At 73.4% G+C, this 53,743-nt stretch carries 58 protein-coding genes (2 of these 58 cut by a window edge); 28 read left to right on the top strand and 30 right to left on the bottom strand.

Translation table 11 applies throughout. From position 1 onward, the window contains the following. Positions 1-186 carry the 5' end (the start) of a sensor histidine kinase gene (locus tag ACZ3YO_RS02705; RefSeq protein WP_465563854.1) on the bottom strand. It extends 1,164 nt beyond the left edge of the window, so only the first 186 of its 1,350 coding nucleotides appear in the window; its start codon is at positions 184-186; its stop codon lies beyond the left edge, outside the window. Positions 187-317: 131 nt separating this feature from the next. Between ACZ3YO_RS02705 and ACZ3YO_RS02710 the strand changes: the two genes are divergently transcribed. The 4 genes from ACZ3YO_RS02710 (at position 318) to ACZ3YO_RS02725 (ending at position 5,139) form a co-directional block, all read left to right on the top strand. After that, the gene (locus ACZ3YO_RS02710) at positions 318-1,238 is read left to right on the top strand and encodes an ATP-binding cassette domain-containing protein (RefSeq protein ID WP_465563856.1); all 921 of its coding nucleotides are present in this window, start codon (positions 318-320) and stop codon (positions 1,236-1,238) included. After that, positions 1,235-2,098 carry an ABC transporter permease gene (locus ACZ3YO_RS02715; protein ID WP_465563858.1) on the top strand — a complete coding sequence of 288 codons (864 nt, stop codon included), beginning with the start codon at positions 1,235-1,237 and terminating at the stop codon, positions 2,096-2,098. The genes ACZ3YO_RS02710 and ACZ3YO_RS02715 overlap by 4 nt, the downstream gene beginning before the upstream one ends. Positions 2,099-2,178: 80 nt before the next feature. Next, positions 2,179-2,895 (top strand): formylglycine-generating enzyme family protein, encoded by a 717-nt coding sequence (locus tag ACZ3YO_RS02720; RefSeq protein ID WP_465563861.1) that lies wholly within the window; start codon positions 2,179-2,181, stop codon positions 2,893-2,895. Between the two features lie 795 nt (positions 2,896-3,690). Next, positions 3,691-5,139, top strand: coding sequence for a serine/threonine-protein kinase (locus tag ACZ3YO_RS02725; RefSeq protein WP_465564178.1), 1,449 nt, complete (start codon positions 3,691-3,693; stop codon positions 5,137-5,139). A gap of 19 nt (positions 5,140-5,158) precedes the next feature. Here ACZ3YO_RS02725 and ACZ3YO_RS02730 read toward each other — a convergent pair whose 3' ends face one another. The 3 genes from ACZ3YO_RS02730 to ACZ3YO_RS02740 are packed head-to-tail and all read right to left on the bottom strand — an operon-like array spanning position 5,159 to position 7,112. Beyond that, positions 5,159-5,881: a TniQ family protein gene (locus ACZ3YO_RS02730; protein ID WP_465563863.1), complete on the bottom strand. Its 723-nt coding sequence runs from the start codon at positions 5,879-5,881 to the stop codon at positions 5,159-5,161. Next, positions 5,878-6,933 carry a TniB family NTP-binding protein gene (locus ACZ3YO_RS02735; protein ID WP_465563866.1) on the bottom strand — a complete coding sequence of 352 codons (1,056 nt, stop codon included), beginning with the start codon at positions 6,931-6,933 and terminating at the stop codon, positions 5,878-5,880. Before ACZ3YO_RS02735 ends, ACZ3YO_RS02730 begins: the two co-directional genes overlap by 4 nt. Continuing rightward, positions 6,918-7,112 carry a hypothetical protein gene (locus tag ACZ3YO_RS02740; RefSeq protein ID WP_465563868.1) on the bottom strand — a complete coding sequence of 65 codons (195 nt, stop codon included), beginning with the start codon at positions 7,110-7,112 and terminating at the stop codon, positions 6,918-6,920. The genes ACZ3YO_RS02735 and ACZ3YO_RS02740 overlap by 16 nt, the downstream gene beginning before the upstream one ends. Before the next feature lie 101 nt (positions 7,113-7,213). On the opposite strand from ACZ3YO_RS02740, the gene ACZ3YO_RS02745 reads away from it, so the two are divergent. From ACZ3YO_RS02745 to ACZ3YO_RS02760, 4 genes are all read left to right on the top strand, one after another. Next, a complete protein-coding gene (locus ACZ3YO_RS02745; RefSeq protein WP_465563871.1) occupies positions 7,214-7,978 on the top strand; it encodes a hypothetical protein in 765 nt (254 codons plus the stop codon). Position 7,979: 1 nt separating this feature from the next. Next, positions 7,980-10,106 carry a DNA polymerase Y family protein gene (locus tag ACZ3YO_RS02750; RefSeq protein ID WP_465563874.1) on the top strand — a complete coding sequence of 709 codons (2,127 nt, stop codon included), beginning with the start codon at positions 7,980-7,982 and terminating at the stop codon, positions 10,104-10,106. Positions 10,107-10,270: 164 nt separating this feature from the next. Beyond that, complete coding sequence (locus tag ACZ3YO_RS02755) at positions 10,271-13,525, top strand: error-prone DNA polymerase (RefSeq protein WP_465563877.1); 3,255 nt, start codon at positions 10,271-10,273, stop codon at positions 13,523-13,525. 99 nt (positions 13,526-13,624) lie between these two features. Beyond that, complete coding sequence (locus ACZ3YO_RS02760; RefSeq protein ID WP_465563880.1) at positions 13,625-14,041, top strand: NUDIX hydrolase; 417 nt, start codon at positions 13,625-13,627, stop codon at positions 14,039-14,041. Between the two features lie 138 nt (positions 14,042-14,179). Here the strand turns inward: ACZ3YO_RS02760 and ACZ3YO_RS02765 are convergent, their stop codons facing one another. From ACZ3YO_RS02765 to ACZ3YO_RS02780, 4 genes are all read right to left on the bottom strand, one after another. Continuing rightward, complete coding sequence (locus ACZ3YO_RS02765) at positions 14,180-15,013, bottom strand: TIGR03084 family metal-binding protein (protein ID WP_465563883.1); 834 nt, start codon at positions 15,011-15,013, stop codon at positions 14,180-14,182. 346 nt (positions 15,014-15,359) lie between these two features. Next, positions 15,360-16,892, bottom strand: coding sequence for an AMP-binding protein (locus ACZ3YO_RS02770; protein ID WP_465563885.1), 1,533 nt, complete (start codon positions 16,890-16,892; stop codon positions 15,360-15,362). Positions 16,893-16,965: 73 nt separating this feature from the next. After that, the gene (locus tag ACZ3YO_RS02775; protein WP_465563888.1) at positions 16,966-17,382 is read right to left on the bottom strand and encodes a MerR family transcriptional regulator; all 417 of its coding nucleotides are present in this window, start codon (positions 17,380-17,382) and stop codon (positions 16,966-16,968) included. Between the two features lie 59 nt (positions 17,383-17,441). Further along, the gene (locus ACZ3YO_RS02780; RefSeq protein ID WP_465563891.1) at positions 17,442-18,233 is read right to left on the bottom strand and encodes an SDR family NAD(P)-dependent oxidoreductase; all 792 of its coding nucleotides are present in this window, start codon (positions 18,231-18,233) and stop codon (positions 17,442-17,444) included. A gap of 179 nt (positions 18,234-18,412) precedes the next feature. Between ACZ3YO_RS02780 and ACZ3YO_RS02785 the strand changes: the two genes are divergently transcribed. From ACZ3YO_RS02785 to ACZ3YO_RS02795, 3 genes are read left to right on the top strand one after another with little or no spacing between them, the layout of a single operon-like run. Continuing rightward, positions 18,413-18,874, top strand: a complete 462-nt coding sequence (locus tag ACZ3YO_RS02785; protein ID WP_465548240.1) for a group II truncated hemoglobin — start codon at positions 18,413-18,415, stop codon at positions 18,872-18,874. Next, positions 18,871-19,419: a GNAT family N-acetyltransferase gene (locus ACZ3YO_RS02790; protein ID WP_465563894.1), complete on the top strand. Its 549-nt coding sequence runs from the start codon at positions 18,871-18,873 to the stop codon at positions 19,417-19,419. The genes ACZ3YO_RS02785 and ACZ3YO_RS02790 overlap by 4 nt, the downstream gene beginning before the upstream one ends. Before the next feature lie 60 nt (positions 19,420-19,479). Beyond that, complete coding sequence (locus ACZ3YO_RS02795; protein WP_465563897.1) at positions 19,480-19,860, top strand: VOC family protein; 381 nt, start codon at positions 19,480-19,482, stop codon at positions 19,858-19,860. 156 nt (positions 19,861-20,016) lie between these two features. Here the strand turns inward: ACZ3YO_RS02795 and ACZ3YO_RS02800 are convergent, their stop codons facing one another. From ACZ3YO_RS02800 to ACZ3YO_RS02825, 6 genes are all read right to left on the bottom strand, one after another. Next, positions 20,017-20,382, bottom strand: coding sequence for a PRC-barrel domain-containing protein (locus ACZ3YO_RS02800; protein WP_465563899.1), 366 nt, complete (start codon positions 20,380-20,382; stop codon positions 20,017-20,019). Between the two features lie 249 nt (positions 20,383-20,631). Then, entirely contained in the window at positions 20,632-21,111 is a 480-nt protein-coding gene (locus ACZ3YO_RS02805; RefSeq protein ID WP_396319111.1) for an ATP-binding protein, read from the bottom strand. A 116-nt stretch (positions 21,112-21,227) separates the two neighbouring features. Continuing rightward, positions 21,228-21,620, bottom strand: coding sequence for an STAS domain-containing protein (locus ACZ3YO_RS02810; protein WP_465563902.1), 393 nt, complete (start codon positions 21,618-21,620; stop codon positions 21,228-21,230). A gap of 143 nt (positions 21,621-21,763) precedes the next feature. After that, positions 21,764-22,708 (bottom strand): SigB/SigF/SigG family RNA polymerase sigma factor, encoded by a 945-nt coding sequence (locus ACZ3YO_RS02815; protein WP_465563905.1) that lies wholly within the window; start codon positions 22,706-22,708, stop codon positions 21,764-21,766. Between the two features lie 39 nt (positions 22,709-22,747). Then, the gene (locus ACZ3YO_RS02820) at positions 22,748-23,866 is read right to left on the bottom strand and encodes a mechanosensitive ion channel family protein (RefSeq protein ID WP_465563908.1); all 1,119 of its coding nucleotides are present in this window, start codon (positions 23,864-23,866) and stop codon (positions 22,748-22,750) included. Between the two features lie 135 nt (positions 23,867-24,001). After that, positions 24,002-24,316 (bottom strand): WhiB family transcriptional regulator, encoded by a 315-nt coding sequence (locus tag ACZ3YO_RS02825; protein ID WP_465563911.1) that lies wholly within the window; start codon positions 24,314-24,316, stop codon positions 24,002-24,004. Positions 24,317-24,496: 180 nt separating this feature from the next. Between ACZ3YO_RS02825 and ACZ3YO_RS02830 the strand changes: the two genes are divergently transcribed. Beyond that, positions 24,497-24,925: a hypothetical protein gene (locus ACZ3YO_RS02830; protein WP_465548232.1), complete on the top strand. Its 429-nt coding sequence runs from the start codon at positions 24,497-24,499 to the stop codon at positions 24,923-24,925. A 107-nt stretch (positions 24,926-25,032) separates the two neighbouring features. Beyond that, positions 25,033-25,485, top strand: a complete 453-nt coding sequence (locus tag ACZ3YO_RS02835) for an SRPBCC family protein (protein ID WP_465563914.1) — start codon at positions 25,033-25,035, stop codon at positions 25,483-25,485. Positions 25,486-25,613: 128 nt separating this feature from the next. Here ACZ3YO_RS02835 and ACZ3YO_RS02840 read toward each other — a convergent pair whose 3' ends face one another. Beyond that, a complete protein-coding gene (locus ACZ3YO_RS02840) occupies positions 25,614-27,122 on the bottom strand; it encodes a CYTH and CHAD domain-containing protein (RefSeq protein ID WP_465563916.1) in 1,509 nt (502 codons plus the stop codon). A gap of 415 nt (positions 27,123-27,537) precedes the next feature. Between ACZ3YO_RS02840 and ACZ3YO_RS02845 the strand changes: the two genes are divergently transcribed. Next, a complete protein-coding gene (locus ACZ3YO_RS02845) occupies positions 27,538-27,948 on the top strand; it encodes a hypothetical protein (RefSeq protein ID WP_465563919.1) in 411 nt (136 codons plus the stop codon). Positions 27,949-28,073: 125 nt separating this feature from the next. Beyond that, positions 28,074-28,457 (top strand): cupin domain-containing protein, encoded by a 384-nt coding sequence (locus ACZ3YO_RS02850; protein ID WP_465563922.1) that lies wholly within the window; start codon positions 28,074-28,076, stop codon positions 28,455-28,457. A gap of 143 nt (positions 28,458-28,600) precedes the next feature. Here the strand turns inward: ACZ3YO_RS02850 and katG are convergent, their stop codons facing one another. Continuing rightward, a complete protein-coding gene (gene katG, locus ACZ3YO_RS02855) occupies positions 28,601-30,835 on the bottom strand; it encodes a catalase/peroxidase HPI (RefSeq protein ID WP_465563925.1) in 2,235 nt (744 codons plus the stop codon). 322 nt (positions 30,836-31,157) lie between these two features. On the opposite strand from katG, the gene ACZ3YO_RS02860 reads away from it, so the two are divergent. Together ACZ3YO_RS02860 and ACZ3YO_RS02865 are read left to right on the top strand one after the other, a co-directional pair. Continuing rightward, the gene (locus ACZ3YO_RS02860; RefSeq protein ID WP_465563927.1) at positions 31,158-31,604 is read left to right on the top strand and encodes a Fur family transcriptional regulator; all 447 of its coding nucleotides are present in this window, start codon (positions 31,158-31,160) and stop codon (positions 31,602-31,604) included. 194 nt (positions 31,605-31,798) lie between these two features. Next, a complete protein-coding gene (locus tag ACZ3YO_RS02865; protein WP_465563930.1) occupies positions 31,799-32,446 on the top strand; it encodes an NAD(P)-dependent oxidoreductase in 648 nt (215 codons plus the stop codon). Between the two features lie 70 nt (positions 32,447-32,516). On the opposite strand, the gene ACZ3YO_RS02870 is transcribed toward ACZ3YO_RS02865, so the two are convergent. Beyond that, positions 32,517-33,299, bottom strand: coding sequence for a dioxygenase family protein (locus ACZ3YO_RS02870; protein ID WP_465563933.1), 783 nt, complete (start codon positions 33,297-33,299; stop codon positions 32,517-32,519). Between the two features lie 92 nt (positions 33,300-33,391). On the opposite strand from ACZ3YO_RS02870, the gene ACZ3YO_RS02875 reads away from it, so the two are divergent. Beyond that, complete coding sequence (locus ACZ3YO_RS02875) at positions 33,392-33,868, top strand: MarR family winged helix-turn-helix transcriptional regulator (protein ID WP_465563936.1); 477 nt, start codon at positions 33,392-33,394, stop codon at positions 33,866-33,868. On the opposite strand, the gene ACZ3YO_RS02880 is transcribed toward ACZ3YO_RS02875, so the two are convergent. The 3 genes from ACZ3YO_RS02880 to ACZ3YO_RS02890 form a co-directional block, all read right to left on the bottom strand. Then, positions 33,834-35,186, bottom strand: a complete 1,353-nt coding sequence (locus ACZ3YO_RS02880; protein WP_465563939.1) for an RNA polymerase sigma factor — start codon at positions 35,184-35,186, stop codon at positions 33,834-33,836. The genes ACZ3YO_RS02875 and ACZ3YO_RS02880 overlap by 35 nt on opposite strands. Before the next feature lie 142 nt (positions 35,187-35,328). Next, entirely contained in the window at positions 35,329-35,706 is a 378-nt protein-coding gene (locus ACZ3YO_RS02885; RefSeq protein WP_396319095.1) for a YciI family protein, read from the bottom strand. 261 nt (positions 35,707-35,967) lie between these two features. Next, on the bottom strand, positions 35,968-37,452 hold the full coding sequence (locus tag ACZ3YO_RS02890; protein ID WP_465563942.1) for a helix-turn-helix domain-containing protein: 1,485 nt from the start codon (positions 37,450-37,452) through the stop codon (positions 35,968-35,970). Between the two features lie 350 nt (positions 37,453-37,802). Here ACZ3YO_RS02890 and ACZ3YO_RS02895 point away from each other — a divergent pair, with 350 nt between their 5' ends. Next, the gene (locus ACZ3YO_RS02895) at positions 37,803-38,252 is read left to right on the top strand and encodes a molybdopterin-dependent oxidoreductase (RefSeq protein ID WP_465563945.1); all 450 of its coding nucleotides are present in this window, start codon (positions 37,803-37,805) and stop codon (positions 38,250-38,252) included. Positions 38,253-38,273: 21 nt separating this feature from the next. Here the strand turns inward: ACZ3YO_RS02895 and ACZ3YO_RS02900 are convergent, their stop codons facing one another. After that, positions 38,274-38,693 (bottom strand): TOBE domain-containing protein, encoded by a 420-nt coding sequence (locus ACZ3YO_RS02900; protein WP_465563948.1) that lies wholly within the window; start codon positions 38,691-38,693, stop codon positions 38,274-38,276. Between the two features lie 264 nt (positions 38,694-38,957). Between ACZ3YO_RS02900 and ACZ3YO_RS02905 the strand changes: the two genes are divergently transcribed. From ACZ3YO_RS02905 to ACZ3YO_RS02915, 3 genes are read left to right on the top strand one after another with little or no spacing between them, the layout of a single operon-like run. After that, complete coding sequence (locus ACZ3YO_RS02905; protein WP_465564181.1) at positions 38,958-39,248, top strand: ArsR/SmtB family transcription factor; 291 nt, start codon at positions 38,958-38,960, stop codon at positions 39,246-39,248. A gap of 1 nt (position 39,249) precedes the next feature. Next, positions 39,250-40,131 (top strand): cation diffusion facilitator family transporter, encoded by an 882-nt coding sequence (locus ACZ3YO_RS02910; protein WP_465563951.1) that lies wholly within the window; start codon positions 39,250-39,252, stop codon positions 40,129-40,131. Between the two features lie 25 nt (positions 40,132-40,156). After that, positions 40,157-40,522, top strand: coding sequence for a nuclear transport factor 2 family protein (locus tag ACZ3YO_RS02915; protein ID WP_465563954.1), 366 nt, complete (start codon positions 40,157-40,159; stop codon positions 40,520-40,522). Positions 40,523-40,546: 24 nt separating this feature from the next. Here ACZ3YO_RS02915 and ACZ3YO_RS02920 read toward each other — a convergent pair whose 3' ends face one another. Then, positions 40,547-41,188 carry a TetR/AcrR family transcriptional regulator gene (locus ACZ3YO_RS02920; protein ID WP_465563957.1) on the bottom strand — a complete coding sequence of 214 codons (642 nt, stop codon included), beginning with the start codon at positions 41,186-41,188 and terminating at the stop codon, positions 40,547-40,549. 38 nt (positions 41,189-41,226) lie between these two features. On the opposite strand from ACZ3YO_RS02920, the gene ACZ3YO_RS02925 reads away from it, so the two are divergent. After that, positions 41,227-41,553, top strand: a complete 327-nt coding sequence (locus ACZ3YO_RS02925) for a rhodanese-like domain-containing protein (RefSeq protein WP_465563960.1) — start codon at positions 41,227-41,229, stop codon at positions 41,551-41,553. Between the two features lie 196 nt (positions 41,554-41,749). Further along, a complete protein-coding gene (locus ACZ3YO_RS02930; protein WP_465563962.1) occupies positions 41,750-42,679 on the top strand; it encodes a lysozyme in 930 nt (309 codons plus the stop codon). A gap of 260 nt (positions 42,680-42,939) precedes the next feature. Here the strand turns inward: ACZ3YO_RS02930 and ACZ3YO_RS02935 are convergent, their stop codons facing one another. From ACZ3YO_RS02935 to ACZ3YO_RS02945, 3 genes are all read right to left on the bottom strand, one after another. Beyond that, positions 42,940-43,428, bottom strand: a complete 489-nt coding sequence (locus ACZ3YO_RS02935; RefSeq protein WP_465563965.1) for a hypothetical protein — start codon at positions 43,426-43,428, stop codon at positions 42,940-42,942. Positions 43,429-43,660: 232 nt separating this feature from the next. Beyond that, the gene (locus ACZ3YO_RS02940) at positions 43,661-44,587 is read right to left on the bottom strand and encodes a hypothetical protein (protein ID WP_465563968.1); all 927 of its coding nucleotides are present in this window, start codon (positions 44,585-44,587) and stop codon (positions 43,661-43,663) included. 153 nt (positions 44,588-44,740) lie between these two features. Then, positions 44,741-44,974: a hypothetical protein gene (locus ACZ3YO_RS02945; protein ID WP_465563971.1), complete on the bottom strand. Its 234-nt coding sequence runs from the start codon at positions 44,972-44,974 to the stop codon at positions 44,741-44,743. A gap of 103 nt (positions 44,975-45,077) precedes the next feature. On the opposite strand from ACZ3YO_RS02945, the gene ACZ3YO_RS02950 reads away from it, so the two are divergent. After that, a complete protein-coding gene (locus tag ACZ3YO_RS02950; RefSeq protein WP_465553786.1) occupies positions 45,078-45,590 on the top strand; it encodes a GNAT family N-acetyltransferase in 513 nt (170 codons plus the stop codon). A 576-nt stretch (positions 45,591-46,166) separates the two neighbouring features. On the opposite strand, the gene ACZ3YO_RS02955 is transcribed toward ACZ3YO_RS02950, so the two are convergent. From ACZ3YO_RS02955 to ACZ3YO_RS02965, 3 genes are all read right to left on the bottom strand, one after another. Continuing rightward, positions 46,167-47,642 carry a PLL family lectin gene (locus ACZ3YO_RS02955; protein WP_465563974.1) on the bottom strand — a complete coding sequence of 492 codons (1,476 nt, stop codon included), beginning with the start codon at positions 47,640-47,642 and terminating at the stop codon, positions 46,167-46,169. A gap of 261 nt (positions 47,643-47,903) precedes the next feature. After that, positions 47,904-48,332 (bottom strand): nucleoside deaminase, encoded by a 429-nt coding sequence (locus tag ACZ3YO_RS02960; RefSeq protein WP_465563977.1) that lies wholly within the window; start codon positions 48,330-48,332, stop codon positions 47,904-47,906. Then, complete coding sequence (locus tag ACZ3YO_RS02965; protein ID WP_465553792.1) at positions 48,329-49,192, bottom strand: LLM class flavin-dependent oxidoreductase; 864 nt, start codon at positions 49,190-49,192, stop codon at positions 48,329-48,331. The genes ACZ3YO_RS02960 and ACZ3YO_RS02965 overlap by 4 nt, the downstream gene beginning before the upstream one ends. 94 nt (positions 49,193-49,286) lie before the next feature. Here ACZ3YO_RS02965 and ACZ3YO_RS02970 point away from each other — a divergent pair, with 94 nt between their 5' ends. After that, complete coding sequence (locus ACZ3YO_RS02970; RefSeq protein ID WP_465553794.1) at positions 49,287-49,760, top strand: Lrp/AsnC family transcriptional regulator; 474 nt, start codon at positions 49,287-49,289, stop codon at positions 49,758-49,760. A gap of 188 nt (positions 49,761-49,948) precedes the next feature. Next, positions 49,949-51,244, top strand: coding sequence for an alpha/beta hydrolase (locus tag ACZ3YO_RS02975; protein WP_465563980.1), 1,296 nt, complete (start codon positions 49,949-49,951; stop codon positions 51,242-51,244). Between the two features lie 128 nt (positions 51,245-51,372). Here the strand turns inward: ACZ3YO_RS02975 and ACZ3YO_RS02980 are convergent, their stop codons facing one another. Next, positions 51,373-52,782 carry an MFS transporter gene (locus ACZ3YO_RS02980; RefSeq protein WP_465563983.1) on the bottom strand — a complete coding sequence of 470 codons (1,410 nt, stop codon included), beginning with the start codon at positions 52,780-52,782 and terminating at the stop codon, positions 51,373-51,375. 126 nt (positions 52,783-52,908) lie between these two features. Between ACZ3YO_RS02980 and ACZ3YO_RS02985 the strand changes: the two genes are divergently transcribed. Next, positions 52,909-53,619, top strand: a complete 711-nt coding sequence (locus ACZ3YO_RS02985) for a helix-turn-helix domain-containing protein (protein ID WP_465563986.1) — start codon at positions 52,909-52,911, stop codon at positions 53,617-53,619. Here the strand turns inward: ACZ3YO_RS02985 and ACZ3YO_RS02990 are convergent. Then, positions 53,573-53,743: the 3' end of an MFS transporter gene (locus ACZ3YO_RS02990; RefSeq protein WP_465563989.1), read on the bottom strand. It continues 1,278 nt past the right edge of the window; the window shows 171 of its 1,449 coding nt (coding positions 1,279-1,449); its start codon lies beyond the right edge, outside the window; the stop codon is at positions 53,573-53,575. The two genes, ACZ3YO_RS02985 and ACZ3YO_RS02990, sit on opposite strands and share 47 nt — an antisense overlap.

The following is a 53,743-nucleotide window of genomic DNA, read 5'->3' on the forward strand; positions in this document are numbered from 1 at the left end:
CACCGCCCCGACCCAGGCCGCAAGCCGTCCCTGCACCGCCCCGGCCGCCGCGACCGCCCAGCTCTCCCCACTCGCCCCGTGCGCCTCGCCCAGCCCGCCCGGCCTGTGCGCCTTGCCCGCCTCGCCCGTCCCGCCCGTCCTGCCCGTCCTGCCTGTCCTGCCTGTCCCGCCCGTCCCGCTCCTCATGCCGCGAGACTAGCCGTCGGCCGTCCGGTGGACATTGGCCCACGGGCGTACGCCCCCGGGCGGACCGGCGCGGGCGATTGCCACCCCCGGCCCGATGCCGGGTGCGGGGCCCGCCCGGAAGAGTCTGTGCCGTGATCGAAGTCAACGAACTCACCAAGACCTACGGCGGCAGGACCGCCGTCGACCAGCTGTCGTTCACCGTCCGGCCCGGGCAGGTCACCGGGTTCCTCGGGCCCAACGGCGCGGGCAAGACCACCACACTGCGGCTGATCCTCGGCCTGGACGCGCCCACCTCCGGCACCGCCACCGTCGGCGGCGTCCCGTTCCGCAGCCACAACCGGGGCCTGCGGCACGCCGGCGCCCTGCTCGACGCGGGCCACGTCCACGGCGGTCGGACCGCCACCGCCCACCTGGCGGCGCTGGCCCGCAGCAACGGCCTCCCGGCGCGCAGGGTGGCCGAGGTACTGGAGGAGGTGGGCCTCGCCGAGGCCGCGCGCCGCCGGATCGGCGGATTCTCGCTCGGTATGAAGCAGCGGCTCGGTATCGCCGCCGCGCTGCTCGGCGATCCGCCCGTGCTGATGTTCGACGAGCCGATCAACGGCATGGATCCGGAGGGTGTGCTCTGGGTGCGCCACCTGTTCCGCCGGCTGGCGGCGGAGGGCCGCACGGTCTTCCTCTCCAGCCACCTGATGTCGGAGATGGAGCAGACCGCCGACCAACTCGTCGTCATCGGCCAGGGCCGGCTGATCGCCGCCGAGTCGGTGCGCGACTTCGCGGCCCGCAGCACCCGGCGGACCGTCGTGGTCGGCACGCCGCAGGCCGCCGAGCTGACCGAGCTGCTGACGGCGGCCGGCGCGACGGTCGGGCCGGAGGGTTCGGCCGGGGTCGAGCGGCTCGTCGTGACCGGGCTGCCCGCCGAACGGATCGGTGCGCTCGCCTTCGAGCGCAGGATCGAGCTGAGCGAACTGACCACCCACAGCGCCTCCTTGGAGGAGGCGTTCATGGAACTGACCGCCGACCACGTCGAGTACCAGGCAGGACGGACCCGATGACCGCACGTACCTCCGTCATTCCCGTCACCCCCGCCGTTCCCGGCGGGCGGACGGCCGCACCACCCGCCCGCTTCGGTGACCTGGTCGCCGCGGAGTGGATCAAGCTGCGCTCGCTGCGCTCCACCCCTTGGCTGCTCGCCTTCGCCACGCTCTTCGTGGTCGGTTCCTCCGCGGCGGCGTCGATCGCGGAGTCCGCCAACCTCGGCGGGACGGACATGGCGGCACGCCCCAACGAGGGGTTCCTGGTGTTCGACGCCTATCCGGTGCCGGGCTACCTGACTCTGATGCTGCTGGCCGGTACCGCCGGTGCGCTCACCGTCGTCGCCGAGTACGGCAGCGGACTGATCCGGGCCACCACGGTGGCGGTGCCGGCCCGAGGCTCGGTGGTGCTGGCCAAGGGAGCGGTGCTCATCGCGGTCTGGGGCGTGGTCGGCACGGTGATCTCGGTCGGCTCGTTCGTCTTCTCCCAGGAGATTCTGAGTGGTCGTCACGCCGATGTCGCGTTCGGTCACCCCGGGGTGATGCGGGCCGTGGTGGTGTCCGCGCTGGTGGCCCCGGTCTGTGCGCTGATCGGGCTGGGTATCGGCGTCCTGGTCCGCCACGGCGCGGCGGCGACGGCCGCCACCGGCTTCGTGCTGCTGATGCTGCCGGTGTTCTTCTCGACCTCCATCCGCTGGTCCGCCGACGTCAACCACCTGATGGTGTCCTCCGCTTGGAAGCGGCTTGTGCAGCACTGGTCACCGCCGCCCGGCAGCGGCTTCGACTACGCCACTGTCTCCGGCTCGTGGACGGTGCTCGCGCTGTGGCCGCTGGTGGCGCTCGCCCTGGCCCTGCTGGTGGTCCGTCGCCGCGACGTCTGACGAGGCGTCGGGGAACTGTCGGGGAGCCGGCGGGTCCGGCGGGCCCGGGGTGGGGGCGGGTGTCCTAGGATCGCCTGCCTATGGACACCAACGCGGAAGACCCGATGATCACCGTCCCGGCGGGGCGGGTGACGCTGTCCGACCGTCGGACGCAGCGCAGTTGGCCGGTGGAGGTCGCCTCCTACCGGCTCGCTGCGGTTCCGGTCACCCAGGCGCTGTACGCGGCGGTGACCGGTGACCGGCCGAGCGCGTCCCGGGGCGACCGGCTGCCCGTGGAGGGCGTCTCCTGGTGGGACGCGGTCCGCTTCTGCAACGCCCTGTCCCGGCGCGACGGACTCACCCCCGCCTACCGTCTCGTCCCCGCCGACAGCGAGGGCGGCGGGGACGGCGGGAACAGCGGCGAGGGCGGCGAGGGCATCGATTGGGACCGGGCCGCCGACGGGTACCGGCTGCCGACCGAGGCCGAGTGGGAGCACGCCTGCCGCGCCGGCACCACCGGACCCCACTACGGCCCGCTGGACGAGATCGCCTGGTACCGCGGCAACTCGGACGAGCGGATCCACGAGGTGGGCGGCAAGCAGCCCAACCCGTGGGGCTTCCACGACATGCTCGGCAACGCCTGGAACTGGTGCTGGGACGTCTACGACGCCGAGGTCTACGGCAGCTACCGGGTCCTGCGCGGCGGCGGCTGGTTCGACGAGCACTGGAGCTGCCGGGCCTCCGCCCGCCGCCGCAGCCACCCGACCTTCCGGGTCGACGACGTCGGCTTCCGGGTGGCCCGCTCCCTGACGGGCTGAGCCGCCCCAACCGCTGGGCGGGCCCAGGCGGGTTCACGCGGGCTCACACCCCGACGAAGGCGTGCTGGAGGTCCACCCCATCGCGATCTTCCAGTGACCGCCGCGCCGGCACAGCGGCTCGGTCGGTCCGGGGCCGGGGTCTGCCGCCCGGCCGCCGACTGATGCGAGCGCAGGGCGCTCTCGGCGGTGGCGTGCCCGCGCGGCATCGCCATGCCCCGGCACAGCACGGAGTGACCCGTCTCACCGAACTTTGACCGATCTCACCGAAGTTTGACCACACGACGTTCGGCCCGTCCACCGGCGGTTCAGCGGTACGGCTGCTGGCCGTGGCAATGAACCGCCGGCGCGGCTCCATCAGACCGTGAGCTGATGGACCTGTCCGGGGTCGAGGTGCAACTCGTACGGAGTCGAGCAATCGCTGATCTCCGTGCCCACCGGGGCACCGCACGGGCACCGGCGGTTCATCCCGCCCCGGCCCGACAGGCCGCAGCAGCCGACATCGTCGAAGCTCGGGGCACGGACCGGCTCCAGGCTCGGCGCGTCGCCAGGATGAAGAACCACCGTCCCTCGCGGCCCTGCAGACACCAGGAAGGAGGGGATCAAGCCGTCGGAAGTGGCACGGCGTCTGCGGGTGAGCCCGAAGTCGCCGTGCCAGTGGTAGCAACTGTGGCGGGATGGCGGTGTGCAGGCTGCGGCGCAGGTAGGCGCCGTCATCCGCGATGCGCCCACACCGCTTCCAGTGCTGATGGTTAGTCAGTAGTCTTCCGACTGCGTATCGCCGATCCGGGGGTGTTCATGGAAGGGCTCGGTCCGTTCGATCCTCGCAGGGTCGGCGTATACGACATCGTCGGCAAGCTCGGCGAAGGAGGCATGGGGCGCGTCTACAAGGGCCGGTCACCAGGTGGGCGGTCGGTCGCTGTGAAGGTGGCCCGACCCGAACTCGCCTCAGATCCTGGCTTCCGTGAACGATTTCGCGCAGAGGTCGCCGCGGCCCGCAGGGTCGGGGGGTTTCACACTGCCCAGGTCGTCGACGCCGATCCTGAGGCCACACAGCCCTGGATGGTGACGGCCTTTATAGCGGGTCGCTCACTCGACCGCGTACTTCTTGAAGAAGGTCCGTTCGATGAACCGGCCCTGCGCTCGTTCGGTGCGGCCCTCGCCGAGGCGCTCCAGGCCATCCACGCCTGCGGGCTGGTCCACCGCGACCTCAAGCCGGCCAACATTCTCATGTCCGACGACGGTCCCAGGGTCGTCGACTTCGGCATCGCCCGGGCCTTGCAGGACACCCGGCTGACTGACACGGGCACCGTCATCGGCACCCCAGGCTTTCTCGCCCCTGAACAGATCACCGGCGGGGACATCGACCCGGCGACCGATGTCTTCGCCCTCGGCGCTGTCCTGGCTCATGCCGCTGGTGCTATCCCCTTCGGCCAAGCCGAACCTGTGGCCCTGATGTACCGAGCCGTCCACAGTGAGCCGGATCTCACCGCGGTGCCCGCCGGGCTGCGCCCGCTCGTCGCCTCCTGTATGGCGAAGAACGCTATGTTCCGCCCGTCGCCCGCGCAACTGCTTGCCTTCTTCGCCGAGCCCCGGCCCGCGGCGGTAGCACCCGAAGACGTTCCGCCAAGCAAGGGTGCCGGCAGCCGCACGCCCACCGAGCCCGATCGGCCTCAGCCAGGTGCCGAACAGCCTGTCGACGCCAGTTCCTTTTCACCGAAGCAGGCCGACACCAACACTGACATCGTGGTATTCGATACCAGCATACGCGCAGGATGCCTTCCCCCCCTCGGATACGGGATGGGCGCCGCTTTCTGGGGGTTCAGTCTGTACATGGGAGTCCACCAGAAATACCCGCCCGATGATATCTTGCTCTGGATTATGGGAGCCTTCGCCGCAATTTCCGTCATCGTAGCCTTCGGCAGTGTAAATCTGCCGAGACTGAGACTCGATTCCGCCGCACTCACTATCATCGGCACCATCCAGGTAGGCCCAGCTATTCCCTGGTCAGACATAGTCTCTGTCAAGTCCTACAAACAGGAGAGTCTCGGCCGTCAAACCGTCCTGGTCAAATTACGGTCATCGACCTCGCTTCCGGTCGGGTGCAAGGGTGTAGAGGTCAAGTCCCCGGTAGAGTTTATCCTGCCCGTGCCATCAGGCGCCCCGATTTCCCACACGGGCAGACGTCAGGAACTCGCTGCCGCGATCGCACGCTTTGCCCCCCACGTCGACACCAGAAGATTGTAGTTTGACCTCAGCTTGATCTTTACAGTAAATGGCCCTGAGCAGGCGGCGCGGCCGGGTGGGGGTACCGGCTGCACCGCCCGCTCGGGTTCGAGTCACTCCGGTCCAGGTCGGGTCTTTCCTCGTTCGAGGTCCCACAGCCCGAAGCGGTGGCGGATGGCCTCCGCTGAGATGAGTGGGGGTCGTGGTTATCGAGCAGCTCGATCCAGGCGTGCCAAGGCGACATCCCTTGTTCGTAGCAGGCCAGGAGCTTGGTGTGAGTCTCCTCGGCGATTGAGGGCCGGCTCGGCGCGGTCCGGTCGGGGAACTGGGGGCTGAGGATCCGCGCGACGAGCCAGCGTGGCAGGTCCCACTGGTCGGAGAGCTGACGCAGGGTTCCGTTGTTCCTTCGGGCGTTCTGTCTGATCTGCCCGATGATCTTGAAGCTGCGGTGGCGGCCTTTGCGAGCGGCGACGCGTTCCAGCCGGACGGTGGCAGGGGTTCCGACGCGGAGGCCGGGCGGGGCGGCGTCCGCAAGGGTGATCTTGAGGGTATCGGTGGAGCGTCCGCTGAGGACAGCCAGTCTCTCCAGCTTCACTTCGAGGCGCCTTGAGGGCTTGGGGCTGGTGAGGATGGCGAGGAGTTCGCTGGGCTTGAGGTGGTTGGCGCGGGCGAGGCGCTGGACGTAGTGGATCGTGCTCTCGCCGAGACGGGGGCGGACGTTGATCGGCAGCGGGGCAAGCGGCCTGGCCAGACTGTTGGTCACTCGCGGGCCTTCACGTTGACGCGCGGGAGGGAGTCGGCGGAGTAGTCCAGCGGGACGGCGGCGAGGGACTTCTTGGTGATGACCTCGCTGCCGGTGAGGATGGCGTCGATCGCGGCCCCGCGGATCGCGTGGGACAGGGCTCCGATCATGCCGCCGGTCCGGTCGTGAAGGTAGCGGTCCAGGCGGGTGAGGCTGCCGGGTTGGTGGTGGTGCAGGAGCAGGGTGCTCTCCAGCGTGGCGACCAGGCCCTTCCATTCCGCGTTGTAGGGGAACGGGGAGGTGGGGACGAGCGTGAAACGGCCGGCGATCTGCTGGCCGCGGGTTCCGGAGAGCAGGTCGGAGTGCTCGATGCCGATGCCGGCGTAGATGAGCGTGGCCGGGATGCGTTCGGAGAAGTACTTGAGGGTGTCTGCGACTTCGGCGCCCGCGCGGCTGGTGAGGGAGATGTTGTGGACTTCGTCGACCAGGACCAGTCCGGTGCGGGTGTCGGTGCAGACGCCGACGATGGCCTCGGTGATGTCGGTGATGTTGGAGGTGCGGCGGACCGGCAGGCCCAGGTAGCGGGCGAACTCGGCTGCGATCATGTGGGCGGTCGCGGCGGGCGGGGCGGTGATGTAGACGACCGGGATCCGGTCGGTGGCGTGCGGGTGGCGAGCCTGATCGAGGAGTTCGTGGGCTCGTCCGAGCTGAGTGAGGGCGAGGGTCTTTCCGGTGCCAGCGGGGCCGGAGACGATCAGCCCCCGGCGGGCGCTGATCGCGTGCTTGTTGAGCAGGACGAGGCGGCGTCCGCAGGTGACGGTGTGTCGGACCGTGGAGGTGACGACGACCTGAAGCCGGGCGTGGTGGTCGAGGCGGTCCTCGTCGTAGAGCTGCTGCTGAAGCGGTTCCAGCCGGTTGTACTCGTCCGCGCTCAGCAGCGCGGGCGGCGTGGGAGAGGAAGTGGTGAAGCGCCGCCATCCCTGCCGGGTGGTCAGCTGGTATCCGGCCTGGTCGTCCGCCGCGTCCAGGGCGGTATCGGGTATGCAGCCGGGCGTGATCACGTGCGTCTCCATGGATCTTCGAGCGGGTTGAACAGTCCCAGCGGGATCACCTCGGCCAGCGGCTCGGTGCCGTGGTCCGGTGCCTGCGGGACGGCGGGCTCGGGTGTGGCCGAGGCCGCGGGGGCGGGGGCGGTGGGCTTGACGGCGCGGGTGCGTGCGGCGACCCGCTTGTCGCGGGGCTTCGCTGGCAAAGATCAAACTTCGCTGGCGCGGGACACGGGTCACGGAGGGTGACCATGGGGGTGGGGGAATCGGACTTGAATCTTTGCGAACGAATGTTCGATCCTGAGGTGTGCCCGTTTTCGAACCTGCTTTCGAATCCACCGCCGAGCGGCAGCCGCTCCGCCCGGTGGTGTCGGCGGCTGCGCTCGTGGACGGTGGCGGTGCCGGGGCGGAGGCCGGGCGGCGAGGGCTGCTGCCGGTGCTGCCGGCGTTGGGGGCGGTGCTGCCGGAGAACGGGCTGCGGCGGGGGACGGTGGTGTCGGTCGGCGGCGGGGATCTCGGGCTGCTGCTGGCGCTGGCCGCCGGGGTGCGGGAGTCGGACGGCGGGTGGGCGGCGGCGGTCGGGCTGCCGGACCTGGGGCTGGCCGCGGCCGCCGGGTACGGGCTGGACCTGAGGCGGCTGCTGGTGGCGGACGACCCCGGCCTGCACTGGGCCGAGGTGGTGTCGGTGCTGGCCGGGGCGGTCGAGCTGATCATGCTGCGCCCGGACGGGCCGGTGGCGCCGAAGCCGGCCGCCCGGCTGGCGGCCGTGCTGCGGCGCAGCGGGTGCGTGCTGCTGGTGGCCGGACCGTGGCCGGGGGCAGGGCTTCGGCTGGGGGTGCGGTCCGGACGGTGGTTCGGGCTGGGCGACGGGCACGGGCAGCTCACCGGGCGGCAGGTGGAGGTCGTGGCCGAGGGGCGCGGTTCGGCGGTGCGTGGGCGTACCGCCCGGCTCTGGCTGCCGGACGAGCACGGCGAGGTGCGGGCGGTGGCGGAGGCCGCCGAGGTGGTCGGGGCGGGGGAGGACGTGACGTCGGGGGCCGGGGCGGGCCTCGAACGTATGGCGGTGGTGTGAGATGACCGACACCGGAGTGACCGGAGCGACCGGAGCGACCGGGCTGGCCGGGGCGACCGGAGGCGCCGGGACGGCCGGGACACCGCGGGTGCTGGTGGTCTGGTGCCCGGACTGGCCGGTGGCGGCCGTCATGGGGCCCGCGGACGGCGGTGAGGACGGCGGCGACGCCCCGGTGGCGGTGGTCGCCGGCGGGCGGATCCTGGCGTGCTCGGAGACGGCCCGGGCGGCCGGGGTGCGGCAGGGGCAGCGGCTCAAGCTGGCCCAGCGGCTCTGCCCGGCGCTGGAGCTGCGCGACCGCGACCCGGAGGCGGAGACCCGGCGGTTCGAGCCGGTGGTCGCGGCGGTGGAGGCGTTCACGCCCCGGGTGGAGGTGCTGCGCCCGGGCCTGTGCGCGATCCCGGTGAAGGGGCCGAGCCGCTACTTCGGCGGTGAGGAGGCGTTGGCGGCCAAGGTGCAGGGCGCGGTGACGGCTGCCCTGGCCCGGCCCGTGGACGAGGACGAGGACGGGGACGCAAGCAGGGACGCAAACAGGGACGAGAACCGGGACAGGAACGAGAACAGGAACAGGGCCGGATCCGGGGTCGGGGGCAGCGGGTCGGAGGTGCAGGACCACCCCGCCGACGCCGACCCCGCCGTGTGCGCCCACCCGGCCCCCGGCCCCGGCCGTACCGAGGCGCACCCGGCGGACGCCGACCGGGCCGGTGCCCGGCGCCGGGCGGCGGCCGTGGACGAGCTGTTCGCCGCCGCCCCGGCGGCCCGGGACGGCGCGCGGGGCGGGTTCGCCCACCCGGCCGCGTACCCGCCGCCGGCCCGCCCCGCCGAAGCCGCGGCCGGAACCGCCCCCGCAGCTCCCGCCGTCCCCGACGCCCGGCCCGTCCCCGATGCCCGGCCCGTCCCCGATGCCCGGCCCGTCCTCCACGGCCAGGTCGGTGTCGCCGACGGCCTGTTCGCCGCCGTGCTGGCGGCCCGGGCCGGGGTACTGGTGCCGGCCGGGCGGACGGCGGAGTTCCTCGCGCCCTACCCGGTGGCCGCGCTCGGCGACGAGGCGTTGGCGGAGCTGCTGGACCGGCTCGGCCTGCCCACCGTCGGTGCGTTCGCCGCGCTGCCCGCCGAGTCGGTCGCGGACCGGTTCGGCCCGGCCGGCACGACCGCGCACCGGCTGGCCCGGGGCCTGCAGCCGCGCCCGCTGGTGCCGCGTACGGAGGGGCCGGACCTCTCCGTCGAGCAGCGCTTCGACCCGCCGGAGCCGCTCGCCGAGCCGCTGGTGTTCGTCGCCCGCACGCTCGCCGAGCGGTTGCACCAGCGGCTCGCCGGGGCGGGGCTGACCTGCCAGCGGGTCGCGGTCGAGGTGTCCTGCGCCGACGGGCGGACCGTCTCGCGGCTCTGGCGGCACGAGGGCCGGCTGTCGGCGACGGCGCTGGCCGAGCGCGTCCGCTGGCAGCTCCAGGCCTGGCAGGGCACGGGCACCTTCGCGGTGCCTGGCAGGCCGGAGGCACACCACGACGCGGACCACAACGCACACCACGACCCGCATCACGGCACGGACTTCGACACGGACCACGACGCGGGCTTCACCGCCCTGCGCCTCGTCCCCGACGATCTCTCCCCCGACCAGGGCCGCCAGCTGGCGCTCTGGGGGCAGGCGGTCGCGGACGACCGGGTGGAGCGCGCGGTGGCCCGGGTGCAGGCGGTGCTCGGGCATGCCGGGCTGCGCCGGATCGAGCCGGCCGGCGGGCGGGGGCCGGGCGAGCAGGCGGTCCGGGTGCCCTGGGGCGAGCCGTACGACCCGGCGGCGCCGGCCGACGCGCCGTGGCCGGGCCGGCTGAGGGACGTCTGGCCGGCCGTGGTGCACCGCACTCCGGTGCCGGTCGTGGTGCTGGACGCGGAGGGGCGGTCGGTGGCGGTGGACGGCCGGGCGGGGGTGTCGGCCCGGCCGGCCCGGGTGGCGGTGCGGGGGCGGGAGCTGGTGGTGGACGGCTGGACCGGCCCCTGGCCGGCGGTCGAGTACTGGTGGGACCAGTCGCTGGCCCGCCGCCGGGCGCGCTTCCAGGTCACGCTGGCGGACGGCCGGGCGCTGCTGCTCACGGTGGAGGGCGGTGAGTGGTTCATGGAGGCCGGCTACGACTGACCCGGCCGGCCACCGGGGGACCGGCCGGCCACCGGGGGGAACGGAACGGGCCGGCTCACCGGGGGGCCTACCGGGGGAGAGAGAACCGGCCGGCCACCGGGGAGGAACCGACCGGCCAGTGGGGGGAGAAACCGAACAGGCACGACCGAAGGCAACGACCCCCGATGGGATTCACCAGCCATCCCACGCTCCCCTGGAGCGAACTGCACCGACGCCTGGCCGGCGGCAGCCCGGGCCCGGAGGGTGGCGCGGTCGTCCCGCTGCGCCGCCGCACCGGGGCCCGCCTCCCCGCACAACCCGCCGAGCCGTTCGGCCCGACGGCCCGGACCGGCCCGACCGCCCCGGCCTGGGCCGAGCTGCACGTGCACTCCGCCTTCAGCTTCCTCGACGGCGCCAGCGACCCCGAGGAGCTGGTCGCCGAGGCCGCCCGGCTGGGTGTCGAGGTGCTCGCGCTCACCGACCACGACGGCCTCTACGGCGCGGTGCGGTTCGCCGAGGCGGCCCGGGAGGCGGGCGTCGGCACGGTGTTCGGCGCCGAGCTGACCCTGCGCCGGGACGGCCAGGCCGAGCACCTGCTCGTCCTGGCCCGCGACCCGGCCGGCTACCGCCGCCTCTCCGCGGCGATCAGTGCCGCCCAGCTGGCGGGCGGGGCCAAGGGCCGCCCGGCGTACGACGCCGCGGCGCTGGCCGACGCGCACGGCGGCCACTGGGCGGTACTCACCGGCTGCCGCCTGGGCAGGGTCCCCGCCGCACTCGCCGCCGGCCGGGACGCCGAGCACCGGCTGCACACCCTCACCGAGGCGTTCGGCCGCGACAACGTGTACGTCGAGCTGATCGACCAGTGGCTGCCCGGCGACGACCTGCGCAACGACGCCCTGGCCGCGCTCGCCGCCAAGCTGGGCCTGCCCACCGTCGCCTCCACCAACGCCCACCACGCCGGCCCGGCCCAGGGCCGGCTGGCACAGAGCCTCGCCGCCCTGCACGAGCGCCGCACCCTGCAGGACGCGGCGGGCTGGACGCAGGCGGCCGGCACCGCGCACCTGCGCTCGGGCCGGGAGATGGCGGCCCGGCTGGCCCGCTTCCCGGGGGTCCGGGAGGCCACCGTCGACCTGGCCCGCGCCTGCGCCTTCGACTTCACCGGACTCGACCCGGAGCTGCCCGGCTTCCCCGTCCCGCCCGGGCACACCGAGATCAGCCATCTGCGCGAGCTGGTCGCCCGGGGCGGACCGGTCCGGTTCGGCCCCGGCAACGGGCCCGCCCGCCGGCAGCTCGCCAAGGAGCTGGACGTCATCGAGGACCTGAGGCTGGCCGGCTACTTCCTGATCGTCCACGACATCGTCGACTTCTGCCGCCGCGAGGACATCTGGTGCCAGGGCCGGGGTTCGGCGGCCAACTCGGCGGTCTGCTACGCGCTCGGGATCACCGCCGTCGACCCGATCCACTACAGGCTCCTCTTCGAGCGCTTCCTCTCCACCGCCCGCGACGGGCCGCCCGACATCGACCTGGACATCGAGAACCGCCGTCGCGAGGAGGTCATCCAGTACGTCTACCGCCGCTACGGGCGCGAGCACGCCGCCCAGGTCGCCAACGTGATCACCTACCGGCCCCGGCTGGCGCTGCGCGACGCCGCCCGGGTGCTCGGCTACCCGCAGGGGCAGGTGGACGCGTTCAGCCGGCAGAGCGACTTCCGCTCGCCGCCCGGCGCGGACGCCGTCATCCCCGCCGACGTGCTCGCCCTGGCCGGACAGCTCCACGGCCTGCCCCGTCACCTGGGCATCCACTCGGGCGGCATGGTGCTCACCAAGGAGCCGATCGGCGAGATCTGCCCGACCGAGTGGGCCCGGATGCCGGGCCGGTCCGTGCTGCAGTGGGACAAGGACTCCACGGCCGGCGCCGGGCTGGTCAAGATCGACCTGCTCGGCCTCGGCATGCTCGCCGCGCTGCACGACACCTGCGACCTGATCGCCGAACACCACGGCGTGCGGTACACCCTGGCGACCGTCCCGGACGACGACGCGGGCGTCTACACGATGCTGCGCCGGGCCGACACGGTCGGCGTCTTCCAGGTCGAGTCGCGCGCCCAGATGGCCACCCTGCCGCGGCTCAAGCCGGACCACTTCTACGACCTGGTGGTCGAGGTCGCGCTGATCCGCCCGGGGCCGATCCAGGGCGGGTCCGTCCACCCGTACCTGCGGCGCCGCGCCGGGATCGAAGCGGCCGGCTGCCCGCACCCGTTGATGGAGAACGCGCTCGGCAAGACCCTCGGGGTTCCGCTGTTCCAGGAGCAGATGATGCAACTGGCCATCGACTGCGCCGGGTTCAGCCCCGCCGAGGCCGACCAGCTGCGCCAGGCGATGGGTTCCAAGCGCTCGCACGAACGCGTCGCCCGCCTGCGCGAGCGGCTGCTGAGCGGCATGGCCGCGCGCGGCATCCCCGAGGAGACCGCCGAGGACGTCTACACCAAGATCGAGGCCTTCTCCAACTACGGCTTCCCGGAGAGCCATGCGATCAGCTTCGCCTACCTGGTGTACGCGAGCGCCTGGCTCAAGTACCACTACCCCGCGGCCTTCACCTGTGCCCTGCTGGCCAACCAGCCGATGGGCTTCTACTCGCCGCTCAGCCTGATCGCGGACGCCCGGCGGCACGGCGTGCGGGTCCGCGGCGTGGACGTCAACGCCAGCGGGCCGCGGCCCACCCTGGAACCGTACCGGGGGCCGACGCCCAAGCCGCCGCTCACGGCGGGCAAGCCGCAGCCCGCCATCCGGCTCGGCCTGGACACCGTCCGCGGTATCGGCGCCCCGCAGGCCGAGGCGATCGCGGCCGGACAGCCCTACGCGGACCTGGAGGACTTCGCCCGCCGGACGAGCCTGCCCGCGCCGGTGCTGGAGGCGCTCGCCACGGCGGGAGCGTTCGGCTGCTTCGGGCTGGGACGCCGTCAGGCGTTGTGGGCCGCAGGGGCGTTCGCCGGTGTCTCGGCGGGGCTGATCCCCGGCACCACCCCCGGCACCGAGGCGCCGCCGCTGCCGGAGATGACCCCGGTCGAGGAGACCATCGCCGACCTCTGGGCGACCGGCACCTCCGCCACCAGCCACCCCGTCCAGCACCTGCGCGCCCACCTCGAACGCGGCGGCGCACTGACCGCCGCCCAGCTCCCGGACGTGGCACCCGGCACCGCCGTGGTGGTCGGCGGCCTGGTGACGCACCGCCAGCGCCCGCCGACGGCCGGCGGGGTGCTCTTCCTCAGCCTGGAGGACGAGACCGGCCTGATCAACGTGATCTGCAGCCGCCCGGTCTGGGAGTCCCAGCGCCGTACCGCTCTCGACCGCGCCGGCCTGCTGGTCCACGGCCACATCGAACGCGACCGCGGCGCCACCAACCTGGTCGCCACCCGGCTCGGCCCGCTGCGTCTGGGGATCTGAGGCCGGGTTGCCGGGGAAGTGGCTAGGCTCATGATCAAGAGTGCTTCCGCCAGGGGAAGTTCGTCGCGTGACCTTCGGAGGCAGGCCTTGGGTGAGCAGATGCGTTCCCGCGTTTCGGCGTACGCGATCGCCACGTCGGAGCAGCGGCTGCTGCTGACGCAACTCTCCGAGGCCTCACCGGTCTTCCTGCCCGGCCTCTGGCACCTGCCCGGCGGCGGGATCGACCCGGGCGAGCAGCCGCAGGAGACGCTCGCGCGCGAGCTGCACGAGGAGACCGGCCTGGAACTCCGCAGTGCCCGGTTGGTGGACGCGCGCAGCTACACGGCCCACCGGCTCGGCGTGCACTGGCACTTGGTGGGGCTGTTCTACCGCGTCGAGCTCCGTCCCGGGCCGCTGGCCGTCAACGAGGTCGACGGGTCGACCGCAGGTGTCCGGTGGATGCCGCTCGCCGGCCTCACCGCGTCGGCGCTCTCCCCGGCGGCGGCCGACGGCCTCGGCCTGCTCGGGCAGCCGTAGGGCCGGGCCGCCGCTGCGGCGGCCCCAGGGCTGGACCCGCCGGCGCGGCGCAGCCGCGGGGGTGACTGCACCGCGCCGGGGCTTGTGGGGGAGGGGCCCGAGGGGTGGTGCCAGAACGCGGGTGTGTCGTTCAGCGGCCTACGCGCCGGACTCCGCCTCCCGCCCCTTCCCGGGGGCGCCCGCGAAGACCTGGGCGATCGGCAGCCAGGCCGTCGCCGTCGCGCCGGTGGCGGTCAGGGCGAGGTCGTCCCGGTGCCGGCGCTGGGTGACCAGCAGGCAGAAGTCCAGCGCCGGCCCGCTCACCCGGTCCGTCGCGTCCTCCGGGCCCCAGGCCCACAAGGCGCCGTCCGGCGCGGTCAGTTCCACCCGGACCGGTGCCTCCGGTGCCGGCAGTCCGTGCAGCGAGAAGGCGAACCCCATGGTCCGAACCCCCAGATGGGCGATGTGCCGCAGTCGTGCGGTCGGCTCCCGGACCGCGCCCAGCGTGTCCGCGACGTCCTGCCCGTGCGCCCAGGTCTCCATCAGTCGCGCGGTCGCCATCGACGGGGCCTTCATCGGCGGTCCGAACCACGGCAGGCGGACGTCGCCCGGCACCGCGGCCAAGGCGGTCAGCAGCCGTTCCCGGCCCGACCGCCAGCGGGCCAGCAGCGCCGCGGGTTCCTCGGCCGCCCCCTGCGCGGCGCCCTCGTCCACCGGGTCCAGGCCCGCCTCCAGCAGCTCGCCGAAGACGCGGCCGGTCTGCGCGACGAAGCCCTCCGGGTCACGCGCGGAGAGTTCGGTCCAGTCGTCCGTCCAGGCCAGGTGGGCGATCTGGTGCGCGATCGTCCACCCCTGGGCCGGGGTGTCGGCCGCCCAGCCCTCCGGCTCCAGCCCGGCCACCAGCCCGTCCAGCACCGCGCTCTCGGCCCGCAGGTCGTCGAGCAGGCCGGTCAGCACGTCCGTGGCGCGAGGCTCCTTCGGTTCCGTCGTCATGGGCATCCCCTTCACATGTCACAGCAGTACGCGGCAGTAGCGGTGGCGACCCGGTAGTGACTCACCGGTAACTCCGGCCCGCACCCTACGCCGCACCCGCCGCCGTCACCTCGGACTCCACGGAACACGCACGTCGCACCGCTCGCTCCGCCCACCCCGCTCGCTCCGCCCGCGAGGTGCCGCGCTGGGCGGCGACCTGCCGGACCAACCCGGAGATCGCCGCCCAGCGGGGCCTCACCTGCCTCACCTGCCTCACGGTGACCGGCTACCGGCTGCCCACGGGCTCGGCGTCCGCAACCGGAGCGGACGGGCCGAGCAGCCCGTGAGCCGGGCCGGCCGGACGCGGCTAGTTGACGTTCCGCTCCCGCCCCGCCCAGTACGGCTCGCGGAGCCGGAACTTCTGCAGCTTGCCGGTGGTGGTCCGCGGCAGCGCGTCCCGGAACTCCACCGAGGTGGGCGACTTGTAGCCGGCCAGCCGCTGCTTGCAGTGCGCGATGAGGTCCGCCTCGCCGACGTCGGAGCCGGGCTTGAGCACCACCAGTGCCTTGACCGTCTCGCCCCACTTGTCGTCCGGCACTCCGATCACCGCGACCTCACCGACCGCCGGGTGGTCGTACAGGCAGTCCTCCACCTCGATCGAGGAGACGTTCTCCCCGCCGCTGATGATGACGTCCTTCTTCCGGTCCGAGATGGTCAGGTAGCCGTCGGTGAGGGTGCCGCCGTCGCCGGTGTGGAACCAGCCGTCCCGGATCGCCTCCGAAGTCTCCTGCGGCTGCTGCCAGTAGCCGTCCAGCACCACGTTGGAGCGGACCAGCACCTCGCCCTGCTCGTCCACCCGGACGTGATTGCCGATCGCCGGCGCACCCGCCTGCACCAGCTTCTCCGCCCGCTCGGCGGAGGGCAGTTGGTCCCATTCGCGGCGGGAACGGTTGACCGTCACCACCGGCGACGTCTCGGTCAGGCCGTAGATCTGCATGAACTCCCAGCCGAGTTCGGACTCGATCCGCTGCACCACCGAGGTCGGCGGCGGGGCGCCGGCCACGATGATCCGCACTCTGTCCCGGCCGGGGACGGGCCCGTCCCAGTCGGCGGCCGCGTCCAGCACCATCTGGATCACCGCCGGCGCACCGCACAGGAAGGTCACCCCGTGCCGCTCGACCCGGCGCAGGATCTCGGTGCCGTCCACCTTCCGCAGCACGATGTGCTGCGCGCCCAGCCCGGTGAGCGCGAACGGCAGGCCCCAGCCGTTGGCGTGGAACATCGGCAGGGTGTGCAGGTAGACGTCCCGGTCACTGGCCCCGAAGTGCAGGCCCATGAGGACGGCGTTCAGCCAGACGTTCCGGTGGGTGAGTTGAACGCCCTTGGGGCGCGCGGTGGTTCCGCTGGTGTAGTTGATCGTCGCGGTGTCGTTCTCGCCGATCTCGTACCGGCGCGGCGCGTGGTCGAAGTCGTACAGCAGCGCGTCGCTGCCCGCGCCGATCACGAACTTGTGCTTGGCGGCCACCCCGGCCAGCGGGTCGGCGAGTTCGGGGTCGACCATCAGCACGGACGCCCCGCTCTGCTCGACGATGTACGACACCTCCTCCGCCTTCAGCCGGAAGTTGACCGGCACCAGCACCCGGCCGTGCCCGCTCACGCCGTACAGCGAGGTCATCAGCCGGGCCGAGTTGTGCGACACCATCGCGACCCGTTCGCCCGGCCCGACCCCGAGGCGGTCCAGCCCGGCCGCCTGCGCCCGCGCCAGTTCGGCGACCCGCCGGTAGCTCAGCTCGCCCCAGGATTCGGCCGGTTGCACCGGCTCGTCGACGATGCCGACCCGGTCGCCGTAGACCAGCTCGGCCCGGTCGAGGAAGTCCATCACGGAGAGTGGAATCTGCATGCGCCCACTGTCCTCCGCCCGGCGCCCCCTGCACACCCCCGGTCGGGGGTGTCACCCGGACGGACAGCGGGATTCAGCCCGCCGCGGCGACCGTCCCTGCGGCCGCCCCCGCGGCCGGCGTCGCCGCCCCGTCCACGACCGCCCCCTCCGCCACCGCCAGCGCCGCGACCAGCCGGTCCCGGGCCTCGGTCTGCGCGGCGATCCGGCGCTCCAGCACGGACAGCCGCTCCCGGGCGATCCGCAGCGCCGCCGGCGACGGCGGCTTGGCGAGCACGTCCCCGTCCAGGCAGGGCAGGAAGAGCCGGACGTCCTCCAGGGTGAGTCCGGCGGCCAGCAGGGAGCGGATGTTGCGCACCCGCACGGCTGCCGCCTCGTCGTACTCCCGGTAGCCGTTGGCGGCGCGGGAGGAGCCGATCAGCCCGGCCTGCTCGTAGTGGCGCAACGCCCGGGCCGTACTGCCCGTCACCTGGGCCAGCTCTCCGATCAGCACCGCTCCCCGCCCCTCCACCGTTCCCGGCGTTCCCACCGTTCCCGGCATTGCCACCGGCCTCACCCCACGACGGCGCCGCCGTCCACCGGCAAGACTACTCCGGTGACGAACGAGGCCTGCGGGGAGGCGAGTTGCGTGACGGCCCAGGCCACCTCGGCGGGCCGGCCGATCCGCCCGAGCGGGGTGTGGGCGATCTGCCACCGCCGGACGGCCTCCCGCTGCTCCGCGCCGAGCCCGGAGTGTTCGCCGATCGGCGTCTCGATCGCCCCCGGCGCCACCGCCACCACCCGGACGCCGCGCGGCGCCAGCTCCACCGCCCAGCTACGGGTGACCGACTCCAGCGCAGCCTTGCTGGCCGCGTACACCGAGTTGCCCGGCCAGCCCCGTTGGCCGACGCTGGTCGTGACATTGACGATCACGCCGCGGCTCGCCTCCAGCGGCGGCAGTGCGGCCCGGCCGAGCAGGACGGCGGCGGTGAGGTTGGTGGCGAGCTGGGTCTCGACCGAGTCCCTGGTGAGGCCGCCGACGGCGCCGCTGCGGACGATCCCGGCGTTGTTGACCAGCACGTCGAGCCGCCCGTGCCGCTCCAGGACCTCGCGCACGACCGCCTCCGGCGCGTCGGCCCCGGTGACGTCCGCGACCATCGGGTGGATCCGCCCGGGGTGGCTTCCCGCCGTCTCCGCCAGCGGTCCGGGCCGCCGCCCGACCGCCACCACCGCGACCTCCGGCCCCTGCGCGGCGAAGGCCTGCGCGGTGGCCCGCCCGATCCCCGTCCCCGCGCCGGTGACCAGGACGACCCGGGACGGCCGATCCTGCGGGGTTTCCTGCCGGTTGCTCTCGTTCGCGTTCATGCGGAGAGCCTCCGACCCTGCCGCCAGTGTCAAGGTCAAGCGCGAGCGCGGGCCGGGAGCGGGAACCGCCCCCTCCACTTGCTGTGCCGGGCGCGAACAGGGGGCCGGGAGGGGACGCGAACGGCGCCGGGTGCTGTTAGGAAGGTGCCAACGCACCTACCCACGGGGAGAGAACACGCATGAGTGACGAACGGTCCGAGAACCTGTACGACGCCGTCGGCGGCATCGAGGGGCTCCGCCGGCTGAGCAACACCTTCTACGAGGGAGTCCTCGCCGACCCGGTCCTGGCGCCGGTCTTCGCGAACTTCACCACCACCCACATCGAGCACGTCGCCGTCTGGCTGGGCGAGATCTTCGGCGGCCCGGCCCGTTTCACCGCCGAGCTGGGCGGGCACCAGGCGCTGCTCCGCACGCACCTCGGCCTCGCCATCACCGAGGAGCAGCGCGGTCGTTGGATGGAGCTGATGGGCGCCGCGGTGCAGAAGGAGCTGCCCGACGACGAGCTGCTGCGCCGGCGGGTGCTGGAGTACTTCGACTGGGGCACGAAGATCGCCAAGGACGTGTCGGCGGCGCCCGTCGGCGCGGACCTCGGCGACCCGGGCCCGACGCCGCGCTGGGGCTGGGAGGGGCTGAAGAAGTGACGGCCCTGGCCGGACTCCCGGCCGCCGGGGGCCTGCTGCTGCGGCCGTTCCGGGACGAGGACGCGTCCGCCCTGGTGGAGGTCTACCGGGACGAGACGCTGCGCCGCTTCACCCGGATCCCGGTGACCGACGTGGACGAGGCGGCCCGCTGGCTCGACGTCCAGTACCGCGGCTGGGCGGACGGCGACCGGTACAGCTTCGCCGTTCTGGAGCCCCGGGCCGGGCACCCCGCCGAACTGGTCGCCAACGTGGTGCTCAAGCGCGGCACGCCCGGCGGGGCGTCCGCCGAGGTGGGGTACTGGACGGCGGCCGACGCGCGGGGCCGGGGCGTGGCGCCGCGGGCGCTGGAGGCGGTCACCGGCTGGGCGTTCACGGCCTTCGCCGCCGACGGGCTGGTCCGGCTCGACCTGCTGCACCAGGTGGACAACACGGCCTCCTGCCGGGTGGCCGAGAAGACCGGGTACCGGTTCGCGTCCGTTCTCCCGGCCCGCCCGCCGGAGTTCCCGCTGGACGGCCACCTCCACACCCGCACCGCGCCCGGTTAAGCACTGGACCGGGAGGTTAAGCACTGGACCGGGAGGGAGAACGGCGTCAGAGTGACGCGCATGGCTTCTCTTGTACGACATGTGACGATCGACTGCGCCGACGCCTTCCGCCTGGCCGGGTTCTGGGCGCAGGTGCTGGACAGCAAGGTCAGCGAGGACGACAACCCGGGGGACGATGAGGCGCTGGTCGAGTCGCCGGGTGCCGCGCTGCTGTTCATCCGGGTGCCCGAGGGCAAGACGGTGAAGAACCGCATCCACCTCGACCTCCAGCCGCAGGACCGCACCCGGGACGAGGAGGTGGAGCGCCTGCTGGCACTGGGCGCCACCGTCCACGACGACCAGCGCACCCCGGACGGCAAGGGCTGGGTGACCATGCTCGACATCGAGGGCAACGAGTTCTGCGTCGAGCGCAGCGCCGCCGAGCGGGCCTCCACCTCCTGACCCGTCGCCACTCGGTCCGAACGGCCGCCCGCCAGGCCCACGAGGGCCCGGCGGGCGGCCGTTCGGTCTCTCCGCTTCTCCGCTTCCCCGCCCGGCACGGGTGCCCCCTGCCTCCGGGCGGCACCCGGGAGCAGGGGGCAGGGGACTCCGGTGACCTCAGATGATCGGACCGCCGTAGAAGGGGTCGTAGTACCCGGTGTACCGCTCGCGGTAGCCGGTGTCACCCTCGTGGCGGTCGGGGTCGAACTCCGGGCCGTTCTTGATCTCGTCCTTCGTCCGGTCGACGTACACCCTGCGGTTCTCGAAGTCGACCTGGATGACCGTGCCGGCCGGCAGCAGCACGTGCTTGCCGAAGATCCACGGACCGGTGTCCACCACGAGATAGCGGGCGTCGGCCTCCTCGGAGAGCCGGTCGATCCGGCCGATGTGCCCATCGGTCGCCTCGACGCGGAAGTCCACCAGGTCGGAATCGGTGACGTAGCCGGAGGTGGCGCGGAACTGCCAGATGTTGACGTCGCTCACTGTCGTCTCCTTCTCGTCGCTCGGCCGCCGGACCTTGTTCCGGCGGCGTCCGTGACCTCGGCTGCCCCGGATCCGCGGATCCATGTCGGGGAGTGGGCCTGAATCCGGTGCCACCGGCAGCAGTTCGTCCACGCCACCCGCGTGTGCCCGCGCGCCACCCGCCCGCGCGCGGCGGCCCTCCGGCCCGGAGACGGCGTCCCGGGCCGGAGGGTGGGGTGCCCGGAGCGGGAACGCAGCCCGGGACCGGGGTCAGCCGGAGGCGGGGACCAGCCGTCGGGTGTCGATCTCCGCCCAGACCGCCTTGCCCCGGGAGCACGGCGTGGCACCCCACCGGTCCGCCGCCCGCTGCACGATGAAGAGCCCGTGCCCGCCCGGCAGGCCGGGAAGGTGCGGCCGGCGCGGCTCGGGCAGCGCCGGGGATCCGTCGCTGACTTCGATCCGCAGCCGGGCGTCCGAGGCGTCGAGCACCAGCTCCAGCGGGCCGCCGCCGTGCAGCATCGCGTTGGCGACCAGCTCGGAGACCAGCAGCAGGACGTCCTCGACGACGTCGGGATCGGCCCCGTCCTCGGGGCGCAACCAGGCCCAGTCCGCGAGCGCCCCACCGGTGAACGCACGGGACCGGGCGACCGGCTTGGGAAGTCCGGCCAGGTGCAGTCGCCGTCGCTGGCCGGTCGCCGGCGGTCCGGCGTCGGGTCGGCTGCCGTCGAGGGCGCCCCGGCTCGCCGTCATACGCGGTTCACCCCTTTCGCGCGCGCGGCTGATGAGAGGTCGTCTTTCCCGGGACGTGCCGGGCTATTCCTCGGGCGGCCACCCGGTTCTCCCCCCGGGCCGCCGCCCCCGGGCGTTCACCCGGTCAGTGCCGCGCTCACCGAGTCGTGGATGGAGAACACGCCGCCGGCACCGGTGAGTTCCAGCAGCCGGGTGACCTGCGGCGAGGGCGAGGCGAGCCGGAAGTCGATGTCCGCGGTCGCGGCGGCGAGCCGCGTCTTGAGCAGCAGATTGAGGCCGGAGGAGTCGCAGAACACCACATCGCTCAGGTCCACCACCATCCGCTCCGGCCGCTGTTCGACGAGCAGGCGCAGGGCCTGCTCGGCAGGGCCGAGACTGTCGATGTCGAGATCGCCGCTCAGTGCGCAGACGGCCGCCCGCGCGCCGTCGTGCCGGATGTCCACGCCCGGCGCGACGGGTGTCGCGGACGCCGGGGCGGCGGACTGGTGCCGTTCATCCTCGACCGACATGTCAGGTGCCTCCTCCGTCCGGGCTCCCTCCGGGTGCTGCTTCGTGACCATACGCGGATGAGGGGCCGTCAGCCAGGGCGCGGGCGGCCGGGGAACCGGCTCCGCGTCGTGCCGGCGGGCGGAGCGGGCGGGCGGATGGCGGTTCACTCCTGGCCGAGGCCCTCGCGGAGCTGCCTGAGGACGCGGCTGAGCAGGCGGGAGACGTGCATCTGGGAGACCCCGAGCCGCGTGCCGATCTGGGACTGGGTGAGCTCCTCGGTGAAGCGCATCGAGAGCAGCAGGCGGTCGCGTTCCGGGAGCTCGGCGATGAGCGGTTTCAGCGCGATGAGGTTCTCGGCCAGTTCGAGCCGCGTGTCCTCGCCGCCCAGCCGGTGCGCGGCGGTGCCGCGGCGGTCGTCGTCCGGGTCGGCCGCCACGTCCAGCGAGCCGGCCGAGTGGCCGTTGGCGGCGGTGAGCCCCTCGATGACCTCCTCCGGCGTGAGCGAGAGGTGCTCCGCGAGCTCGGCGACGGTCGGTGCGCGGTCGAGGCGCTGCGAGAGCCGGTCCTGCGCCTTGGCGAGGCTCAGCCTGAGCTCCTGGAGCCGGCGCGGCACGTGGACGGCCCAGGTGGTGTCGCGGAAGTGCCGCCGGATCTCGCCGAGGATGGTCGGCAGGGCGAAGGTGGTGAACTCCACCCCGTGACCGTGGTCGAACCGGTCGATCGCCTTGATGAGGCCGATGGTGCCGACCTGGAGGAGGTCCTCCTGGGGCTCGTGGACGGAGGAGAACCGGCGCAGGGCGAACCGGACCAGGGAGATGTTCAGCTCGACCAGCGTGCCGCGGACGTAGGAGTACTCCGGGGTGCCCTCGTCCAGGGCGTCGAGGCGCCGGAGCAGGGCCCGGGTCAGCTCCCGCGCGTCGGCCGGGGCCACCTCGGTCGGATCTTCGGGCATCGCGGGCATCTCGGGCAGGACGGCCGCGTCGGGCAGCGCGGGTGCTCCGGGCATCGGCGCGGTACGGAGTGTGACCGCCGTACCGCCTTCCGGTCGGGCCTGGCTGGGGACGACCGTGGGGACGTGGGCGAGGAGAGCATCACTGGGCGCAGCCATGTCAGTCCTTTCATCGGTTCCGCGTCGGCTCGAACCGCTTTACCCCGGATCGGCGAAGGGATGTGCCCTGGCAGTGTGATGCTTTGGTGAAACCGGTCGGTCGCCGAGCCGGCCGTCGTTCCCGGAGCCGGGGGCCGGTGCCACCGGCAGGCGGGGGAGTGCGGCGGGATGGCGCTCGACCAGGTAGGCCAGCAGGTGCTCACGGACCTGGCAGCGGAGCTCGAACGCGTCGTCGGCGTCGGCGGCGGTCATCAGGGCGCGGACCACGATGGTGGTCGGCGTCGTGTCGACCACCTGCAGCGCCCTGCCCTCGCCGTCCCAGAGCTCGTTCTTCTCCAGGAAGCCCTCGAACTCCCGCCGCAGTTCGGGGACCGGCGTGCCGGGATCGAGGTGGAGCAGCGCGGTGCCGGTGATCCGGGTGGTGCGACGGGACCAGTTCTCGAACGGCCGGCCGGCGAAGTAGGACATCGGCATCACCAGCCGCCGCTGGTCCCAGGTGGCGACCACCACCGAGGTCAGGGTGATCTCCTCGACCGTGCCCCACTCGCCGCCGACCACGACGACGTCGCCGAGCCGGACGAGGTCGCCGAAGGCCATCTGCACCCCGGCGAAGAGGTTGGCCAGGGTGCTCTGCGCCGCGATGCCGGCCACCAGGCCCACGAGCCCGGCGGAGGCCAGCAGGCTGGTGCCCAGCCCGCGGACGGCCGGGAAGGTCATCAGCATGGCCGCCAGCGCCACGACGGTCAGGGCTGCCTGGCAGATCCGGCTCAGCAGTCCGACCTGGGTGCGGGCCCGGCCTGCCCAGCCCGGTTCGTGCCGGCGGACGGCCAGGCGCAGCGCGCCCTCGGCGGCCAGGGAGATCAGGCGTGCCCCGAGCCAGGCGCAGGATGCGAGGGCGGCGAGCACGAGGAGGTGGCGGACGGCACCGTGCACCGCCGGGGTGGTGCCGGTCCAGGGTTCGCCGGCGAGCAGCAGTCCGCAGGTGGTCGCGGCGAGCAGGGGCGGCCGGCAGGCGCGCAGGAGCGGTGGTGCCGCCTCGGCCCGGCGGCGGACCAGGGGCAGCCGGGCGGCCGCCTCCGTCAGCAGGTTCAGGGCACAGGCGGCGAGGACCGACGACACGGCGACGACGAGCAGGCGGACGATGCTCCACCCCTCCACGCGGATCACTCCTTCGGCGGGGACGTGGTGGGAGCAGGTCCGGTCCCACCGGTTCGAGCGGATGGACGGTCGGCCCGGCGGACGGACCGCGGGCAGGCCGGGGGACGGCGCCGGCCGTCGGTGGCCGTGGCGCCGTCAGGCCGCATCGCGGGCCCGGCCGGACGGGCGTCCGGGGTGCCCCGTCCTGAGCAGGACGGCGCGCTCGGACTCGGTCAGGCCGCCCCAGACGCCGTAGGTCTCGTGGACCCGCAGGGCGTGCTCCAGGCACGCACGGCGGACCGGACAGCGGGCGCAGACCCGTTTGGCCTCCTGCTCGCGCTCGTCGTGGGCCTGGCCGCGTTCACCCGCGGGGTGGAAGAAGAGGGCGGTGTCGCCACCGCGGCAGGCCGCGCGAGCCTGCCAGTTCCAGTAGTGGTCGAGGGCGCCGGGGAGCCGGGAGGTATCGGTCATGGCGATCCGTCTGACCCGTCGGCCCGGGAACAAACCGCCCGACGGCCCGACAGTCCGGTCGTCCGGCCCTGGGTCCGCCGCAGGGGTGCATGCCCGGGCGTCCCCGGGGCAGAAGAGGTCGGCCGTACCGGCCGGCGGGGCCGGTCCGCCCCCGGCCCCGCACCCCGAGGAGGGACTGCCATGAGCCACCCCGTACCGCCGTCGTCGTCCGTCGCCGAACTGTCCGCCGGAGCCGCCGAACTGCTGCACGCCGCCGTCCGGCACGGGGCGACGGCCGAGGGCCCGGGCCTGGTCCTGCCCGCCGACGCGGCCGCGGCGGTGGCCGCCCTGGCCCTGGTCAGCGCGCGACTGCCCGAACTCCTGGACCTGCTCGCCACGTTCCTCAGCAGCGAGCAGGCCGCCGGGCGGCTGGGACCGGACCGCGCCCACGGGCTCGACGCGGCCGACGCCAAGGACACCCTCCGCGCGGCCCGCGACGCACGCGAGCGCCTCTACGAGGCCGCGCGCACCGCTGCCGTCCTCACCGACACCCTGGCCGCGGCCTCGGCCGCGCTCGCCCCGGTCGCCCCGCCCCGGCCGCCGGGACCGCCGGCCACCCCGCACGCCTGACGGCCGGACAGGGCCGCCGGCCCGGGAACATGACCCGGTCCAACCGGGGAAGGCGCACCAGGCGGACCGCCGTCCGGCGGCCCGGCACCCGGAGAAGGGACGGACCCATGACGAGGATCGAGGAATCGGTCGAGGTGGAGATCCCGCCGGCGGCGGCCTACGAGCAGTGGACCAGGCTGGAGGAGTTCCCGGCGTTCATGCGGGGCATCGTCAGCATCGAGCGGCGAGGCCCCGGACTGAGCCACTGGGTGGTCGATGTGGCCGGCGTGCGGCGGGAGTTCGACGCCTGCACGACGGAGGCCGTCCCGGACGAGCGGCTCGCGTGGGCCACCCTCGCCGGTGGTGTGCGGCAGTCGGGCGTGGTGACCTTCCACCGCGTCGGCGAGCACACGACGCGGGTCATGCTCCAACTGGACGTCGAGCCCGACGGCCTGGTGGAGCGGATCGGTCACGCGCTCGGCTTCGCGGACCGTCAGGTGATCGACGACCTCGGGGACTTCAAGACGTTCGTCGAGCGTGATCCCGGCGAGCGTGATCCCGGTGGCCTCGGCCCGCGGTGACACGCCGGTCGACCCGCCGGTCGCGCCCGGCCTCCTCCCGGCGCCGCGTCGCGCCCGGTGGGCCCGGGGGTGTGCCCGGGGGCCTCCGCCCGCGGAGTCGCACGGCAGGGGTGGCCCGGCGGGTGCGCTCAGGCACCCTTCAGCCGTCTCCGGGCCTCGCGGGCCCGCCCGACCTGCTCGTCGGCCTCCCTTCGCTGCGCGGCGAACAGCAAGCCGTACCCGAATGTGTCCCGGCCCCGGCGGCGCGCCTCGGCGGTGACTTCCAGCAGGGCCGGGCCCGCCACCACCGCGTCGTGGTGCGCGCCGAGCGGTTCCTGGAGCCGCTTCATGCGCTTGCGCAGCCGCCCGGCGCGCCGCCCCGCCACCGGTGCGACGCTCTCCGCCGCGTACCGGGCGCGTTTGGCCGCCTTGCGGGCGCGGTGCAGTGCACGGTCCCGGTCCGGGCCGGCCGGCAGGTCGAGGGCAGCGTCCAGGCGCCGCACCGTCCGCCGGCGCTGGTGCTTCAGCACCCGCCGGGCCTCCGCCTTCCCGCGGGCGGCGCGCCGGCGCAGCGGTGGGTGGGCGGCGAACTCCTCGACGGCGTCCAGCAGCGCGTAGTAGCGGCGGTCGCGCATGGCGTGGACGGCCGCGCGCTGCTCCCGTGCGTACCGGTGACCGAACCAGGACGAGAGCAGAGCGCCCACCTCCTGCGGCCGGCCGGCGGAGGGGAGCCCGGCCGCCTGGGGGCCGAGGAGCTGACCGAGCGCCTCGGCGTCGCGGGCCCGGCCGAGCACCCGGCCCAGCCGGCGCAGTTCACCGTCCAGTCGGTCGGCGGCCGCACGGTCCAGCAGCCTGCGGTGGGCCGCCAGCGCGCTGCGCAGCCGGCGGACGTGGACGCGCATCCGGTGGATCGCGTCCGGCAGGTCCGCGCGGACCGCGGGGTCGAGGGCGAGCAGCGCCGCCACGTGGTCCCGTAGGTAGCCGGTGAGGGCCGCGCCGACCGATCCGGCCGGCGGCCCGGCGTCCGGCACCGAAGGCAGACGCCCGCCGAGCACCCGGGCGAGTTTGGAGGCCTCCGCAGCGGGGCGCAGTCCCTGGTCGCGCAGGTCGCGCTCGACGGCGTCCAGGAGGTCCGGTGCGCCCGCGTCCAGTTCCACCTCGGTCTCGACCCAGCTGCTCACCTCGGTGGCCCCCTCCGCCCCGGCGGCGGCGCCCAGGGTCTGGGCCGTGACCTCGTCACGGACCAGCTCGGCCAGCGTGCCCCCTCCGGCGTCGACCAGCAGGGTGCGTTCGCGTCTCGTCCGCAGGCGGGCGGCCGGGGTGAGGGGCTCGCCGCGCGCGAGGCCACGGGTGAGGCGGACCAGCTCCTTCGGCGGTCTGCGGGCGTCTCCTGCGTCGGGCGGCAGCCGGATCTCGGTACGGATGCCGTCGGCACCGGGGATCTTCAGGTGCCAGCCGGCGTCGTGGCCGCCGGTGCGACGGCGCAGGGTGATGCCGGCGCGGAGCAGGCGCAGGCCCGCGGTGTCGAAGTAGACGGCGTCGAGCTGCTCGGTGCCGCCCGCGACGGCCCGCGCCACCTGGGGAAGCCCGTCGGTTGCCGGCGGGCGCCGCAGCGCCCCTTCGTACTTGCGCTCGATCTCCTGGTGTGTGGTTGCCATACGGATCGTCTGTCCGCTGTGGGCCGTTCGAAGCAGGGTTCCGAAGCAGGGTGGTGAGCACGTGGGACCACCTGGGACCACGCGGGCGTGTGCGGGCGGCGACCGCGGTGAGCGGCCGGGCCGGGGCGGATTCGCGGGGACGGGGGTTTGGGCGGCCGTTCCCGGGTGAGAAGAGACCGCGGCGGGCGGTACCCGGGCCGAGGCCCATCCCCCCCGTTCCCGGTCCCGGGGCGGCCCGCCTCGCCGGGAGCCCGGCCACCGGCCACCGTGACGTCCCCCCTCCGGTGGCCGGGCCCCTGCGCCCGCAGGCCCCGCCCACGGCCGGGCGCCGCCCCGTCCCGGGCTCCCTCCTCCGTCCGGGCGGTGGTTCGTCTCCCGGGGTGTCACCGGGGGAAGCGCGGTTAGACGCACCGGTATGACGAATGAACAGGACTGGGTGTCGGAGAACCGCACCGTGGGTGTGCGCCCGGTGGACGAGGTCGCGCGCGCGTTGACCGAACTGGAGGCGTCGACCGACGCGGAAACGTCGACCGAACTGGGAATGTCGACCGAACCGGGAACGGGGAGCACCACGCCGGGCCACCGGGAGCGGACGGCCGGCGGCTGCCTGGCGGGCTACCGGTGGGCGCTGGGCCGGGGTGTCGCCGCGCCGGTCACCGGAGCGCACGGCGACGGGGTGCCCGACCTCACGGCGCTGACGGCCGAGGTGGACGCGGCGATGGTGGAACTCGACGACCGGTCCCGTCGCACGGTGGCCCGCGACTTCGCCCAGGGGGTGCACGACGCTCTGGCGTGGGTCTGCGGGCACGCCGACACGCCGCCCTGAGACGACACACCGACCAGAGACGACACACCGACCAGAGACGACACACCGCCCTGAGAGGGGACGCGGCGACCGGCCGGGGCGGGCGCGGACCGGTGCTCCGGCCGCCCGGTGGGATGATGTCCGGCATGAGCGACCCGGATGCCCACGGTGACGGCGTGGTGCTGGACGACCTGCTGAACGACGTCGCCGCCGACGCCGCCGGGGCGCTGTGGCGGCTGACCGGCGCCGAGCGCCAGCTCGATGCCAACGTGGTGCGCCTGAGGCCGGACGCGACCGTCGCCGACCACGTGGAGCCCGATCTCGACGTGCTGGTGCTGGGGATCGCGGGGGAGGGCACACTCCGCTGCGACGGCACCGCCCACGACCTGCGGCCGGGCGCCCTGCGCCTGCTGCCGCGCGGGGCGCAGCGGGGCGTCCGCGCGGGGCGGGACGGCGTCGTCTACCTCACGGTGCACCGCCGGCGTCCCGGCATGACGGTCCGCCCGGCGCCACCGCAGCCGGGGATGTAGGCCTGCAGGCCGGACGGCCCCGGCCGGTCGCCCGGGCCCGCGCGACGGACCGCCCGGGCCCGCGTGACGGACCGACCGCCCGGGTCCGTGCACCGGATCGCCCGGCCGGCCCTGAGGCCGGCCGGGCGATCCGGACGGCACGGTCAGGCGAGGTCGAACCGGTCGAGGTTCATCACCTTGTCCCAGGCCGCGACGAAGTCGGTCACGAACTTCTCCTTCGCGTCGTCGCTCGCGTAGACCTCGGCGAGCGCCCGCAGCTCGGAGTTCGAGCCGAAGACGAGGTCGGCCCGGCTGCCGGTCCACTTGACCTCGCCGGTGGCGGCGTCGCGGCCCTCGAAGGTGGTCGCGTCCGCGGATGTGGCCTTCCAGGTCGTGCCCAGGTCGAGCAGGTTGACGAAGAAGTCGTTGGTCAGCGTCCCCGGCGCCTTGGTGAGGACTCCGAGCGGCGACTGCTGGTGGTTCACGCCCAGGACGCGGAGGCCGCCGACGAGGACGGTCAGCTGCGGGGCGCTCAGGGTCAGCAGGTTCGCCCGGTCGAGCAGCAGGTACTCGGCCTGGAGCCGGTTGCCCTTGCCGAGGTAGTTGCGGAACCCGTCGGCGGCCGGCTCGAGCGCGGCGAACGACTCGACGTCGGTCTGGTCCTGCGACGCGTCCACGCGGCCGGGCGTGAACGGCACCCGGACGTCGACGCCGGCGTCCTTGGCGGCCTTCTCGACGGCCGCGGCGCCGGCGAGGACGATCAGGTCCGCGATCGAGATCCGCTTGCCGCCGGTCTGGGACGCGTTGAAGGACTCCTGGATCCCCTCCAGGGTGCGCAGCACGGCGGCCAGCTCGTCGGGCTCGTTGACCTCCCACCCGCTCTGCGGCTCCAGGCGGATCCGCCCGCCGTTGGCGCCGCCGCGCTTGTCGCTGCCGCGGAACGACGAGGCCGACGCCCACGCGGTGGAGGCCAGCTGGGCCACCGACAGGCCGGAGGCGAGGACCTTCTCCTTGAGCGCGGCGACGTCCTCGTCGTCGACGAGCGCGTGCGTGACCGGGGGGAGGGGGTCCTGCCAGAGCAGCGTCTCGGACGGGACCTCCGGGCCGAGGTAGCGGACGACCGGCCCCATGTCGCGGTGGGTCAGCTTGAACCACGCACGGGCGAAGGCGTCCGCGAACTGGTCGGGGTGCTCCAGGAAACGCCGGGAGATCTGCTCGTAGACCGGGTCGAACCGGAGCGAGAGGTCGGTGGTGAGCATCGTCGGGGCGTGGCGCTTCGACGGGTCGTGCGCGTCGGGGACGCTGCCCTCGCCGCCGCCGTCCTTCGGCCGCCACTGGTGCGCGCCGGCCGGGCTCTTGAACCGCTCCCACTCGTGGCCGAAGAGGATCTCGAAGAAGCTGTTGTCCCAGGTGGTGGGCGTGTTGGTCCAGACGCCCTCGAGGCCGCTGGTGATCGTGTCGCCGCCCTTGCCGGTGCCGTAGGAGCTCCTCCAGCCCAGGCCCTGCTCCTCCAGCGGCGCGGCCTCGGGGTCGACGCCGACGCTGTCGGCCGGGCCGGCGCCGTGGGTCTTGCCGAAGGTGTGGCCGCCCGCGATCAGGGCGACGGTCTCCTCGTCGTTCATCGCCATCCGGCGGAAGGTCTCCCGGATGTCGACGGCTGCGGCGACCGGGTCAGGGTTGCCGTTGGGGCCCTCCGGGTTGACGTAGATGAGGCCCATCTGGACCGCGCCGAGGGGGTTCTCCAGGTCGCGTTGGCCGGTGTAGCGCTCGTCGTCGAGCCACGTGGACTCGGGGCCCCAGTAGACGTCCTCCTCGGGCTCCCAGACGTCCACGCGACCGCCGCCGAAGCCGAAGGTCTCGAAGCCCATCGACTCCAGGGCGACGTTGCCGGCGAGGATCATGAGGTCGGCCCACGAGATGCTCTGGCCGTACTTCTTCTTGACCGGCCAGAGCAGGCGGCGGGCCTTGTCGAGGTTGGCGTTGTCGGGCCAGCTGTTGAGCGGGGCGAAGCGCTGCTGGCCGGCGCCGGCGCCGCCGCGGCCGTCGCTGATCCGGTAGGTGCCGGCGCTGTGCCAGGCCATCCGGATCATGAACGGGCCGTAGTGGCCGAAGTCCGCCGGCCACCAGTCCTGCGACGTGGTCAGCGTCTGCTCGAGATCCCGCTTCACGGCCGCGAGGTCGAGCGCCTTGAACGCCTCCGCGTAGTCGAAGTCGGCGCCGAGCGGGTTGGCGACGGCGGGGTTCTTGGCAAGGATCTTCACATTGAGCCGGTCCGGCCACCACTGGCGGTTCCCCCCGCCCTGCGTGGGATGCGGTGCGCGCTCGTGTGCGACCGGGCAGCCGCCTCCTGCGCCCTCCGCCTTCGCGTCCACGACGATGGCGTCATTGTTCTCAGACATGGGAATCCTTCCGGGCCGGGCGGATCACGGTGTTCAGGAACTGTGGGGCGGCGTCACGGCCAGGGCTCGGGCCCCGGCGGACGACGGTCTTCGCGTTCTCGTCCGGGGAGCAGCGGCGGTCTCCGCGGTTTCGGCGGGTCTCCCGGATTCCGTCCGGGTCTTTGCCACTCTGGAGCGCTACTGTCCCTGGGCTATCTCCAGAACCGATCCTACGATGGACGGAATCCAAGTCAAGAAGCATGCCGAGCCCCTGTCCCGTCGGAACCCGGGTGTCCGCCGCCGGAATCCGGACTCCCCCCGAAATCCGAAGAGGTGGAACGATATGAGCGACCTGCTGGAGCGGTTGAGGGGTCGAGGTTGGCGGATGACCGCGCAGCGGCGTGTCGTGGCGGAGGTCCTGGACGGCGACCACGTGCACCTGACCGCCGACGAGGTGCACGCCCTCGCCGTGCAGCGTCTGCCCGAGATCTCCCGGGCGACCGTCTACAACACGCTGGGCGAGCTGGTCTCCCTCGGTGAGGTCACGGAGGTCGCCACCGACGGCCGCGCCAGGCGCTACGACCCCAACGGGCACGACCCGCACCACCACCTGGTGTGCTCCGGCTGCGGCACCATCCGTGACGTCCGTCCGACCGGCGACCCGATGGCCTGTCTCCCGGCGGGCGAGCGGTTCGGCTTCACGGTCCTCGAGGCCGAGGTCACCTACCGGGGCCTCTGCCCGTCCTGCGCCCCCGCCCCCGGACCGTCTCCGGCGCCGGCCGGGAGCTGACCTCCCGGACGCCCGGGACGCCCGGCACACCCCGGACACCCGGGACGCCTGCGGCCGGACCACGGGATCCTGACCCATCGTCAGATCATCGCCGGCTCCGGGCGGGTGCCCCGCGTGTCCGTGCGGCGTACCCGGGGGGTGGGTGCTACTGCTGTGACGCATCCTCCACCGCAGCCCGGAAGGCAGGTTCCCGCATGGCCAGAATCGCCGTGATCGGCGCCAACGGCACCGTCGGCGCCGCCGTCGTCGCGGAGGCCGTCGCCCGCGGCCTCCGGGTGACGGCCGTCGTCCGCGATCCGGCCCGGTACCGGGGCGGGGCGGCCGTCGTCGTGCCGGGCGACGTCCTCGTCCCCGCGGACGTGGCCCGCGTCGCGGCCGGGCAGGACGTGCTGGTGAGCGCCGTCGGCGGTGGTGACGGCCCGGGCCGGCGGGAGTTGATCGAGCCGGCCGCCCGCTCGCTGGTCGAGGGCCTGCGGGCGCTCGGTGACGTGGCGCCCCGGCTGCTGGTGGTCAGTGGCGCGGGGAGTCTGGAGACGGCGCCGGGCGTCCGGGTCTGGGACGCTCCCGGCCTGCCCGCGCCGCTGCTGCAGGTCATGCACGCCCACGGTGCCGCCCTGGACTACCTGCGCACCGTCGCGGACATCCGCTGGACGGCGCTCAGTCCGGCCGCCGAGCTCGTACCGGGCGAGCGCACCGGCCGCTACCGCACCGGGCTGGAACAGGCGCTGACCGACGCGTCCGGCCGGAGCTGGATCTCGGTCCCGGACTACGCCGCCGCCCTGGTCGACGAGATCGAGCAGCCGGAACACATCGGCGAGCGCTTCACCTGCGGCCCGGGCTGAGGCGCGCGTCGGGTGCGCGGGTGTCGCCTTTGCGTCGCCGCGCGTCGGCTCTGCGCGTCGGCGGTGTGCGTCAGCCCAGCTGGATCGAGCGCTTCGCCAGCCCCATCCAGAACCCGTCGATGACGCTGCGCTGGCTGCCGAGGTCGGCCTCGCCGGCGCCGAGGGTGACGAAGAGCGGGGCGAAGTGCTCGGTGCGCGGGTGGGCGAGCCGCCCCGCGGGGGCCTTGTGCTCGAAGTCGAGCAGTGCGTCGAGGTCCTCCGCGTCCAGGGCGCGCCGGCCCCAGTCGTCGAACTCGGCCATCACCGAGGTGACCCGGCCGTCGGAGCTGAGCGCCCGCAGGTTGTGGGTGAAGAAGCCGCTGCCGACGATCAGCACGCCCTCGTCGCGCAGCGGGGCGAGCCGGCGGCCGATCTCCAGCAGCCGCTGCGGGTCGAGGGTGGGCAGGGAGACCTGGAGGACGGGGACGTCCGCCTCCGGGAACATCTCGACCAGCGGCACGTAGGCGCCGTGGTCGAGGCCGCGGTCGGGGATGTCCTGGACCGGAGTGCCGGGGGCGCGGAGCAGCTTGCGCACGCGCTCGGCGAGCTCCGGGGCGCCGGGGGCGGCGTAGCGGATCCGGTAGTAGTGCTCGGGGAAGCCCCAGAAGTCGTAGACCAGCGGCACGGTGGTGACGGCGCCGAGGGCGAGCGGCGCCTCCTCCCAGTGCGCGGAGACCATGAGGATCGCCTTGGGGCGCGGCAGGTCGGCCGACCAGGCGGCGAGCTGGCCGGGCCAGACCGGGTCGTCGGCGAGCGGCGGCGCGCCGTGGGAGAGGTAGAGGGCGGGCATGCGCTCGGGGGTGGCGGTGCTCATGGCGGCTCCTCGGCTGGTAGTTCAAATTTAAACCTCGACACCACGAAGGTACACCTTGGTTCGAATTTGAACAACGGGAGTAGGCTTCCCCCATGTCCTCCACGAACGAACCGCGCTGGCTCGACCAGGACGAGATGGCCGCCTGGCGGGGCTTCGTCGCCGCGAGCAACCTGCTCAACCGCCGGCTGGAGCGCCAGCTCAAGGAGGACTCGGGCCTCTCCCACACCCAGTACGAGATCCTGGTGCACCTCTCCGCCGCCCCGGCCGGCTCCCTGCGGATGACCGAACTGGCGGAGAAGCTGATCACCTCCAAGAGCGGCCTCACCTACCAGGTCACCCAGCTGGAGCGGATGGGCCTGGTCGGCCGCCGCTCCTGCCCGAGCGACGTGCGCGGCGTCTTCGCCGAACTCACCGACGAGGGCCGGGAGATGCTGCGCCGGGCCGCCCCCGGGCACGTCGCCCTGGTCCGCGAGCTGCTGATCGACGTGCTCACCCGCGAGCAGCTCGCCGTCCTCGCCGAGGGCCTCGGCGAGGTCAGCGCCCGTCTGCGGCTGGAGGACCGGGCGTAGCTGGAGGACCGGGCGTAGCAGGGGGGCCGGCCGCCGCCGGAGGGCCGCCCGCCGAGGGGGGCCCGGGCGGAGCAGGCGGGCCGGGCGTGGCTCCCGCGTTCGCCGCCCGCTCCAGCAGCAGCTCACGCTCCCGCGCGTTGCGGGTCAGCGCCGCCGCCCGCTCGAACTCCGTCCGCGCCTCCGCCGCCCGCCCGAGCCGCGCCAGCAGATCGCCGCGGACGCTCGGCAGCAGGTGGTACTCGCGCAGCGCGGGCTCGGCCGCCAGCGCGTCCACCAACTCCAGTGCGGCCGCCGGGCCGTGGGCCATCGAGACGGCCACCGCCCGGTTCAGCTCCACCACCGGCGACGGCGTCAGCGCCATCAGCCGCCCGTACAGCGCGGCGATCGTCGCCCAGTCGGTCTCCTCGTAGCGCACCGCCCGCGCATGGCAGGCGGCGATCGCGGCCTGCACCGAGTACGGGCCGGTGCCCGCCCGTTGCAGCGCGGCGAACCCGCGCCGGATCAGCAGCCGGTCCCAGCGGGCCCGGTTCTGGTCGGCCAGCAGCACCGGCTGCCCGTCCGGCCCCGTCCGGGCCGCCGCCCGCGACGCCTGGAACTCCAACAGTGCGGCCAGGCCGTGCACTTCGGGCTCCTGCGGGGCGAGCCCGGCCAGCACCCGGGCCAGCCGCAGCGCATCCTCGCAGAGCGCCGGCCGGAGCAGGTCGTCGCCGGCCGTGGCCGAGTACCCCTCGTTGAAGATCAGATAGATGACCTCCAGCACCGAGGAGAGCCGGGCCGCGCGCTCCTCCCCGTACGGCACCTCGAACGGCACCTGCGCCCTGGCCAGCGTGCGCTTGGCGCGGACGATCCGCTGCGCCACCGTGGGCTCGGGCGCGAGGAACGCGCGGGCGATCTCCTGCGTGGTGAGCCCGCCCAGCAGCCGCAGCGTCAGCGCGATCCGGGCCTCCGCCGACAGCACCGGATGGCAGGCGGTGAAGATCAGTCGCAGCAGGTCGTCGTCGATGTCGTCCGGCTCGGCCGGCTCCGGCGGCGGCACGTCCTCCAGAGACCGCCCGACCTCGGCGAGCTTGCGCGCGTACGTCTCCTTGCGGCGGACCAGGTCGATCGCGCGGTGCTTGGCGGTCGTCATCAGCCAGGCCCCCGGCCGGTCCGGGACGCCTTGCTCGGGCCACTGCTCCAGCGCGGCGACCAGCGCGTCCTGCGCCAGCTCCTCGGCGATGCCCACGTCCCGCACGATGCGGGTGACACCGGCGATGATCCGCGCCGACTCGATCCTGAACACCGCCTCGACCGCCACGGCCGCGTTGCTCCCGTTCACGGCCACCTATCAGAGCAGCCGCCCGTGGCCGGGGCAAACGCGGACGCGGCGATCGGGCGTCGTGCCGGAGACCGAGGCCGCCGGCACGACGCCTCCGGGGCCAAGGCCTCCGACACCGTGCCCCGGGACCGAGGCCGCCGGATCAGGCCTCCGGTGGGGTGGTGTTCCCGTCGATCTGGCGCAGCTCGGCGCCGACCGTCCAGCTCACCGGGTGGATCTCCAGGAAGCGCTTGGTCCACTCCACCGCCTCGGCCTTGTCCTTGCACTGCATGATGGCGTAGCCGCCGACGACCTCCTTGGTCTCGGTGAACGGCCCGTCGGTGAAGCTCAGCTTCCCGCCGTCCCAGGTGATCCGGGTGCCTTCTGCGGTCGGCAGCAGCCCGGCGGTGTCCAGCATCACCCCGGCCTTGGTGATCTCCTCGAACAGCGCCCCCATGCGCTTCTCGAAGTCCGGGCCCGCCGACTGCATGTCCGGGGCGTCCTGCTCGTTGATACGGATCAGCGACATAAAGCGCGGCATGGTGACTCCTCGGTCGGGAGGACGGGGCTTCTCCCCGCCTCTTTCACCCCTGCGTCGAACGGGGAACGGCCGGATCGACAGCCGCCCGGAAATTCTTCCGGGAGATTTCCGACGCGGCCACCGCAGCCGTCCCCCCGGCCGACCGGCGGCGGGTTCGACGGGCCGGTGCGCAGGCTCGGCGCGGTGTCGCGCAGGATCGGTGCGCCGCCGTTCGGGCTCGGCGCGGTGTCGCTCGGGCGCAGCGCACCCCGCTGCGCGGACTCAGCGGGCCGGTGCGCAGAGGAGGGCCGCGCGGAGGTCGAGGCGGTCCTGGAGGCGGGCGAGGTTGCGGCCGGTGAGCTCCTCTATGCGGCGGATGCGGTAGTGGACGGTGTTGACGTGGATGTGCAGGGTCTCGGCGGTGCGGGCCCAGGAGCCGTCGTGGTCGAGGAAGGCCGCGAGGGTGCCGAGCAGGGAGACGGCGTTCTCCCGGTCGTGGGCGGTGAGCGGGGCCAGCAGGCGGGCGTGGAAGGCCGCGGTGACCTCGGGCGGGATGCCGCGCAGCAACCCGGCCAGCGAGTCCAGCTCGGCGGCGGTGCCGATCGCTCCGGACGGGCCGTCCAGCAGGTACCGGGCCTGGACCAGGGCGGCCCGCAGAGGGCCCGCGGCGGCAGGGACGGCGGGGCCGACGCCGAAGCGCAGGGTGCGCCGCCCGGTGAGGCGGGCCTGGAGGGCGGGCCGGGCGCGGCGCAGCCGGTCGGCGACCTGCGCGGCGGGTGCGGCCACCAGGGCGGCGGCCTGCCGGCCGCGGTCGCTCCCGTGCCCGGCGCGGTCCGTCCCGGCGGCGTACGGGGCGTCCAGCGGGTGCAGCGCCTCGGTGAGCGCGTGCGCCGCCCACCCCGGCGGGGCGTCGTCGATCCGGGCGGCCACGGTGACCAGCGACGCGTCCGCGGGCAGCCCGCAGGCGCCCAGCGGTTCGGCCGGGTCCGCGTCCACGGCCAGTGCGTCGAGCAGCTGCCCGGCGGTCCGCCGCCGCACGCCCGCCTCGGCGTGGGCCCGGGCGGCGAGCGGGGCGAGCAGTTCGGCCAGCCCCTGGACCACCGGTTCGGCCACCGCGTCCCGGGCGTGCGGCCGCAGCCGCCACCCGTCGAACGGCGAGCCGTCCTGCGGCCCGACCGGAAGCCCGAGGTCGCCCCGCCCGCCGGCCACGGCGGGCCCGGCGACGAGCCGCCCGCCCGCGGTGGTGAGCGAGCAGTCCGGCACCCCGAGCCGCCCCACCGCGTGCGCGAGCACCTCGCCGGGTGCGGCGCCCGCGCGCATCAGCTCGGCGAGTTCGCGCCGGACGGTGTCGGGTATCGCGGCCGTGTTCTGCTCGCCGGCCCGGAGGTCGCCCCAGAGGCGCAGGTAGACGCGGTCGGTGACGGACCGGAAGCTGACGCCGGCGGGGACGGCGAGCAGCGGGATGTCGTGCGTGCGGCAGGCGTCGACCAGGCTGTCGGGGACGCTTCCGTGGGTGCCCTCCCCGGCGAGCAGGGCGGCGACGCCGGCGCTGCGCAGGGCGGTGGCGAAGCGCAGTGCGCCGGAGCCGTCGGCGGGCTGCCACCAGACCAGGCCGGTGAGGACGAGCTCGCCGGGCCGGAGGTAGCGGGCCGGGTCCTGGAGGTCGGTGGAGCTGATGCCGGTGGCCGGGCGGGCGAGCAGCTCCGGCGTCCCCCAGGCCAGCCGGATGTCCAGGTCGTCCAGGTCGAGCAGGTCTCCGACGATCATCTCTCTCGCTCCTTGTGCTCCGCGCCGGACCATGGCCATTGCAGCTGCGAGGCCGACCTGGGCATGAGCATCGTAAATGCAAGCCGATGACCTGCAATCCTCCTTGGTGGATCCTCCAGCGCGGGCCGCTGCGGATGGTGTCCGGAACCAGTCGTCCGCACCGTTGCCGCGTTGCTTCAATCGGTGCGGGGCGCACCGCAGTGTCTCCTCCGGTGCGCCCCGCACCCCGCCTCCGCCCCTCGCCCGGACGGGGCTTCGTGGGCCTCGGCACCGTGGCCGGCGTCGGCCGTGCCCGCGTCGGCGACCGTGGTGGCGTCGGGCCGGCGTCGACGGGGGCGGCGGAGCCGCTGATGGGAGCGTCCGCCAGAGTCCGGCTGCACGGTCACCTGGACCGGCCGGCCGAGCTGACCGTCGAGGAACTGCGCGCGCTGCCCGCCCACCGGGTCGAGGTCAGCTTCGACTGCCTGGCCGAGGGCGAGCAGCGCCACGGCTACGAGGGTCCCGCCCTCTGGGACGTGCTGCGCGCCGCCGGCCCGCGGATCGACTTCACCGGACGCAAGCAGCGGCTGCGCTTCCTGCTCTCGGTCAGCGGAGCCGACGGCCACCGCGCCGTCGTCTCCTGGGCCGAGATCGACCCCGATTTCGGCGGCCGGTGCGTCCTGCTCGCCACCAGCATGGACGGCGCGCCGCTGGATTCCGCGGGCCCGCAACTGGTCGTCCCCGACGACCGCTGCGGCGCCCGCTACGTCAGCGGGGTCACGGCCGTCTGGCTCGGGCCGCTGGAGGCGCCGGTCTCCTGAGGCGGCCGAGCGTCACGTCCCTCATGCGGCGGAGAGCGAGACCTCCGTCGACTTGATCAGCGCGACCACCGACGAGCCGGCCGCAAGGCCCAGCTCGGCCGCGGCGTCGGCGGTGATCGCGGCGGTCAGCGCGCCGTCCGCCACGTCGACCTTCACCCCGGCCATCGCGCCACCGGTGGCCACCTCGGCGACCGTGCCCGGGATCTGGTTGCGGATGCTCAGGCCGGCGACCGGGCCCGTGGCCAGCGAGACCTCGGTGGACTTCACCAGCGCCCGTACCGCGCTGCCCGCGCCGAGGCCGAGGTCCTTCACGGCGTCCATGGTGACCGCCGCGGTGAGCTCCTGCCCGGAGTCGAGCCGGACCTTGACGGTGGCCATGACCTCGCCGGTGGTGACGGCGGTGACGGTGCCGGGGAGCTGGTTGCGAATGCTCAGGCTCATGGGTGCATCCTCGTACTTTCGATCATGGAGCTACGGGTTCCCGATCGTGCCGTGATCCACCCTAGTGGCCGGAAAATCGCAGGTCACACGGTGCGTGGCGGCTTCTCGCAGCTGCCAGGGCCGAACCCTCGCCGGCCTCGCAACTGCCGATTCCAACAGTTCACTCGTTGGTGAATTCAGCCATCGCTGTACTATTGGGCCATGGAACCGACCGCCCGGCGCGCCCGCAGCCCGCACCTCCCCGCCGAAGCGCAGGAGGCGGCCATGGAGCGGGTCGGCAAGGCGCTCGCCGACACCAGCCGGCGCCGCATCCTGCTGGCCCTGCTCGCCGCCCCCCACTACCCGGCCGACCTCGCCGAGGAGCTGGGCCTGACGAGGGCCAACGTGTCCAACCACCTCGCCTGCCTGCGCGACTGCGGCCTGGTGCGGACCGTCCCCGAAGGGCGCCGCACCCGCTATTACCTGGCCGACGACCGCCTCGCCCACGCCCTGAGGGACCTCCTCGCCGCGGTCCTGCCCCCGGGAGCGGTCCTGCCCCCTGAAGAGGAGCACTGACATGGAGTCCGCCACCGTCAGCGGCGTCTACCGCCCTCGGATGCTGCTGACCATCGCCGTCACCGGCGCCGTCCTCGTCCTCCAGGTGATCGGCGGCCTGCTCTCCGGCAGCCTCGCCCTGCTCGCCGACTCCGGCCACATGCTCACCGACCTCTCCGGCGTCACCCTCGCCCTCCTCGCCGTGCAGGTCGCCCAGCGCTCGCCCACCCTCCGCCGCACCTTCGGCCACTACCGGCTGGAGATCCTCGCGGCGCTCGCCAACGCCCTCCTGCTGATCGGCGTGTTCGCCTGGGTCGTCTACCAGGCCGTCCGACGGTTCGGCCAACCCGTCGAGGTCCAGGGCGGGTTGATGCTGACCGTCGCCCTGGTCGGCCTTGCCGCCAACCTGGTCGGCGTCGTCCTGCTGCGCAGCGGCAAGGACCACAGCCTCAATCTGCGCGGCGCCTACCTCGAAGTGCTCGGCGACGCCCTCGGCTCGGTCGCCGCCATCGCCGCCGCCGTCGTCATCCAGCTCACCGGCTGGCAGTACGCGGACCCGGCCGCCTCGCTCCTCATCGGCGTGATGATCCTCCCGCGCGCCTACCTCCTGCTCCGCGACGCGGTGCGGGTCCTGCTGGAGGCCACCCCGGCCGACCTCGACCTCGGCGGCCTCCGCGCCCACCTCCTCGCCGAGGAGGGCGTCCGCGAGGTCCACGACCTGCACGCCTGGACCATCACCTCCGGCATGCCCGTCCTCACCGCCCACGTGGTGACGCAGGACGCGCCCGCCGACCTCCTCGCCCGCCTGCGCCGCTGCACGGCCGACCACTTCGGCATCGCCCACACCACACTGCAGGTGGAGCCGGCCGGACTTCGGTTGTGTGAACCGCCGGTACATGCCTGAGCGCCGATTGGGGAGCATGAGGCGCATGAGTATCGATCACGCCTTCGGGCAGCGCTTTGCCGAGGAGTGGGTCGCGGTCTGGAACTCCCGCGACCTGGAGGCCGTCCTCGCCCACTACACCGACGACGTCGTCTTCGCCTCGCCCAGGATCGTCAGCCTGTTCGGCGATCCTTCGGGCGAGGTGCGCGGCAAGGAGGCCCTGCGCGCCTACTGGGCGGAGGCGTTGGGGCTCCTCCCGGACCTGCACTTCACGCTGGAGGACGTCCGGGTCTCGGTGGACACGGTCGTCATCAACTACCGCAACGAGCACGGCGTCGCCGTCTCCGAGGCGCTGACCTTCCGCGACGGCCTGGTCTGCCGGGGCTTCGGGGCGTACGGGGCCGAGGTCTGACGCCCGGGGCGTGCCGGACGCGCCCTACGGTGTGAGCCGGGCGGCGAGCCTCCGTGCTCCCGCCCGGATCCGGCCTTCGCCCAACTCCGGTAGCAGCGCGGCCACGTGTTCGGCCGCGAGCGCCGCCAGCAGTGCGTGCGCGTCGTGCTCGGGGTCCGGTGCGCCCGCCCCGGTGAGCAGGATCGCCGCGTGCCGGTGCCAGAACCGGTAGGCCCCGATGCGGTAGCGGGCGCCGCGCGAGGCCGTCTCCGACATCCGCACCAGGTCCAGGTGCTCCAGCAGGTAGTCCAGGTAGGCGTCCACGAACGCCGCCAGCCGTTCGGCCGGCCGTGCCTGCGGGGAGCCGTCGCCGGGGCCGAGCGGCGCGGGCCCGCGCAGGATCGCCTCCTGGAGCGCCCGCTCGCGCGCGTCCAGCAGGGCGACCCCCAGCCCGGCCTTGTCGCCGAAGCGCCGGAACAGCGTGCCCTTCCCGACGCCGGCTTCCGCCGCGACCTGATCCATCGAGACGGCTTCCACCCCGTGCTCGGCGAACAGCCGGGCAGCGGCCTCCAGCACGGCGGCCCGGTTCCGGGCGGCGTCGGCCCGTTCGGCGGGCGGCGGGGTGCGCAGCGACTCCAGCGGGACGATTGCGGAAGCGGACTGCGGTCCGTTACTGTCGTGAGCCATAACCGGACTATAGTCCGAATCTCTAGGAGGTAGCGGCAATGACTGCACTCATCACCCGGGACGAGCTGGCCGCGGCGATCGAAGCGGGCTCCGTGACCGTGGTCGACGCCCTCGGCGGCGAGTACTACGCCAAGCAGCACCTGCCCGGCGCCGTCGCGCTCGTCCGGGCCGACGTGGACGAGCTGGCGCCCACCCTGCTCCCCGACCGCGACGCGGCGATCGTCACCTACTGCTCCAACCCGGGCTGCGCCAACAGTGGCCAGGTCGCGGACCGCCTCACGGCGCTCGGCTACACCGACGTCCGCAAGTACCGCGAGGGCATCGAGGACTGGACCGACGCCGGCCTGCCCACCGAGTCCGCCTGAAAGGGTCCCGGTAGGGGAGGGGCGGCACGGGGGTGCCCCTCCCCCGCCGGGCCGGAGGTGCTGTACATGACGGTTGGTCAGGATGCGTGGCCGAGGGTGCTGGCATTGGCGCCGGGCGCATGGCAATCTCGCAGAATCCGACAAACCGCCCATATCGGCTCACTGCTGACCTTTCAGTGCGAACCGAAGGAGTGTCATGTCCAGCAGCCCCAGCCCGGCCAGACCGAGCCCGGCAGGCCACGCAGCCACCCCCGCGCCCCGCGCGACCACCCCGACACGCACGCGGGTCATCCGCTTCCTGGTCGCGCTCGCCGCCACCGTCTCCTCGCTGGCCGCCTCCGCCTCCGGCCCCGTCCATGCTGCCGGGCTCGCATCCCGGGCCGGCACCGACCGTGCGCGGTCACCGATCCTCCACCCCGAGCTCGACTTCGCGGGATCCACCGTCGGCGTCCACGAGGGGCGATGGGGCCGCCCCGACCTCAGGCCGTTGACGGCCGCCGTGCAGACCCCGGGCATGGACGTCTCCAGCCGGCAGGGCAACCCCGACTGGTCCCAGGCCGCCGCCAACGGGGCCCGGTTCGCCTATGTGAAGGCCACCGAGGGCACGACGTACACCAACCCCTACTTCGGCCAGCAGTACGGCGACTCCCGCAATGCCGGGTTCATCCGGGGCGCGTACCACTTCGCCCTGCCGGACCATTCGTCCGGTTCTGCGCAGGCTGACTGGTTCGTCGACCACGGCGGCGGCTGGTCCGCCGACGGCAGCACGCTGCCGCCGGCGCTCGACATCGAGTACAACCCGTACGGCGCGACCTGCTACGGGCTCAGCCAGGGCGACATGGTCAGCTGGATCCGCGAGTTCAGCGACACCGTCCAGTCCCGTACCGGGCGGTACCCGACGATCTACACCACCACCAACTGGTGGACCCAGTGCACCGGCAACGACGGCGGCTTCGGCGCCACCAACCCGCTCTGGATCGCCCGCTACGCCTCCACCGTCGGCGCACTCCCCAACGGGTGGCTCTATCAGACCTTCTGGCAGTACGCCAGCTCCGGCACCTTCCCCGGTGACCAGGACTCCTTCAACGGCACCTACGAGCGTCTCCAGGCCATCGCCAACGGCTGACGCGGCTTCTACGGCGGCGCGGAGCCCGGGGGCCACCTCATCGGAGTTCGGCGAGCGGGGCTTCCTGCCGGTCGGTGTCCGGTCACCCGCGTGGGCCAGCCGGTCAGGGCGCGGGTGACGGGACCCGGCGACGGCCCCGGTGGGTCGGTGGCCGCGACGCCGGTCGGTCGCACGATCGAGAGCTTTCTCCGGTGCGGCCTGATCGCCGAGGGTGACCAGGCCGCCGCCCTGGGCATCCGGGGGAGGCGAGTGTCAGCAGTTCAGGACTCGCAGTTGACGGGGGCGTTCCCGCCACTCACGCGACAGGTGTCGGACTGGGTGCCGCCGTTCACGACGCCGTTGTTTAAGCCGGTCTGCAGATAGTCGTTTCCCGCCCCGCCGGCGACGACGCCGGTGGAGGCCACGGTGCCGTTGACCACGACGAAGTCGGAGCCGTCGCCTGCGGCGATCGTGCCGGTGATGCCGGCGGTGGAGATGTAGTCGTTGCCCGTGCCGCCGTCGATGGTCCCGGCCATGGGGCCGGTGACCGCGATGTTGTCGTTGCCGCCGAGGCCGTTGACCTGGTCGCCGACGCCGACGAGGGTGCAGCGGATGAAGTCGCTTCCGGACGTGCCCGAGATGACCGGGCCTGAGGCGGGGACGCCGTTGACCGTGCACGAGCTCACGGCGTGGGCGGGTGTCACGGAGAGCGCGAGCGGGGCAAGTGCGATGGAGGCGGCGCAGAGCGCACGCACGCTTTGTCTGATCATGCGATGAGTTACACACGGCTATGGGAGTTCTGCAATTCGTCACCGTCGGATGCCTGTGAGGATCGGCGTCCTGGCATCGCTCGACCGGACCATCGGCCCGAGCCGGGGGATCCACGGTGACCTCCCCGGCCGCGGCGGCCTCATGGGCAAGATCGACACGCTCGCCGGCCCACCCGACCCGAATCCCTGCCGCAGGGCCTGCGACGGCACATCGCGCAAGACCGCCTGGCCTTCACTCCTGGCCGACCTGGGCCACCAGGGCGCGCCAGTCGACCCGCCGGGGCTCCCGCTTCTCGTGGGTGGCGGCGGCGACGGCGGCCGCGGCCGCAGTGGTGCGGCAACCACCGCACCGCTGCTCGCCGTTCACCGGACGGAAGGCGTGGTCGCAGCCGTCGCAGGAGACCGGCGCCGCTGAAGCCGGCGTGCTCGGCCCGGCCTCGTCGGGCATCTTCTCCTTCAGTCGCCAACGCAGGATTGCGGCAGGTGACTTGACGGGCGTCGGCAGTCCGGAGGTGAGTGCCGACCGAAGTGCCGCCGCGCTCACGCCCCTGGCCAGCCATTCGGCGGCGAGTGGCGCCAGCCTTCGTACCTCGCGGGCCCCCAGCGTCAGCCGCGGATCGACCTTCCGCAGCTCCAGCAGGATGCGCTCGGCCTCGGCCGACCCTGCGGCCGGGGCAGCTGCTTCGTCCGTCGGTGGGGACGGGAGGGGGGAAGTGTTCACCTCAGGTGTTACCCCAGGGGGGACGGTGCCGGACGCCCGGACGGACGATGTCCCGCGGGTACGTTTTCCGGCACCCGGATTGCCGTCGGAATCCCGCTGTTCGACGTGCTCGTCGAACAGCCGCTCCGCCTCGTCCGCGCTCAACGGCACGTTGGAGACGAGCGATTCGGTCCGTACGTGCCCGGCTGCGCCGCGCCGCCGGGTGGTGTGGAGCAGTCCGGCGCGGGTGAGCTGGCGGCGGGCGCGGTCGGTGGTGATGCGCCCGCCGGCGAGCCCGGCGGCGAGGGCGGTCACGGTGGTGGTGCGGGCCTTCGCCGGGCCGAGCGCCAGGGCTCGTACAAGCAGGCGAAAGGCGGAGTCGGACAACTCGTCGTCCCACACCAGTGCGTTGGAGATCTGAGTGAAGTCGCGCGTCGGCGCGATAGCATGCATGAGCATCGTCAGTGGGGCCTTAACCACTCGACGGATGAAGAGCCCGGCCGCGTGCGTCAACACGTTGCCGGGCTCGCCCCATTCTTCGGGGGCGATCCGCTTATGGCGGTCACGCTACACCCAATTGATGGGCTGTCAGTGCTCTCGGAAATGAAGTGATTACCCGTTGTAGTGATGAGTTGCGTCCTTGGGTGGCCGTGACTCCGGTGCCAGTGGCTCCGCACCCGGAAGCTTCACCGCGATCCCGCGCGCCAGATCGAACGCGGCGGCCGGCTCACCCTTGTCGGCCCACGCCGAAGCCCCGCACCACCGGTCGATCGGGCGGAACCGCTCCAGCGCCTCCGCATGCGGCTCCGCCTTGCCGCAGGAGGAGCCGAGCAGGTGTTGCAGCACTGGCAGCTGCTCGTCACGGCGGCGAATCATCCCTACCGGGAGGGGTGGGTGCAACGCAGGAAAGGGCTCGCCGAATAGTCCATTCCGTGGAAACATGCCCCATATGGGGACGATTCTGCACGGCACCCACGTCACGCTCCGACCGGCCGCCGACGACGACATTCCGGCCCTCGTGGCGATCCGCTCCACCCCCGAGGTCTACGCCCGCTGGCGGGGTGGCGACGACCTTGCCGACGCCGTCGCCACCGACCTCAAGGAGCCCGGCACCGAGACCCTGGTGATCACGGTGGGCGGGCAGGTCGCCGGCGCGATCCAGTGGTACGCCGAGAACGACGACGAGTACCGGCACGCCGGCATCGACATCTACCTCGACCCGGCCCGCCACGGCCAGGGCCTCGGCACCGACGCCGTCCGTACGCTCGCCCGCCATCTGGTCACCGACCACCACTACCACCGGCTGATCATCGACCCGGCCGCCGACAATGCGGCGGCGATCCGCTGCTACGAGAAGGTGGGATTCCGCCCGGTGGGGACGATGCGCCAGTACGAACGCGGGGCGGACGGGACGTGGCACGACAATCTGCTGATGGACCTGCTCGCCGACGAACTCGTATAGCGGGCAAGCCCTTTCGTCGTTCCGCCGCATCGTCGATCCGGAAACCGTCACGGATGCCGGGCACGCCTGTGATCTGCTCATGGCCGCTGCGCCGTCGCCCGACGCCTCGGGCGATCAGATCGCTTCCGCGGCAAAGGAACTGAGCTGGTGAACGGTCATGCGAAGCACCTGGCGTGGGCAAGGGCCTGATGAGCCAGGGCCACGCCGGCCAGGGGCGGAGCACGCCGGATCGCGCGGCGACGGATCGCCGCGGAGCGGAACGGCGAGCGGATCGCCCGGCTGACTCGGCGTCGGGTCAACGCCGTGCCGTACGAAACCCCCCCGGATGACCGAACGCGAGGCCCGCGCCCTGTCGGCCTCCTTCGGGGGGGGAGCACGCCGGCAGTGCCGACCGGCGCCTGACCTTGCCGATCGCCCCCGCGCCGGCGTCGGCGCGCACGCCGAGGTGCTGCGAGGGTGGCGGGGCCCTCGATTCCCGAGGGCCCCGCCGGCTGACGGCTCTTGCCGTGGCCTCGGCCCGGCTCCTGGGAAGGGAGCCGGGCCGAGGCGTTGAGGGGAAGGGGGCGGTCGGGGAGGTCAGGAGACGAGCTTGATGACCGCCTCGGCGGCGGCCTTGCCGGCCGCGGCGACGATCGCCTTCACGAGGTCGCCGAGGGCTCCCGTGACGCCGGCCGCGAGGGTGTCCGTCCCCTCCAGGCTGGCCTTGAAGGTGCCGTTGAGGATGCCGTCCCACTTCTCGGTGATCTGCGGGTTGTTGCCGGTGAACGTGAAGTCGTCGTTGCGGTCCGGGGTGCCGAAGGGCAGGCCGGCGACGGTGCCCTCGGTGTGGCCGGAGTGCTGGAAGGTGAACACGGTTCCGTCCGGCGTCATGACGGCCGCGGTGATCGTGTAGTCGATGTTGTCGAAGCCGCTGTCGTGGGCGTGCGTGCTGAACGAGAAGAAGCCGTCCTGGCGCATCACGACGTGCGCCGAGCCGCCGATGGCGATGTCGGTGGTGACGTCCTGGTCGAAGTTCTTGCTCGACGTGTCGTACCAGAAGCGGTCCTGGATGGAGGCGTCCCCGCCCACGAACCAGACCTCCATGCTGTTGGGGATGCGGGAGACGGCGGCGACGCCACTGGTGATGGAGGCGCTGCCGGCGGGGGAGAGTTCGAAGGCCTGCCAGTTCCCGCCCTCGTACCAGTAGCGGTCCTGGACGGAGCCGTTGGGCCCGACGTACCAGAGCTCCATGCTGTTGGGGATGCGGGAGACGGCGGCGATGCCGGTGTGGGTGGAGGCGCTGCCGGCGGGTGCCAGTTCGAAGGCCTCCCAGGCGTGGCCCTCGTACCAGTAGCGGTCCTGCACCGAGCCGTTCGCCCCCACGTACCAGACCTCCATGCTGCCGGGGATGCGGGACACCGCCGCGATTCCGCCGGTGGTCGAGGCGCTGCCGGCGGGGGAGAGTTCGAAGCCCTGCCAGTTCCCGCCCTCGTACCAGTAGCGGTCCTGCACCGAGCCGTTGGCGCCGACGTAGAAGACCTCCATGCTGGCGGGGATGCGGGAGACCGCCGCGATTCCGCCGGTGATGGAGGCGCTGCCGGCGGGGGAGAGTTCGAAGCCCTGCCAGTTGCCGCCCTCGTACCAGTAGCGGTCCTGGACGGAGCCGTTGGCCCCGGTGAACCAGACCTCCATGCTGCCGGGGATGCGGGAGACCGCCGCGATTCCGCCGGTGGTCGAGGCACTGCCGGGGGGTGCGAGTTCGAAGCCCTGCCAGTTGCCGCCCTCGTACCAGTAGCGGTCCTGCACCGAGCCGTCGGCGCCGATGAACCAGACCTCCATGCTGCCGGGGATGCGCGAGACGGCGGCGATACCGCCGTTGAGGGAGGCGCTACCGGCGGGCGCCAGCTCATAGCGCCTCCACGGCGCCCCGTCGTACCAGTACGCCCCCTGCACGGAGCCGTTCGAGGCGACCCACCAGGCCTCCATGCTGCCGGGGATGCGGGAGACCGCCGCGAGCCGGCTCGACGGATCCGAGCTGCCGGCCGACGAGAGCGTGAATTGGTTCCAACCCATCTCGGATCCTCCAGTGCTTCGCTGTCGGAACACCCGGGCCGGAAGGTCCCGGCCCGGTCCGCGTGAGCCGTCGTCCGTTTCCCGGAGCGTGTGCTCAACGCGTGCTCTCACGTTAGGAATTCGCCGCGACGGGAGCATGAGGCCGTGGTCCCGAGTGCGTCCCGGGACCAGTGCACCAGCCGGGACCGCCCCGCCATGGGACAGGCGGGGTCGGGCGACGACGGGCGGGAACGGGCGGCTACGGGCCGGGACGGCGACGGGTCAGCGGTAGTACGCCTCCATTACGGCCCGCACCTCGTCGAGCAGCGCCGGGCCCTCCTGCGGGACGGGGAGCCGGCCGCTGCCCGGCCTGATGTCCAGGAGCTGTTCGTTGGAGAGGGCGAACACCACCCGCCGCAGCCCCGCCTGCTGGATGACCGCCTCGCACATCCCGCACGGCTGGCAGCTGGTGTACATCGTGGTGTGCGCCGCCGTGGCCGCGTCCAACTCCCTTGCGGCCCACCGCGCGAGCTTCAGTTCCGGGTGCGCGGTGATGTCCCGGTCGGTGAGGGTCGTGTTGCGTTCCTCGGCCAGGACGGTGCCGTCCGGGCCGGCCAGCAGCGATCCGAACGGCGGGTTGCCGCTTGTGCGGGCCTCGGCGGCGAGCACGATGGCCCGGCGGAGGAGGGTGTGGTCGTCGGGGGTGGTCATGACTGCTCCGTACCTGTGCGGGGTGGGTAGAAGTGCGCGGCCACGGTGGCGAGCGCCTGCCAGGCCGGCTGGGGGTGGCAGGTGTCGCGGGGGTCACCGCTGTAGGGGTCGAGGACGACGGTGTCGGCGCCCAGTAACCGCAGTTGGTCGAGGTCGGCCATGATCTGGTCGATCGTGCCCTCCCCGGCGAGCCGCTGCGGTCCGCCGACCGGACTCGCGGTGGGCTTGAGGGCGATCCGCGGGGCGAAGGCGGGGACGGGCCGGTGCTGGGCGTCCGCGAGCTCCTTCAGCCTGGCCACGGACTGGCGCAGCACCGGCAGGGTGCAGCGCAGTGGGTGCCAGGCGTCCCCGAACCGGACGGCCCGGCGCAGGCCCGCCTCGCTGTTGCCGCCGACCCAGACCGGGATCCGACGGGCTCCGTAGGCGGCGGTGTCCGCCCAGGCCGCCTTGACGCCCTGGAGGTGGGCGTCGGTCAGGCGGCCCCGCTGTTCGAACGGGATGCCGAGGGCGGCGAACTCCTGCCGTGCCCAGCCGACCCCCACGCCGAGGACCAGTCGGCCGCCGCTCAGCTCGTTCAGGTTGGCCGCCATCCGGGCGGTGAGCAGCGGGTGCCGGTAGGGCGCGATGAGGACGGTCGTGCCGAGCCGGACCCGGCCGGTGACGCCGGCCAGCCAGGACAGGGTGGTGAACGGCTCGTAGAAGGGGGCCGGATAGCGCTCGGCGACGTCGGGCGTGATGGCGACGTGGTCCGAGACCATCAGCAGGTCGAACCCCAGGCCCTCCACCGTCTGGGCCCAGCTGCGCAGGACTCCCGGGTCGGTGCCGGGGCCGAAATTGAGGACGTTGACTCCGATCTTCACGAGCTCAAGGCTAGCCAGGCCGTACGGGCCGTCAGAAGGGATTCCTCGCTGTTCAGGGGCGGTTGGCCCGTGGATTCACCGGTAATCTGGGCGGATGACCGAGAGCCTTGACGCAACGGACTGGGCGATCCTGGCCGAGGTCCAGCAGGACGGCCGGATCCCGTTCACGGAGCTGGCGCGGCGGGTGAACCTCAGCGCGTCGGCGACGACCGAGCGGGTGCGCCGTCTGGAGACCGCCGGGGTGATCACGGGGTACCGCGCCGAGGTGGACCTCGAACGCACCGGGTACGCGGTGCTGGCGGTGGTCCGGCTGAAGTACCCGGGGCCGGGGACGCGGCACGAGCCGCTGCGGCGCCTGGTCGAGGAGCGCCCGGAGATCCTGGAGTGCCTGCGCACCACCGGGGACGACTGCTACGTCCTGAAGGTGGCGACCACGTCGATGGGTCACCTGGAGGAGGTCGTCGACTCCCTGGCCAGGTTCGGGAGCACGACCACCAACCTCGTCCTCAGCCGGACGCTGCCGTTCCGCGGCCCGCGCGTGCCCCGGGCGGCCACCCCGCCGCTCTGAGGTCCTCGGCGCCGTCGGCCGGGTCCCCACCGCGAGCGGCGGGCGGCGTTCGCGTGGCCCGGCTTCGACGCGGGGCTGACCTCCCAGGTTTCTCCCAGCAACCGGCAACCGAACGGGCGTTCCCTGCTGTCTCTCCTGACACCGGGCATGCGGGCCCGGGCGGCACAGGAACTGGGCACCGGAACGCGATGAACCTGACAGGCACTCCCTTCTTCGTCTTCACGATCCTCCTGTTCGTGGGCTCCATCGCGCTGGCCATGGCGCAGTGGCGGGGCAGAGGGGTCTTCGGATGGGTGCCGGGCGTACGAGCGCCGGGCGGAGGCGCACCGACGGGAGAGGTGCCGGCTGGAGACGTGCCGGACGGGGGCGGTCCGACCGGGGCCGGTCCGACCGGAGGCGTACCGGGCGGCGGTGTGCCGGGCGCGGGGGCCCGACGGGGGCGCGGCCCGCTGCGGGCGCTCTCCTACCTCGGGACCATTCTGCTTTGTCAGTTCACCGCCGTGGCCATGGTCTTCGTGGTGGTCAACAACGAGAACCAGCTCTACGACAACTGGGGCGACCTGCTGGGCACCTCGAACCACGTCCGGGCCGTGCCGGTGCCCCCGAAGGACGAGGGCCTCGCCGGGGACCGGGCCGCCGCCTCCGCGGGCGCCTCCGCCACGCCCGCGCCCAAGGTGCCGCAGGCCTTCCACGCCCCGGACTCCGATGCCGTGCCCAGGAGCGTCAAGCAGGCCGATCTCAAGGGCAAGCTCTCCGGCGTCGACGGCGAGGTCCTGGTCTGGACGCCCCCGCAGTACGACGACCCCGCGTACAAGGACAAGACCTTCCCGGTGGTCGAGCTGCTCGCCGGCTACCCCGGTGCGTCGAGCGCCTGGTTCGGCGACACCATGGACGCGGCCAAGCAGCTCGAACCGCTGATGAAGTCCGGTCAGGTGACGCCGTTCATCCTGGTCTCACCGCGCGTCACCCTGCTCGGCAAGACCGACACCGGCTGCGCCGACGTCCCGGGCAAGGTCAACGCCGACACCTGGCTCTCGCGGGACGTCCCGCAGATGGTGATCGACAACTTCCGGGCCGACACGACCGCGGACCGCTGGGCCCTGTCCGGCTACTCCGCCGGTGCCCACTGTGCCAGCCGCCTCGCCCTCGCCCACCCCAACCGCTACCGCGCCGCGATCAGCATGTCCGGCTACAACGACCCGGCCGGCGAGGCCGTGTCACTGACCGCCAAGGACCCGAAGCTGCGCGAGACCTCCAACCCCCTCTACATCCTCACCCACGCCGCCACCCCGCCGAACGTCGCGCTCTACGTGACCGGCAAGCGGGGCGACGGCCTGGAGGACGCGACCGCCCTCCAACAGGCGGCGAAGAGCCCCACCACTGTCACTCCCGTCGAGACCACCGGCCCGCACCTCACGTCGACCTGGAAGCCGCTGGTCGTCCCGACCTTCAAGTGGCTGACGGGGATCATCCCGCCGCGGTAGGGGTGCCGCCTGCGCCCGGACGGGGTGGTGCGGTGCGGCGCGGTGAGGGTCGGGCCGGTGCGGGGGCCCGAGCACGCCGCCTGGTACGAGCGGTCGGGCCGGTGCGGGGCCCGACCACGCCGGTGCGGTCATCCCGCGCGGCGGGCGGGCGGAACGGCCGCGCGGGAGTACCGGGCCACGACGAAGAGGAACAGCCCGCAGGCCACCACGACCAGCCAGCCGGGCCGGGAGGCCCGGGCGAGGCCGTCCGGGCCGACACCCGCGACCAGACCCCCGGCGACGGCGATGCCGACGGCCGAACCGACCTGCCGTGCGGTGGAGGTGATCGCCCCGGCCACACCGGCCCGGGCCGGCGGCAGGCCGCTCACGGCGGTGTTGGTGATCGGCGCGTTGGCGAAGCCGAAGCCGGTGCCGATGAGCAGGTAGGCCACCAGGAGCAGCGGGAGGTTCACGTCCTCCCCCGGGCTCACCAGGCAGAGCGCGCCCCCGGCGGTGATGAAGGTGCCGGCGAGGAGGAGCGGCCGTCGAGCTCCGACCCGCCCCACCAGGCGGCCGGACAACGGTGCACAGACGGTCGCCCCCAGCGCCATCGGCAGGGTCGCCGTGCCCGCCGCGAGCGGCGTCCATCCGCGAGCGTGCTGGAGCCAGAAGGTGGTGAGCAGAAGGCTCACGGTCAGCGCGACGAACACCGCCACGGCGCCCAGGGCCGCCGTGGTGAACATCGGCCGCCGGAAGAGCCCGAGGTCCATCAAGGGCTCGCTCCGGTGCCGTTCGACCCGGGCGAATCCGGCCGCCGCCGCCACGGCCAGGACGTATCCGGCCAGCGCCAGGGGCGAGGTCCACCCGATGCGGGGCCCTTCGATGAGCACAGCCACCGTGAGACACACGGCGACGGTGAGGAGCAGCTGGCCGGGCAGGTCCAGTCGGCGGGCGCGCTCCGCGCGGGACTCGGGCACGAACACGGCACTCAGGACGACGGCTGCGACGATGACCGGAGCGTTCACCCAGAACACCGACCGCCAGCCGAACGCCGCGATCAGCGCCCCGCCCGTCACCGGCCCGGCCGCCATGCTGAGCCCGAAGACCGAGGCCCACACGCCGATCGCCTGCGCGCGCTCCTTCGGGTCGGGCATCGCGTTCACCACGATCGCCAGGGCCACCGGGCTGAGCATCGAGGCCCCGACCCCCTGGAGGGCCCGCGCCGCGACGAGGGAGCCCATCGACGGGGCGATCGCACAGGCGAGGGAGGCCACGCCGAAGACGGCCAGCCCGCACTGGAACACGCGGCGGCGCCCGAAGCGGTCCGCGAGCGCGCCGGACGAGATCAGGAGGCTGGCCAGGACGACGGTGTAGGCGTCCACGATCCATTCCAGGCCGCGCGTCCCCACGCCCAGGCCGCGCCCGATCGTCGGCAGGCCCACGTTGACGATGGTGGTGTCCAGGCCGACCAGGAACATGCTCAGCGCGCAGACGGCCAGCACCGTCCAACGCCGGCGCACACTCAGTGCGGGTTGGACAGCCAGGGATGTTGTGCTCACGGGCCCACCTTCCAGTCCGGGACTTCCGGTGGGCCCATGCTCGGATCGGGAGTGGGCGTGGGCCCACCAAACTTGCGAAGACTGCAAAATGGACGTGTGGACGCCGAACCGGCAGGAGCCGAACCCATGCAGACCGAGCCCGCCCAGGCCGGCCCCGGACAGGCCGGGGTCGCGGAAACCGAACTCGCCGAGATCCTCGACGGCATCGGGCCGCGGCTGCGCGCCCTGCGCCGCGACCGCGGACTCACGCTGGAGGCGCTCGCGGCCGAGGTCGGGATCTCGGTGAGCACGCTGTCCCGCCTCGAATCCGGCAAGCGCCGCCCGACCCTCGAACTGCTCATCCCGCTGGCGCGCACGCACCGCGTCGCGCTCGACCAGCTGGTGGCGGCGCCGGCCACCGGCGACCCCCGTGTCCATCTGAAGCCCCGCCGCCGGGAGCCCGGCAGCGTCCTGGTGCCCCTGACGCAGTACCCGGGACGCGTCCAGGTCTTCAAGCAGGTCCTCGCGCCCCGCGAACCGAAGCTCGTGACCCACCTCGGCTACGAATGGCTCTACGTGCTGGCCGGCGAACTCCGACTCGTCATCGGAGAACGCGAGTTCACCCTCCGGCCGGGCGAGGTGGCGGAGTTCGACACCGGCGAGCCGCACTGGTTCGGCCCGGCCGGCGCGAACGCCGTCGAGATCCTGCACCTGTTCGGACCGCACGGCGACCAGGCCGTCGTCCGCACCGGGCCGTCCTCGGCACACGCACCCGCACCCGCACCCGCACCCGCACCCGCACCCACACGTATCACCGTGAACTGTCGCCGGAGCGCGTCGGGCCGCCGACGGCTGTGACCACCAGGGCGAGAGCGGCCACCGTTGCCAACACTCCCCAGACCGGCGCGAATCCGTGCACCGAGTCCTTGAGCAGGCCGAGGGCGGGCGGCACCAGGACGACGGCGATCTGCGTCATCGCCAT

This window comes from Kitasatospora sp. NPDC022785, from assembly GCF_055561295.1.

Excerpts from the sequence above, each read along its gene's own strand:
- ACZ3YO_RS02715 (WP_465563858.1), top strand. The coding sequence starts at position 1,235 with ATGACCGCACGTACCTCCGTCATTCCCGTCACCCCCGCCGTTCCCGGC.
- ACZ3YO_RS02720 (WP_465563861.1), top strand. The coding sequence starts at position 2,179 with ATGGACACCAACGCGGAAGACCCGATGATCACCGTCCCGGCGGGGCGG.
- ACZ3YO_RS02725 (WP_465564178.1), top strand. The coding sequence starts at position 3,691 with ATGGAAGGGCTCGGTCCGTTCGATCCTCGCAGGGTCGGCGTATACGAC.
- ACZ3YO_RS02735 (WP_465563866.1), bottom strand. The coding sequence starts at position 6,933 with ATGGAGACGCACGTGATCACGCCCGGCTGCATACCCGATACCGCCCTG.
- ACZ3YO_RS02750 (WP_465563874.1), top strand. The coding sequence starts at position 7,980 with ATGACCGACACCGGAGTGACCGGAGCGACCGGAGCGACCGGGCTGGCC.
- ACZ3YO_RS02755 (WP_465563877.1), top strand. The coding sequence starts at position 10,271 with ATGGGATTCACCAGCCATCCCACGCTCCCCTGGAGCGAACTGCACCGA.
- ACZ3YO_RS02760 (WP_465563880.1), top strand. The coding sequence starts at position 13,625 with ATGCGTTCCCGCGTTTCGGCGTACGCGATCGCCACGTCGGAGCAGCGG.
- ACZ3YO_RS02765 (WP_465563883.1), bottom strand. The coding sequence starts at position 15,013 with ATGACGACGGAACCGAAGGAGCCTCGCGCCACGGACGTGCTGACCGGC.
- ACZ3YO_RS02770 (WP_465563885.1), bottom strand. The coding sequence starts at position 16,892 with ATGCAGATTCCACTCTCCGTGATGGACTTCCTCGACCGGGCCGAGCTG.
- ACZ3YO_RS02780 (WP_465563891.1), bottom strand. The coding sequence starts at position 18,233 with ATGAACGCGAACGAGAGCAACCGGCAGGAAACCCCGCAGGATCGGCCG.
- ACZ3YO_RS02785 (WP_465548240.1), top strand. The coding sequence starts at position 18,413 with ATGAGTGACGAACGGTCCGAGAACCTGTACGACGCCGTCGGCGGCATC.
- ACZ3YO_RS02795 (WP_465563897.1), top strand. The coding sequence starts at position 19,480 with ATGGCTTCTCTTGTACGACATGTGACGATCGACTGCGCCGACGCCTTC.
- ACZ3YO_RS02805 (WP_396319111.1), bottom strand. The coding sequence starts at position 21,111 with ATGACGGCGAGCCGGGGCGCCCTCGACGGCAGCCGACCCGACGCCGGA.
- ACZ3YO_RS02810 (WP_465563902.1), bottom strand. The coding sequence starts at position 21,620 with ATGTCGGTCGAGGATGAACGGCACCAGTCCGCCGCCCCGGCGTCCGCG.
- ACZ3YO_RS02815 (WP_465563905.1), bottom strand. The coding sequence starts at position 22,708 with ATGGCTGCGCCCAGTGATGCTCTCCTCGCCCACGTCCCCACGGTCGTC.
- ACZ3YO_RS02825 (WP_465563911.1), bottom strand. The coding sequence starts at position 24,316 with ATGACCGATACCTCCCGGCTCCCCGGCGCCCTCGACCACTACTGGAAC.
- ACZ3YO_RS02830 (WP_465548232.1), top strand. The coding sequence starts at position 24,497 with ATGAGCCACCCCGTACCGCCGTCGTCGTCCGTCGCCGAACTGTCCGCC.
- ACZ3YO_RS02835 (WP_465563914.1), top strand. The coding sequence starts at position 25,033 with ATGACGAGGATCGAGGAATCGGTCGAGGTGGAGATCCCGCCGGCGGCG.
- ACZ3YO_RS02840 (WP_465563916.1), bottom strand. The coding sequence starts at position 27,122 with ATGGCAACCACACACCAGGAGATCGAGCGCAAGTACGAAGGGGCGCTG.
- ACZ3YO_RS02845 (WP_465563919.1), top strand. The coding sequence starts at position 27,538 with ATGACGAATGAACAGGACTGGGTGTCGGAGAACCGCACCGTGGGTGTG.
- ACZ3YO_RS02850 (WP_465563922.1), top strand. The coding sequence starts at position 28,074 with ATGAGCGACCCGGATGCCCACGGTGACGGCGTGGTGCTGGACGACCTG.
- katG (WP_465563925.1), bottom strand. The coding sequence starts at position 30,835 with ATGTCTGAGAACAATGACGCCATCGTCGTGGACGCGAAGGCGGAGGGC.
- ACZ3YO_RS02860 (WP_465563927.1), top strand. The coding sequence starts at position 31,158 with ATGAGCGACCTGCTGGAGCGGTTGAGGGGTCGAGGTTGGCGGATGACC.
- ACZ3YO_RS02865 (WP_465563930.1), top strand. The coding sequence starts at position 31,799 with ATGGCCAGAATCGCCGTGATCGGCGCCAACGGCACCGTCGGCGCCGCC.
- ACZ3YO_RS02870 (WP_465563933.1), bottom strand. The coding sequence starts at position 33,299 with ATGAGCACCGCCACCCCCGAGCGCATGCCCGCCCTCTACCTCTCCCAC.
- ACZ3YO_RS02875 (WP_465563936.1), top strand. The coding sequence starts at position 33,392 with ATGTCCTCCACGAACGAACCGCGCTGGCTCGACCAGGACGAGATGGCC.
- ACZ3YO_RS02885 (WP_396319095.1), bottom strand. The coding sequence starts at position 35,706 with ATGCCGCGCTTTATGTCGCTGATCCGTATCAACGAGCAGGACGCCCCG.
- ACZ3YO_RS02890 (WP_465563942.1), bottom strand. The coding sequence starts at position 37,452 with ATGATCGTCGGAGACCTGCTCGACCTGGACGACCTGGACATCCGGCTG.
- ACZ3YO_RS02895 (WP_465563945.1), top strand. The coding sequence starts at position 37,803 with ATGGGAGCGTCCGCCAGAGTCCGGCTGCACGGTCACCTGGACCGGCCG.
- ACZ3YO_RS02900 (WP_465563948.1), bottom strand. The coding sequence starts at position 38,693 with ATGAGCCTGAGCATTCGCAACCAGCTCCCCGGCACCGTCACCGCCGTC.
- ACZ3YO_RS02905 (WP_465564181.1), top strand. The coding sequence starts at position 38,958 with ATGGAGCGGGTCGGCAAGGCGCTCGCCGACACCAGCCGGCGCCGCATC.
- ACZ3YO_RS02910 (WP_465563951.1), top strand. The coding sequence starts at position 39,250 with ATGGAGTCCGCCACCGTCAGCGGCGTCTACCGCCCTCGGATGCTGCTG.
- ACZ3YO_RS02915 (WP_465563954.1), top strand. The coding sequence starts at position 40,157 with ATGAGTATCGATCACGCCTTCGGGCAGCGCTTTGCCGAGGAGTGGGTC.
- ACZ3YO_RS02920 (WP_465563957.1), bottom strand. The coding sequence starts at position 41,188 with ATGGCTCACGACAGTAACGGACCGCAGTCCGCTTCCGCAATCGTCCCG.
- ACZ3YO_RS02925 (WP_465563960.1), top strand. The coding sequence starts at position 41,227 with ATGACTGCACTCATCACCCGGGACGAGCTGGCCGCGGCGATCGAAGCG.
- ACZ3YO_RS02930 (WP_465563962.1), top strand. The coding sequence starts at position 41,750 with ATGTCCAGCAGCCCCAGCCCGGCCAGACCGAGCCCGGCAGGCCACGCA.
- ACZ3YO_RS02935 (WP_465563965.1), bottom strand. The coding sequence starts at position 43,428 with ATGATCAGACAAAGCGTGCGTGCGCTCTGCGCCGCCTCCATCGCACTT.
- ACZ3YO_RS02940 (WP_465563968.1), bottom strand. The coding sequence starts at position 44,587 with ATGCTCATGCATGCTATCGCGCCGACGCGCGACTTCACTCAGATCTCC.
- ACZ3YO_RS02950 (WP_465553786.1), top strand. The coding sequence starts at position 45,078 with ATGGGGACGATTCTGCACGGCACCCACGTCACGCTCCGACCGGCCGCC.
- ACZ3YO_RS02955 (WP_465563974.1), bottom strand. The coding sequence starts at position 47,642 with ATGGGTTGGAACCAATTCACGCTCTCGTCGGCCGGCAGCTCGGATCCG.
- ACZ3YO_RS02960 (WP_465563977.1), bottom strand. The coding sequence starts at position 48,332 with ATGACCACCCCCGACGACCACACCCTCCTCCGCCGGGCCATCGTGCTC.
- ACZ3YO_RS02970 (WP_465553794.1), top strand. The coding sequence starts at position 49,287 with ATGACCGAGAGCCTTGACGCAACGGACTGGGCGATCCTGGCCGAGGTC.
- ACZ3YO_RS02975 (WP_465563980.1), top strand. The coding sequence starts at position 49,949 with ATGAACCTGACAGGCACTCCCTTCTTCGTCTTCACGATCCTCCTGTTC.
- ACZ3YO_RS02985 (WP_465563986.1), top strand. The coding sequence starts at position 52,909 with ATGCAGACCGAGCCCGCCCAGGCCGGCCCCGGACAGGCCGGGGTCGCG.